Genomic DNA, 47,972 nt, shown 5'->3' on the forward strand with positions numbered 1-47,972 from the left:
GTGGCTTACGTGCGGTCGGTGGCGCGGAAGCGTTCTGCGTCCTGCGCTCAGTCTGGGAGACCAGCAAGCTCAAGGGGCAGAATCCCTTTGAGGTTCTGCGTCAGGCGCTGACAGCCTGAGTAGTTACAAAATGGTAACGAAAAGCGTGTTATTCTCCTCGGAAAAGGTTTCAGTTGTCGAAGCGGGTTCATTCAAACGTTTGTTGGGATGCTTTTCAATCTCGATGCAGGCGAGTCCGCCAGACTTACCTTTGCGGTGCGCCCGATACGCGAAATCTAAATCGAAAGCATTATTCGCCGATCTCCAACAACGGCAAATATCGTGTGGCGTGGCCAAGAGCGCCAAGGATTGCTCTCCTGTCCAGATTTTCTCATCCTCCTTACGCACAGCAGCCTGAAGCACAGCAGTAAAAATGGAGCTCCGCGCCGGTTTTGCCTTCCTTCTAGCGCTCTTCCTGTCGATGGCCTTGATTCCGCCGTTGGTGCGCATCGCTCGCCCGCTCGGGATGGTGGACGCCGGTGGCGGCCGGAAGGTGCATGAGGGGAGCGTCCCGCGGATTGGTGGCGTCGCCATCTTTGTCGGGTTCCTCGTGTCGGTGCTGTTCTGGGTTCCGATGGAGCAGGGCATCGAGGTCTTTCTCGCAGCCGTGGCGGTGCTGTTCGTCTTCGGTCTGCTGGACGATCGCTTCAATCTCGACTATCGGCTAAAGCTGTTGGGGCAGCTGCTGGCGGCGGGAATTGTGATATTCGGCGCCGACGTGCTGATCCAGCGCTTGGCGTTTTGGCCCGGCGGCCTCCTGCCGGAGTGGATCGCAATACCGCTGACGCTGCTGGTCCTCGCGGGTGTCACCAACGCGGTCAACCTCTCCGATGGCCTGGATGGGCTCGCTGGCGGTATCGGTCTGCTGGCGGTCTCCGGCCTGCTCGTGCTCGGCGTCGAGAGCGACGCCGGTGCATTGCTGATCGTTCTAGGCTCGCTGCTCGGCGCAATCCTCGGTTTTCTGCGCTTCAATACCTTCCCGGCGCAGCTCTTCATGGGCGACGCCGGGAGCCAGCTCCTCGGCTTCAGTATCGGCGTGCTGGCCGTGATCATCACCCAGCGGCCCAGCGCCGAGCTGAGTCCCGTGCTGCCCTTGCTGGTGCTTGGACTGCCGATTCTGGATATGCTCACGGTGATGATTGGCCGCATCGCTCGCGGCCGCTCGCCATTCAAGGCCGACCGCACCCATCTGCATCACCGCCTGCTCGCCGCGGGGATGTCGCAGTCAGAAGCCGTCAGCCTGATCTATGGGCTCCAGTTCCTGTTGATCCTGGTGGCCTATCTGCTGCGTCACGCCGCGGACGGCCTGATCTTCGTAACGGCGCTGAGTGTTGGTGGGCTGCTGTTGATCGGATTGCGGTCAGTCGAGCGGCACCGGGCCGAGCTGCGCAACCGGACACGACAGCAACAGCCGTTTACGCGGTTCGCTGGATGGCTACGCCGAAAAGGGCTGCTTCGGGTGTCCTTGACAGGGCTGAGTATTGGCCTGCCGCTGTTCCTGCTGTTTGGCACCCTGGCCGCACCAGCGGTCGGCCCTGATATCGGGGTGCTTGCCGCTGTGCTTGGCGGCACGCTGGCGTTCATCCTTCAGACCAAACGGGTGCCCTTCTTCGCCCTGGAGCGCTTGAGCAGCTATACGCTGGCCCTAGGCGTGGCCTACTTGCTCGCCGGCTCGCCACTCGAAACTGCCTGCCCCGCCTGCATAACGTTAATCTACGGGGCCCTAGCGGCCGCCGCAGCGGTTTGCGTATGGAGGTCGAGCGAAGGCTTTCACGTCAATAGCCTCGACCTGCTGATCCTGCTGGGGGCCTTGGTTGCCCCCACACTGCACGGGTTGGGACTGGCGGACCTCGGCGCGCTGGTGCTGCACGCCATCATCCTGTTTTACGGTATTGAAATACTGATGCACGTGGAGGGGCGTCGTTGGGACTGGCTGCGGATCGCGACCCTTATCGGACTCGCCGTGCTAGCCGTGCGGGGGCTTCTGTTAGTCTGAAGGGGTTAGTCTGAACGGGTTAGTCTGAGGGGGTCGAGTATCCGGCTGCTCCGAAGGTGCGGCTGGGTGTTGGCTTATTGATCCGCGAACGAATCATGAGCAGTGCAAGCGAGAACCGATGTCAGAGGATAAAGCGCCCCAAGGTGCCGAACAGCCCCGTCACGATGTCTTGGCCTCTGCCTTTCGCGGCTGGATGCCTCAAGAGCATCCAGCGTCGAAACGCCATGTGCTGGTATTTGGGCGCGGGAAGCTCGACGCTAGCGCAGCCGCCGCGTTGTGCGACAACGGTTGGGTGCTGCTCTGTGCTGAGACCCTTGAAGAGGCGACCGAGCTCTGTGACAAGTTCGATGTCCTCACCGGCCTCGCGCTCTGTCCGCACCCGCTCACCGATGAGGAGCTCTGCCGAATCAGCGGTGGGGTCAACCGCTTGCGCAGATTGCAGTGGTTGGCGTTGTTAACGCGGGAAGACCTGGCGCGCGCCGATGTCAGATGGTTGATCATCGGAGCCTTGCGGGACTATCAGCTCTACCCTGTCGATGTGACCCGCCTGACCATCGCCCTTGGACACGCCTGGGGAATCGCGGCGCTCGCTGAGGCTGAGCGTCGCGCCAATTGCCACGATCGCAACGGACGCTTTGGTCTGGTCGGCACGAGCCCGCCGATGATGCGGCTGTACGATCAGATCGAGCGCGTCGCCGAAGCCGACCTTCCGGTGCTCGTCACCGGAGAAACCGGAACCGGCAAAGAACTGGTGGTACGAGCCATCCATGCCCAGTCGCCCCGGGCCACCGAGCCCTTCGTGGCGCTGAACTGCGCAGCGATACCGGAATCGCTGATACAAGCGGAGCTGTTCGGCGTGACGAAGGGCGCCTTCACCGATGCCACCGTCGACAATGAAGGGATGATTCGGGCCGCCGACGGCGGCACCCTGCTGCTGGATGAGGTTGGGGAACTGCCGCTGCAATCGCAGGCGAGCCTGCTGCGCTTCCTCGAGGAGAGGACCGTCACGCCGGTAGGCGGTCGAAACAGTGTCTCGGTCGATATTACGATCATCGCGAGCACCAATCGGGACCTATCCGAAGAGGTCCAGCGGGGACGCTTTCGGCGCGATCTGCTCTATCGCCTCGATGTGCTGGCCGTCGAGACGCCGCCGCTCCGCGATCGGGTCGCCGATATTGAGGCCCTGGCCGAGCATTTCCTGTGCACCGCATTCCGCGACAATGTCATGCAGCGGCGGCCGCACGGCTTAACCGATGATGCCCTGGACTGGCTGAGGGTCCAAGCTTGGCCCGGCAACGTCCGCGAGCTTCGCAGCTGTATCATCCAGGCCGCGCTGAAGTGTCGCGGCCACCAGATTACCGCCAACGACCTGATTCGGCTGCGGCCCGCCCCAAGTGCGCCGAGCGAATCGCTCAGCGAACTCGTCCAGAGCACCGAGAAGGGAACCCTCGAGCGGCTCTTGGCCCAGAATGGAGGGAACGCCAGTCAGACTGCCCGGGACCTCCAGGTCTCCAGGACGACCCTCTACCGGCTGATGGCGAAACACGGCATTGCACGGTCCTGAGGGCCAACTGACCTGACGCGCGTTCTAATGGCGCCTTGGCTTCGATCTCGCTAAGAGGCCCTGGCAGACCAGCTTCCTTGCTAGCGCAAGCTGCTGGTTTCGATCGCAACTTAGGGCGCTCTGCTAGGGCCTGTTCGCCCGGCGAGCCTAATCCTGGAAAGGGCTCTGAAAATGCGCCGCGCGTGAGAGCGTCAGGGTGCGTTCTCCGCCAACGTCGCGCGCGCCTCATCGATACCCGGGAAGACGGTACCCGAGTCGATGGCCCGACGCAGGAGCGCTCGGCCCTCCTCGATCCGGCCCACCTTGAGATACGCCATCCCAAGGTGATGATGATGCTCCGCCGAGTCGAGCCCCAGCTCTGATGCCTGCTCCAGCAGCTCGAGACTGCGGCCATAGTTACCACTGCGGTACAGAACCCAGCCCGCCGTATCCAACAGCACCGGCTGCTCGGAGTCCTCGAACGCCTCGGTCAGCTCCCGTGCGTAGGCGAGGCGGCCTGGATCATCAGCCTGCCGATTGGCGATCAGCATCGCCAGGTTGTTCGCCGAGACCGTCGCCTTGGGCGCGCGCTCCAGCACCTCTTCGTAGGCGGCCATCGCGGCCTCGATATCGCCGGCCTCCTGCTGCACCAGCCCCAGCATTTGCACCAGCGCGAGGTTGCGGCCGGTCGCATCGACACCGATCTGCACCGTCTCGAGCGCAGCGTCGAACTCACCGGCACCCAACTGTAATCGTGCCAGCCGCTCATAGGCACGCGGTGACTGCGGCATGCGGCGCATGATCGTCGCGTACTGGTCGCGGGCGTCGTCGGGCCGGCCGTTGGCGAGATAGATGTCGCCAAGCAGGTTCATCGCAACCAGGTTGTCGGGATCATCGGCCAGAAGCTGCTCGACGCGCTGCTCGGCCCGCTCTGGCTGCTCCATTGCCAGATAACTGCGAGCGAGCGCGATCAGCGGCTCGGCGGCCGCCGGCTCCTTCTCGAGCGCGGTCTCGAACTGTGTAATCGCCGCGTCGTGGTCGTCTTGGCCCTGCAGCACGAGTCCCTTCAAGTAGTAGCCGAGGGGGTGCTCCGGGCGGGTGCTCAGCACCCGCTCAGCCGTCGTTGCCAGCGCCTCGGTGTCCTGCTGGCTGAGCTGCAGTCGAGCCAGGGCCGTCTGCACCTCGCCGCTGTCCGGTACGCGGGAGAGGAACCCCTCCAGCACCTGGGCAGCGCCGGCGGGGTCGCCGGTGCGCAACCGCAGCTCAGCCAGCTCGAGATGGGCCGGTGCCGCGGTCGGCGCCGCCTCGATCGCGACCTGGAGTGCGTCTTCAGCCAGTGCGATCTCGTCCCGTTGGGTATGGACCTGGGCCAACAGGCGCAATGCACGCACGGACTCCGGGTCATTCCGCAGCAGGGACCGCAGATCGGCGATCGCCTGCTCGGTCTCGCCGCGCTCCAGCTCCACGGCGGCGCGCACGAGCAATGCATCCGTGCTCGCGTTGTCTTCAGCCAATGCCTCCTCGGCCAGCGCCAGTGCCCGGTCCGCCTCACCCCGGCTCAGCGCGAGGGCGGCCAGCCTTCCGAGCGCGCGCGGTGCAGCCGGCCCGTCGGCATGGGTCTCGATGATGGTCTCATAGGTCTCCACCATCGCATCCACCTGGCCGGCCGCCCCGTAGCGTTCGGCCAGTGAAAACTTCAGCTCCGCATCGTCCGGCGCCTGATCGATCCATTGCTGGAGCTCGGAGAGAGCCGCCTCGCCTCCCTGCGTCTCGGCGACAAACTGCACCAGCATCAGCTTGCGCTCGCGATCATCGGGGGCGGCCGCAATCGCGGAGCGCAGGGTCGCCTCGGCCGCATCGAGCTGGCCCTGGGCGGCGAGGTAGCGCGCGAGGAGCAACTGCGGCGAAAAGGCGTCTGGCTGTTGGGCGGCGATCTGTTCCAGTGTCGCCACCACCGCTTCCGTTTCGCCGAGGGCCTCGTGTGCCCGGGCCAACGCCTCACGCAGGCCGATCCGCTCCGGATGCGCGGCAACGGCCCGTTCCAGCAATGCCTTGGCCTCCTCAGGGCGCGCCTGCTGCGTGCGGATGTCCGCCAGCAGTGCCAACGCCTCGGCGTGATCGGCGTCGATCGCGAGCGCTGCTTCGCAGTCTTCGGCGCCGCCTTCCAGGTCACCGTCGGTCGCCTTGACGGCGCCGCGCAGGACCAGCGCACCGGCGTTGCCGGGGTCAGCCGCAAGGACGGCCTCCGCCTCCGCCAATGCCTCGTCGCGCTTGCCACCCGCCAGCAGAAGGGTCCCGAGCTTGATCCGGGCCGGGTGGTTCTCGGGGTCGAGCTCGACCGCTCGCGAATAGGCTTGGAAGGCCGGGCGCCAATTCTTCTCCGCCTCTTCGATCTGCGCGAGCACAAACCACGCCTGCGGCTGCTGCGCGTCGATCTGCAGGACGTTCTTGATCTCGAGGCGCGCCTTGGTCAGCTCGCCCTCCTCGAACAGCTCGGTGCCCCGCTCAAGATAATTCTGCGCCCGGCCTTCCTTGCTACAGCCCGTTGACCCGAAGGCGAGAAGCAGAACAAGGCACACTATAACGACGTACTGCATGAGTTGGCTCGCGATGTGAGTGAAGATTAAGTGTTCCGACGCTGCAATCGAGGACGGCGATCCATTGACTGCCAGTAACAAGGGGCGCGCACTGACGTCGCGACGGCCTTAAGCCGAGGAGCTCTGATCAGGTGGCGCGTCAGAATCGCCTAAAGTTTCTCGCAGCACCGGTCGCGCGCGCAACAACCAATAGTGACGCGGCTAGAGAAAGGCCGCATTGGCTGGTTGAGCCCGTGCCGTTCCCGCGCGCCGCGGCCGCGTTGTCAGCCTGCTTTACACCTCGCTGGTTTGCTTGCTCAGGCTAGGCCCTTGAAACGCAAAGCAGCTTTCGGGTTCGATCATGTGACGCGCGTCACATTTTGGCTTCACCTGTACCACCCTTGTTACAGGTCTCAGTCGCTGCTCGAAGAACGCTTTCTCCACAAAGCTATGAAAAAAATGAAAAAAACAACTCTGGCATAAGATCTGCTTAGATGGCATTGAGCACGAAGGTGTCGCGGCTGCCGTCAACGGCGAGTCCCGTGAACAGCTTTGCGCCTGTTTCAAATTCTTAAACTGGAGTGTTATGCCATGTCCAAAATGAAGGTGCTAGCGGGGGCGGCTTTCGCGCTGTCCCTCGCGTTCGGTGTCGTTCACAATGCTACTGCGTCGACGATTGTTGGCCAGGATTTTGGTCCGCTAGGGGTAGGAGATTCAGAGATTTTCTACAACGTGCAGGCCACTCAGGCCAGGGCTTACAGTGACGCGTGGACTTTCACGGCCGCAGAAAATGCAATCGTGGATGTGGTCCTGGTTGACATCTCTGTTCTCGACGGGGCTGGGGGTGGCCTAGGTCTTCTTTCCGGGATTATCTCGGGCGGTACCGTCGACGGTACACTCTGGGAAGGGACCATAGGTTCGATCGGTTCTTCTATCACTACATTCGACCCGACGGTCCTGTTAGACGCCGGCACCGGCGCGGCTACTCCTTTTGAACTCCTCTCTGCTGTGGTCAATGCTGGCGAGGAGATTGGAATCGTGGTCTCAGGAGACGGCCCGGCGGGCTACGCAGGTATCGTGTCGCTGACTCAAGTGCCTATCCCCGCTGCCGTTTGGCTGTTCGGCTCCAGCCTCTTAGGTGTGGTGTGGGTTGGCCGTCGTCGGCGTTCGGCTCAAACCGCCTGATCTAAACAAAGAAGACTGTTCACGGGGTGCGGCCTGTCAAGGCCGCGCCCTTTTTTGTGTCAGCCTCCGCGGCACCGACATGGCCAGTTGGCTTCTCGATCACCATTTCGGGTGCTGCATCGCCGCAAGAATTGGTAGCGCTGGGCGTTCGGTTGCATGGCGGCGTTCGCCATTCGCATCGCGCGGATGGTTTGCGTGTCCGTTTCAGTCGGTCCGCCTGCTCAATCGAGTGCGAACTGCGGTATTCAAGCCAATGATCATGGCGCCGCGCTACCCCGCAGAATGAGATGCTCACGGCGTTCCACGGTGATGCATCGTCGCGTTTTTGTGCTATTCTTGGGTGACTTTTACCACAGACGCTAACGATGCCTAAGATTCCGTTCCACGCCAGCGGTGGGTTGGCCGTACGTTCCCCCTTTGCGCTGCTGATCGCTGTTCTTGGCCTCGCGGCCTGTTCGGCACCGACGATCTCGCCTGATGGGATATCCGCCAGCAGCCCTGGCAGCCAGACCGTGCCTCGGGAAGCGGTGGGCCCGCCATTGCGGGATGCAGGCTATGTGCTCGAGCCCGGGGACATCATTGGGATCAGCGTCTGGCGCGAGCCCGACCTCCAGGATACGGTTTTGGTCCGACCGGACGGCGGCATCTCGTTCCCATTGGCCGGGGAGATGGATGCGGAAGGCAAGACCATCGCCGAGGTCAGCCAGGATCTCACGCAGCGGCTCGAAGAGTTCATTCCCGATCCGGTCGTGACCGTCAGCCTTCAACAGATGGAAGGCAATCGGGTCTATGTCACCGGGCGCGTGAACCAGCCCGGCGCCTTCGTGCTCACACGGCCTGTCGATGTGATGCAAGCGCTCTCGATGGCAGGTGGCCTGTCGCCTTTTGCGGACAAGGATGCGATCAAGGTGCTGCGCAGGAGTGGCGGCCGCCAAATCGCAATCCCATTCAACTACAAGGCGGTGCAGAAGGGTGAGGGTCTGCGGCAAAACATCCTGTTGCAGGCAGGGGATACTCTGATCGTGCCATGAGCGCGCAGGACTCGCCGCCGCGACCGATCGCGCTCAGCTTGCGCTGCCGTTGCGCTGGCGTCGAGCCTCGCCCTTGGGTGATTGCATTCTCATCCTTGGCCGTGGCGGTGGCAGCATACGGGCAACAATGGGAATTCGAGCCGACTGCCAACCTTGGCCTGAGCTACGAAGACAACATCAGGCTCAATTCGGACCAGTCCGAGAGCGGTTTCGGAGCGACCATCAGGGCCGCGGCACGGGCTCGACGATCTGATGAGGTAAGCGAACTCGACTTGTCGGCAGCGCTCCGGCACGAGGAGTTCGCCGACCATAGCGATCTGAACAACACCGCTGCCATTGTCAATGCCGATTGGTCATACCAGAGGCCGCGCAGCGAGTTTCAGCTCGACCAAACGTTATCGACGCAGTCCACCTTGACCAGCGAAGCGACGACGACCGGCATCACGGATGTTAATCGGCAACAGTTTCGTCTCAGCATCCGACCCAGCTGGAGTTATCGTGTTGACGAGTACTCAAACCTCAGCCTCAGTGCCACATTCGAAGACGTCTCCTACGACGACGTTGAGGGCACGGGGCTAAGTAACTACCGTGCCGGCTCAGTCTCCCTGGCTGCGGGTCGGCGTCTAACAGAGCGTTTGGTTATCAGTCTGGCTTCGTTATATGGGCGGTTCGAGTCCCAGGATGAAGACAACAGCACAGACAACCTCGTCTTCCAGCTTGGGGCGGAATACGATCTGTCTGAAAGTCTAAGTATTTCCGCGCTGGCCGGCCTGCGCCAGACCGAGTCCGAGTTTGTCGATATCTTCGGACGTCGGATAACCGAGGAGAGCTCAGGGCCGGCCTACAGCCTGAGCGCACAGAAGCGGTTTGGCAGCGGCGCGGCCCTGCGCGCGCTCGCCTCGCGTGAGCTCAGGCCAAGCGGCGGCGCAGAGGTGCTGGACACGACCAGGCTTCGGTTGCGCTACAGCTATCCGGTCGACGAGCGCCTGAGGCTGATCCTGTCGTCCCAAGCCTTGCGTAATCGCCAGGTCGGCGAGCTCCAACGGCGAAGGGGGCGAGACTACGCCAACGCCAGAATGGGCTTTTCTTATCAACTTCGTCCCTCGTTGAGTGTTAACTTTGACTACCGCTATCGGTGGCAGCAGTATGAAGACGATGCCAGCAGTGTCGACGCTAACCGATTCAGTGTATCGTTGGCTTGGCGCGGCCGCTGAGATCCCCCGGAAATGATTCGCGTTTTCCTCCACTTCACACGTTCATTCTCGTGAACGCACCATCGCCTAGCATGGAAACTCGCATGGAAGAAGCGACCGACCTGCACACCTACCTCGAGATCCTTCGGCGTCGTAAGTGGCAGTTGATCTGGCCCATTTTAGTATTGGCGCCGCTTGCCGTCGTCTTGGCGATGGTGCTGCCCCCAGTGTATCGCTCCCAAGCGACGATCCTGATCGAGCAGCAAGAGATCCCGACGGAGCTGATTCAAACGACCGTCCCCGGCTTCGCAGACCAACGCATTCAGGTCATCGAACAGCGAGTGATGACACTGGAGAATTTGAGTGCGCTGATCGAACAGTACGACCTGTACCCCGAGATTCGCCGGAAGCAGACCATCAATGCTGCAGTCGAGGCCATGCGAGATGACGTCGGCTTGGAGATGATCAGCGCCGAGATTATCGACCCGCGTAGCGGGCGGCCTCAGCAGGCTACGATCGCTTTCGAGCTTTCGTTTGAGAGCCACTCCCCGTCCACAGCGCAGAAGGTGACCAACGAGCTCGTTTCGTTGTTCCTGGCTGAAAACCTTCGTCAGCGCGAGGAGTCGGTGAGGGAGGCGTCTCAGTTTCTGCGGGAAGAGGCTGAAAAGCTTGCGGTTCAAATACGTGGCCTCGAAGCTGCGCTTGCGAAGTTCAAGCAAGAGCACCGCAATAACCTGCCTGAGTTGTTCACGCTGAACCGTGAGCTCATGCAGCGTGCCGAAGAGCAGCTGCTCGCTAATGCGCGTGACATTCGGGCGTTGGAGGAGCAACGGCTCCTGCTTGAGACCCAACTGAACCAGCTGGAGCCGTCGGCGTTTGGGAACGGTAAACTGGATGCGCTAACCCCTGCAGCGCGGCTGAGCCAGCTCGAGGCCGAATATGCGGGCATTGCCGCGCGCTACAGCGCTAGCCATCCGGATCGGGTCAACATGGAGCGGGAGATCCGGGCGCTGCGCAAGGTTGTCGGGAGCAGTGATCTCAGTGCGCTATGGAACCGACGCAACCAGATCGCGCGCGAGCTGGAGATCGCGCGGGAGCGTTATGCCCCGGAACATCCTGACGTGCAGCGGCTTGAGCGTGATCTGGCGCAGGCCGACGAGCGCCTTGCGACGGCGCGCGCCGACGGGTCCGTTGAGTCTTCAATGCAGGGTGCAACTAACCCCGCATACGTCCAGCTGCAGACCCGGCTAGATGCGGTCAACCTCGAGATCGAGGGACTTCGCGAAAGCAATGAAGAGCTCCGAGCGCGTATCGAGACCTACGAGCAGCGTCTCCTTGACGCCCCGAACGTCGAGCGCGAATACCGTGACCTGACCCGCGGCTATGACAACGCAGTTGCCAAGTACCGCGAGATCAAGGACAAGCAGCTCGAGGCTGAGCTTGCGGAGGCACTCGAGACGGGCCGCAAGGCGGAGCGCTTCACCCTTATTGAGCCCCCCGGTCTCCCTGAGAAGCCGATCCAACCTCATCGTCTAGCGATCAGCTTACTGGGTCTGGTTCTTTCAGTTAGCGCCGGGGTAGGCAATGTGGCGCTCCGAGAATCGTTAGATAAGGGTATTTACGGTGCGCGGGCTGTGCAGATGCTCGCAGGTGCGTCGCCCATGGCAGTGATCCCGTACATCAGCGTTCCAGCAGAACGGCGGAAGCGAACCTGGCGGCGTTATCTGCTCATGCTCGCCGCGATGATTGGCCTCGCCCTCGTTGCTGTTGCTGTGCACTTATTCGTGATGCCATTGGATGTAATCTGGTTCACGCTGCTGAGCAAGTTCGAGAGCTAGATTCCTCCGAGTAATCTGCTGCAGTAAAGCTAAAAAGTCGTATGATCTTGGAAACCGAAGAATGGAGAGTTTGAACCCACCCCTGGAGCCACGAAATGCCGACACTGCCGCGTCCGATAGCGGTGCCACCCCAGTCCGCAGCCGCATCGCTCCAGTGTCTGCTGAACGGTTGCTGGAGAATAGGATCGTTGCGATGGCAGATCGTAATCCGGCTGCGATCGCCTACAAGGTGCTAAGGACCCATGTCCTGCAACAGATGCGCGCCAACAACTGGAAGACGCTCGGGGTGACCAGTCCAACTCTGGGTAATGGCAAGACTGTTACAACGATAAATCTCGCGATCAGCTTGGCCCGTGACCAAAAGCACACCGTCTTGGCGGTTGACCTGGACCTGCAGCGGCCATCGATGGCAGCTCGTTTATTCGATCAACCAGTGCCGGGGCTGAGCGACTACATTACCGAGGATCGCCCGATCGAAGAGCTGCTCGTCAAGCCTGACATCGAGCGTTTGGTCATCCTGCCCGGCAGCCACTCGTTCACGCACTCTTCCGAAATCTTGTGCTCGCCGAAGATGATCGAGCTCGTGAATGAGATCAAGGATCGCTATGCGGACCGACTGATCTTATTTGATTTGCCGCCGGTGCTCGGCGGAGATGATGTGATGGCATTTGCCCCTTACGTAGACGCACTCTTGCTCGTCATTGAAGAAGGCAAGACGACTAAAGACCAGCTAACCAGCGCTTACGAACTGCTTCATGATAGAGCCAAAGTTCTCGGAACTGTGCTCAACAAGGCGGATGAGGGGAGTACGCGAACAGGCTACTCAATTTCTTATTAGGCCATCGCAGTTCGGCCATTAACGATAATCTGTTCTATTTATTTCTGGCAATGTATATTCGTGGCCACGCATCGCGCCAGAATGGTTCATCCGACTATTTTTCAAGCAACTAAAGTGGCCGAGCTATCAAACCGCCTTCAACTTGGCCACAATTTCATGATCGGTAAACTTCTGCAGACGCTGACCAACCGTGGATCCCATACTGAGGTGAGGAATTGTCTTCGCACGGCGAAGAATTGGGGCGGCTTCGGGCGGCCGTCGATCTCGAGATCGAAAGAGCCAGCTCGCTCGGCTGGGTCGTCTTCTCAAGACTGTCGAGGGATTTGCGCGTAGTGGTCACCATCAGCGACGGACTCCCGCACAGTAGGACCGCGCCAGGCTTGCCGACCATTACCGCGCTAGCTAGCGACGTCGTGCGGGAATTCGGCCCGCGCGTCTGGAGCGGCAATGCCAAAGAGGGGAATGCGGTGATCATCGAGCGCTTGCAGGCCAGCACTCGTTCGGTAGCTTGAGTCGATGCTTGCGTTCGTACACATCGAAAAGTGCGCGGGAACGACACTAAAGTCGATCTTGCGTGCCAACTTCGGCTTCCGGTACGCCGAGGTGCGACCCTTGTCGCCGGCTTCGGAGCGAACCTTTCGACCGGCCGATCTCCGCTATTATCGCCGGTTGAACCCGCTATTGGGTTGCATTGTCGGCCACTCGGTCAAGCCGTGGGCGAATCTCGAGTCCGTGGTCCCGGACATCCGCTACATTACCCTGTTGCGCGAGCCGGTACAGCGATATCTGTCTTACTACCGCTACGGCGGTGGGAGGCATCGTAAGCCATGGCCGTTCAGCTTCGAGCAGTACCTGGAGATGGAGCCTTTCCGAAACTTCCAGGTACGCAAGCTGGCGGGTTGTGAGGACCTTGAGGCCGCGATTCGGATACTGGAAGAGCGTTTCCTGTTGGCGGGCGACATGGCCGAGTTCGACGAGTTCGTCTGCCTGCTCCAGGCAACCTACACGCCGAAGCGCTTGGACATCCGATACAAGCGGCTAAACGAGTCCCGCCGCCCGGCAGACGATCCGCTGTTGACAGCGCACCGCGACTCGATCGAGGCGGCGAACTCCCTTGATCTCGCCCTTTACAGACATCTGCATGAGGTCCTGCTTCCGCGAGCTCGAGCCGCGTACCCGGGGGACCTCGCCAGCGCGGTCGACGCGTTCCAGCGAGATGCCGCCCCCAGTCGACTTAAGCGCGCGTTTGGCGCCGCGGCCTGGCGGCTACAGCAACGCTTGCTGTTGGGACCGGTGACAGGCCGCGCGCGACGGCGCGCTGGGCTTCCTGCCGCGGGCCAGTACTGAGCTTGATCAATATGTGGAGGGCCGTTCCTGATCGGGCACCGCCGCGGATTCTGGCCGGATCCGGCCGTTCTGGAACCACCTGGATCCTGGACGCTCTCGCGGAAGCGAATGAGCTGCGCCCTGTGTTCGAGCCGCTGCATCCCTCAACTTCGGCAATCGGCCGAACCTGGGCCGGACGCTGGCTTGACGCGGACGACGAGGTGCCGGAATTGGCCGCCTGGCTGGAGCAGGTTTGCCACGGCGCGTTCCGACAGTGGTGGGCAGACTACCGAGTGCGCACGGACCGGTTGCGACCGTCGACCGCACTGCTCCGAGACCGAGTCGCTGCGATCGAGTTTGCCCGCCGCTGGCGCAAGCTCTGGCGCCAGCGACGCACCGGCCGTAAGCGACTGCGGCGGCCCGAGCGGCTGGTCAAACTGATCCGCGCCAACCTGATGCTGCCCTGGCTGGCTCGCGGGTTCGGCGCCCGCTGCGTGCTCTTGGTGCGGCACCCGGGGGCCGTGGTCGAGTCGCAGTTGCGCCTTGGCGGCGATGATTGGGCGCCGGTCGATCAGCTCGGACGCTACCTTGCTGATCCGGTACTCGGAGAGCGTCTGCCGCCGGCTTACCGCGCCGTGGCTTCGGAACTGGCCAACCAACCCGCCAGCGCGGCCGCGTTGAACTGGTGTATCGAGAACGAGCTGCGCGCGGCAGATTATGTGTCGGCGGGGGTTCCGTACGTGCACTACGAGCACCTGCAAGCCGGTGATGAGGGCGCCTGGAGTCTACTACTCGCGTCGCTGGGTCTCGACCAACGGCCCGTGATCGAGGATCTGAGGCGTCCTTCGCAGCAGGCCGCAGTGCGCTGGGATCCGGCCACGTCTGGCGACTGGTCGGCGCGCCTCGACAGCGCGACTGCGGCGAGGATCGACGAGGTGCTCCAGGCCGTTCACGCGCGTCTATACCGCATGCGCGATCCCGTCCCTTTGCTGGCCTTGGCGCGCTCCGGCCCGGGAACCGTCTAATGCTGGATTTATCGTTAAGCCATTACGTGCAACTGATTGCCGCATTAACGGGCGGCACGATAATTTTCGTGATCGGCTACGTCGTGCCACCCCAAAAGACGATCCCGGCGCTGCTGCTGCTAGCCCCGTTCCAGATCATCGCGACCCGTTACGGGAGCGCCAACATGGTACTGACCTACCTGCTCGCTGCCGCCTTGCTCATGCGGGGTCGGCTGTCAGCACCTCCATTGTTGTTGCCAATGTCACTCGTAGTGCTCGCCTGCATCGCCAGCGCATTGATGGCGCATCGTGCGACCTGGTCGGATCATCTTTACTACTTGATTTCGCTTGGCTCGGCATTCCTGATGCTGTGGCTCGGCTACCAGTGGGCGCGACTGGTTGAGTCCCTAAAAACTGTTGTTGCAGTGGTGATTGCGCTCGATGTGCTGGTCGTGATCTATTGTTTCGTGCAGTTGCTAGTTGGCTTCGACCGCATCGCCTTGTTCGGGGTCAACGAATTCGCATTGACCAGCAACTGGGAAGGCGGCCAGCGGCTGGCCGGCCCCTTCAACGCGGTCGGTATTACGGCTGAATTCTTGGTACTGGGGATTCTGTTCGTGACCTGGCAGATCTTTCACGTCGAGAAGGTATCCAGTCGGATTCTACTGGTCTGCCTAGTTGGTGCAAATCTTGCATTTTTGATCGCGACCGGCAATCGGGGAGGCTTCTTGACCCTGATCATCTCGTCGTTCTTGTTTGTCTACGTCTTTCGGCGTGAGATCGGGTTCAAGGGAATCGTTGCGATGGGAGTAGGCGGAACCCTCCTTTTCGCTGCGACTGCCACCGTTATAATAACCACGACGGATTTCAATCAGTTGTTCGTGCGCCTTTCGGAGACCGAAACGGAGGGTCTGGTGCCGGATACGCGTTCGGTAACCTGGCCGGCGGCGATCGAGGGGATTACGGAACGCCCGATTCTGGGACACGGTCCGCGTTTCCGATTACAGAACGAATTCGAGAGAGTGATTCCGGGCCGTACGATCCGTCCATATCCGCACAATTTATACCTGTTTGTGCTGTACACGCTTGGGATCGTAGGCTTTCTCGCTTGGGGGTCGTTTGTTGCGGCGGTAGGATTGCGGCTGGCGCCAGCGGCGTTGCAAGCACGCGGTGATCCCTATCTCAACAGCTTGGTGAAGCTGTTCGCTATCGCGTTCCTTGCCGTGCTGGTTGATCAGATCAAGGTGGAGTTCCTGCGTTTCAACCTGACCGATTACTGGCACATCTTGTTTGCATTAGCGGGGATTGCGGTGGCTGCCGCCGAGCGTGCACGATCGGCTGTTCCGGCATACCGCTTTTCCTCGGCGAGTCTGTCGCCACGACGGCCTGCATCACCGACGAGCGGCCGGAAAGATGATCTTCATGGCGGCGCGAGCTCCATGGCATGACAGCGTGATGATGATTTGCCTGCAACGGCTGTGCGATAGCGTCGTGCCAGGACGTTTCTCCTGTCGACGAACCGTCCCGACACCAGCTCGAGTGTGACCCCTAGTGTCTTCACCAAAACGTGGCTTTTTCGCCCGCAACGCTAACGCAATCCGAAGCATGCGTACGCTGACCCTGGGTCAGGCCGCGGCTGTGGCGATCACCTTGGCCGGGACGCCGATCATCGCTCGAATTTACGACCCGTCCGAGTTTGGCATTGCGGCTTTCTTCGTTACCGTGGTTACCTTTTCGATGCCGTTTGCGACATTGACCTTCGATAACGGGATCATGATTTCGAAGGAGGATCGTGCTGCGGTCGGTGTCTTCCGCCTCGGCCTGCTCAGCGTAGTGGGCACCGCGCTTTTTCTGCTACTGGTTCTGTTGGTATTGGTTTTCGGCGGCTGGTTACCCCCGATTCTCTTGGCGCTCGGCGGCTGGCTGTACCTGTTGCCAGTGGCGCTCGTGGTTGCAGGGTTTAGCCGGATGCTCGAGTCCTGGAGTTTCCGCAAGCGGCGGCATGGTGGCATTGCGGTTGCGTCCGTCTGTGCCGCGGCTGGTACGACTGGTGGGAGGGTTGGCTATGGCCTGGTATTCGGACCCACGTTGGCTGGTCTGGTGTCCGGGTACCTCTTTGGAGCGTTCGCTCGCATGCTATTTCTGTTTAATACCGGCCGCAGTGGATTGCGGCAGGCGCTAGCGCTGCCCGACCAGGCGCCGATACGGGTGTCGCTGGCAAATCATCGAGACTTTGCGCTGTTGGGCACTCCGACCGCTGTGCTGGCGAGCTTGGCCCGCAACCTGCCCGTCTTCATGCTGGGTTTGCTGTACGCACCGGAGATTGTGGGCCTATTCGCGATCTCCCGCGCCTTGATTCAACGACCGACTGAGGCATTGTTGACGAACATACGGCGGCTCAGCATCTTGCGGATTGGCAATCTCGTGAACAGCGGGGAGTCGCCGCTCCGCTCGTTCCAACGGACGATCACTTTCCTGTTCGCTATTGGCGTGGTGCCCGCGGCTGTGACCTTCCTCTACGGCGGTGAGCTCGTCGCTTGGCTACTGGGTGACAAATGGGTCGAGGCCGGTCCCTACGTGGAGCTATTGGTGCCGATGATCTTCCTAAGCCTGGTTTCGGCGCCTTCGGTTGCAGTTTACATCGCCTGTCGTCAACAGCGCATCCAGTTGCAGAACCAGATTGCGGGTACGATCGCGCGGATCATTGCTTTTCTCGGCATCTGGGCGGCGGGGCTGGAAGCGTACTGGGCAGTCGTGGGCTATGTGAGCGTCGGCGTGGTAATGTCCCTGATCGCTACCTATCGGGCCGCGAAGGTACTCCGCGATCCGGAGCTTGGCACCCGCTTGGCGGCCGTCCAGGCGGGGGTGCGGGTAATAGGCAGTGAGGCGTCTGAATGAAATGGGAATGAGGGTAGGATTGAAACAGAAGGGACTTAAACGAGGCGAGCGCGATGGATCTGCGTGAGACGCAACTGAGCACCGCAGTGGTAATCTGCACGCTGAATCGCCCGGACGATATCCAGCGTACCGTGCAGTCTCTGTGCCGGCAGACGGTAACCCCGAATCAACTGGTCGTGGTGGATGCGGGTGAGCTGGGAGACGTGGTGAACGCGCTGGCGGCAAGCGCGGCGTCTGCCGGCATAGCTTTCGATTACTTCAACGCCAGTCCAAGTACGACGCGGCAGCGTAACCTGGGCGCCGAGCGCGTCCGTTCGGATATCGTCTTCTTCATGGACGACGATATCGATCTGGACCCAGCCTATATCGAGATCATTCGCGGCGTGTACGAAGAAGATACTTCCGGCCGTATCGCTGGGGCCGCAGGTGTCGATCGCTCAGTTCCCGCCGTAACCAAATCGCTGCAGCTATACCGAAAGCTTTTCATGCTCCGAGAGGAGCGTGCTGATGGCGTTCCGCGTCTCAAGCGCTCGAATTTCCCGATCCTAGTCCCGCATCCATCGCGTCGGGTGCTCTGTGAGGTGCTCCCGAGCACGGCCGTGAGCTACAGGACGGTGGTTTTCAATCAACATCGATTCGACGACGAGCTTGATGGTTACGTGATGGCAGAAGACATCGATCTCTCCTACCGCGTCTCAAGGGAATTCGAGCTGTGCGTCACGCCTGAGGCCCATTTCAACCATCACCGCTCGAAGGTCTCGCGGGCCTCAGTCCGCGAGCGTGAAATGCGTCGCGTCTATTTTACCCAGTACTTTTTTAAAAAGAATCAAGGCAGTTCCTTGTTGAGCTTCGTCGCGCGGTGTTGGGCGTTAGTTGGTCTCGGAACGCTCTATGCTAAACGCTCGGCCACCCTCCGGAACGCTGACTTGATCGCAGGCTTTCTCGACGGCGTCATGCTGTGTCGGCAGCGCCAGCTTCTCGGGCCTGGTGCTTTGCGCCGGGCGGCCGATGGCTACTATTCGCTGCAGCGCGGGAAGGTGAACTGAGATGCGACGGATCGGCATATTGACCTTCGTCTGGGGTTACAACCCAGGGACGCTGCTGCAGGCGGACGCGGTGCGAATCCTCTTTCAACGGCGATTCCCGGACGCCCAGGTCTCCATAATCAACTACCAACCGGGAGCGAGGCGGCGCAAGCCGTCCCTAAACGTGTTCGGGATGCGAAATGCCCGGCGAACATGGCAGGTGTTTCGCCAGACACGAGCGTTTGACCAATTCCGGCGCGGTCGACTTGGCCTGGTCAGCACGCCGGTTCGTACGCATGAGTATCGGGCCGCGCTCGCCTCTGTCATCGCGGAGGATTTTGACGCCATAGTCGTAGGCAGTGACCAGGTCTGGGAGATCACGCCGGACGATCGCAAGGTTCCGGTGCCATTCCCGAATGTGTTCTGGCTCGGGCCTGAGGTCCCTGCGCGCAAGTACGCTTGCGCCGCATCGGCTGGTGCAACCGATACGACCCTACTGCCTGACCCAACTCGCGAGCAGGTAAGGACTCTGGCGGCGAACTTCGATCTGGTCGGCGTACGAGACGAAATCACCGAATCGATGATGCGCGACTTTGCGGTTGTGGAGGCGGAGCGTATCGTGCGCATGCCGGACCCAACCTTCGGTGTCGATTTTCCGGAGACCAGCATTGCCGCTCGATTGAGGACACGCGGTCTGGATCTCGAGCGACCCATCGTTGGCGTAGGGCTAGCCGATCGACTCGGGATTCGCCGCATCGTCGTTGAAGAGTTGCTGTCTCGTGACTACCAGATCCTAAGTATCGGGCAGGCCCCCATGCGCGAGCGTGAGGTCGTTGACAGCCCCGCGATCTCACCCTATGAGTGGGCGGATGTATTTCGGTTCCTGACGCTAACGATTACGGACCGGTTCCATGCGTCGGTATTTTCGCTCAAACACGCTGTTCCATTCATCGGGATCGACCTCAGCCCGCACAGGATGACTAGTGGTGGGGCGTCGAAAATTGAGACGTTGGTCAAAGAAATCGGCATCCCAGCAGGACTCCGATTCGCCGGCGACGAGGTTGCCGCCGACCCGACAAGACTGACCAAAGCCATCGACTCATTGCTGAGTGACTATGATCGCAAGCAGGTAGTGGAGTGCCAAGCTCCGCTGCGTAACCGCATCGAAACATACCTCGATCGCGTTGCGCAGATAGAAGTGGGCGACAGTCGGACGGCGGCCTAACCTGTTGCGGTTCCCAACCGATCGCGGCAATTCACTATGAAACTCCTGATTATTGGCATCGACGGTGGTGACCAACGGGTCTTCGATGCTTACTCCATGCCATATTATGAGCAGTTGCGGAAGCGCATGAGCGCGCGCACGGTCACCGAGGATCTGCACAGCCGCGGTTGGGCCGAGATTGTTTCCGGCCGCCCGGGCATGGAAACTGGGGCGCTATACATGGCCCCCAAGCTCGACGGGAGCCTCGGCTTCAGCGATTCTTTTCAGATCGCAAGTATGCTGGAGCTTCCTTACGTCACGCCGATCTGGAACCTGGCTTCACGTCGCGGTGCGACGGTCGGCGTGATGAACCTGCCATCCGCATCCAAGGCGATTCCGGTCAACGGCTTCTTCGTTGGCAGTGGCGGCGGTGGTTTGCACAAGGTGGACGGTGTCCCTAAGAGGTTGGTCTATCCCGACGATCTGCTCGGCGAACTTGAGCAGGGCGGTTACATCGTGGATATCCGTTTCAAGTCCTCTGGCATCCGGGATTTAGAGGCGTTGTTCGATCGGCTCGGGCGCATGGAAGCCGAACGGGTCGCGGCGTTTGTTCGGTGCTGCCAGGCGCGATCGACCGATTTCGGGTTCGTCATTGACCGAGCGACCACCGTGGTGCAGTACCTACTGCGCAAGGTTATCGAGGACCGCATGGCCGGGGATGCTGGCAATCAGACCGAGCTAGAAGCGCTGGCGTCACAACTGCTCGAACGCTTCTATCAGCAGGTCGACGAAAACCTGATGCGGCTCGTCGAGGAATTGCAGCCTAATCACCTAGTGCTGACGGCGGACCATGGCTGCGTTCCATATCGATATAAGGGTAACGTCAACGATCTGCTGGCAGCTAATGGGTGGCAGGCTGTTGCTGGAAAAGCCGGCTCGACCCTGGCGCGATTGAGGCGCAGTGTGCGCCGGATGCTGCCGCGTTCTGCGACGCAGGCGCTAAAGGGCAGTCTGCCGGCCGCGGTCAAGGGTGCGCACGAGGCGTTCGATCGTAGCGGAACCAAGGCCTTTGGCCATTATCATATTCCAGGCGTCTTCATCAACGATAAGCGCCGTTTCGGCGGACCAGTGGCTGATGGCGCTGAGACCGTTGGTCTGGTTGAAAAGATCTGTGCGGCGATCAACGCAGATTCAGAGGCACAGCGCTTCGGGTTATCCGCTCGCCCATACCGATCTGAATATCCGCATGTGCGATTTGCAGACAAGCTGCCGGACGTCTGGATAGACAAGCCGGATGAACTCTTGTTCGATCACAAGACTTCCGGGCTGGTCGTTTCCAATCCGAACTACAGCCCGATGCGCGACCTCGATTCCGTGAATGAGGATATGTACACCGGACAGAAGGGCCGGCATCCAATTTTACTCGTCGATCACGAGCTGGAGGGGTTGTCTCGACCCGAGGACCCGCCGGACCTGCGACAGATTCACTCGCTCGTCGGGCGCGTGTTCGACTGATATCGCACACGATGGGTTTATTCGGCTTATAAGGTTTCGAGCCCCAAATCATCGTCACTGAGTTCTACGGTCATCGTGGGTTTATTCGGCTTATAAGGTTTCGAGCCCGCTGTGAGCGAGGCTTGGTGGCGGCGAACTAACTGCACCAGCGCCCGCGTGCGTAAAGGCTGGTGCTGGTAGCCGCGACCGGGGCAGGCAAACCTCTTCGACCAGCGCCAGCGCTCAAGGCCCGGCTCGCACTGCTGCCCGCTTCCTTAGGTGGAGAGACACTGCCTGAGACTCAACCCTTTCTGAAACTCGATCGGGTTCCGTGCGATGCCCCTCCTTTGCAACCGGTTCCGGTAGCAGGAATGGTGGACCCTTCGCGCTTAACCGGCTGACCCTTGTGTATAATCTGGTCATCCCAAATTCTGCTTTGCAGCGCCACTAGCCGGACTTCGCATATGCATCGTGCTGCCGGCCGGAGTCGACGATCCTACTCAGCAGCCATACCGAAGGAATCCAGGGGGAGACTTAGAAGGAGCCTCGGCCCCACTTGCCTCCCTTCAACAAGCTCTGCGATACTCACGCTCCAGGAGCGCTAAGCGGGTGGACATAGTCGCGCCAAATTCCAGAGAGTTGAGCGTTAGCGGCCACGTACATAGCACTCGTCAAACCAATTAATTCCTTTGTAGATTTATAACAGGAAAGGGAGATGCGCTTGAAAAGGCACCTGGTGACCACTGGAAACGCCGCTCCGCGAACGAGCTGGAAGGCCCGAGGCCGACGCTTCGCTAACCGCCGGTGCCTGGCAACCATGACGTTCGGGAGTCGGCTAGATGCACGCGGACGAATGTCGCGTGCCACATCGGCTGGCATTGTCGCGGTGTTGATCATCGGGGCTGTAGCATTTTCCGACGCACTCGCAATCAACTTTGAGGTCGTCACGGACGGGTCTAACATCGACTACTTCGGAGAAAGCAAAGGCGCGGCCTGGGGGGATTTCAACCAGGACGGATGGCCCGATATCTGGGTCACCAACCGCTACAGTCCGTTTGCGCTCTACGTCAATAACGGCGATGGTAGCTTCGTCGATTCTTCTTCGGTCATCGATACACCGGGCCAGGGAGCCTATGGAGCGGCCTGGGGTGATTTCGACAATGACGGCGACGCCGACATCCTGAACATGGGACCGGGGGGATGCGGAGGAATCTGCGGTTCGGTTACGTCCAATAAATTTCTGGTCAATGAGCGAGGCTTTCTAGTTGATCAAACGCTGACCTTCAACCTAACCTATCCCGAGCACCGCGGCAGGATGTCGCTTTGGTTCGACTGGAACAACGACGGCCGGTTGGATGTGTTGTTTGCGGGTGTGGCTCGTCCTGACGGCCTGGGGCCGTCTGCAATATTTACGCAAACAGATTACCAGTTTGTCGATGATACCTGGATGACCGGCCTATCGTCTGGGTCCAGCTTGCAAGGTCAATTGGCGCGCCTAACGCCTGGGGGGCGCCCCTTTGTCTTCCTGCTCGGGCCGCGTTGGGTGTCCTCCCCACGGGCGGTCTATGACTATACCTCGCTTCCCTTCGTAGACAGCAGAGAGAGCCTAGGTATTGGGAGCTGGTCAGACGTAACCGACGCCGTTATCGCCGACCTGAACGGCGATCTCAAGTCTGACATGTTTCTGACGCGGTGGGAGTATTCTACTGCGGCTACTAAAACCGGCCCCGCGCAGGTTGACGCCTGGCTTCGCGTCAATTCGGATCAGAAGGGGTTCCGGTTCAAGGCCCCGGGTCAAGTACAGTTCACTATTGTAGAGGCGGGACTCGTGCTTGGCGAAGTCTACATCGGCGCCGCTGCTGCGATTCAGGTGGACAGTTTTACCTTTACGCTGTCAAGCAATGATCCGGACACGCATGGGATCTATCCGCACTCCCCAGGGAGGGATACAGGCATCTACATCGGCTATGATCCGGCGACGCAGGTCTGGGAAGTGCAACACAGTGACTCAGAGCCAGCGGGCCGTTTCGTCCGCGTGCGCGCTGACATGGACATCTCAGAGTTCCGCACGGTCGGCTTCGAGAGTTCCGATGGCGCGCTGACAGATCGTTTGCTCCTGCAGACTGACGAAGGTTTTACGGAGGCTACGACAGACGCCGGCCTGGACTGGCCGACGTCCTGCAACTCGGTGATCGCCGCCGACTTCGACAACGACATGGACCTCGACCTGTACCTTGTCTGTCTCAGTCCACTCGAAAATCGACCCAATATTCTGTATGAAAACCTCGGCGACGGGACCTTTGTTGAAGTCCCGGGCGCCGGCGGTGCGGCTGGGAGCTCGGTCGGACGAGGAGACGGTGCAGCGGCCGCCGACTACGACCGCGACGGATTCATTGACCTGTTCGTCACCAATGGATGGCACGGGCCGGCACCGTATAACGAAGGGCCCCATCAGCTTTTCCGTAACCTAGGTAATGCCAATCACTGGCTGGAGATCGATCTCGAGGGCACGCGCTCGAATCGTGATGGCATTGGCGCCCAAGTCCTGGCGACCGCTGGCGGCGTCACGCAGGTGCGCGATCAGAACGCAGGGATCCATCAGTTCAATCAAGACCATCAACGCCTGCATTTCGGTCTCGGCCCCAACGTCCGTGTCGACGAGTTGGTCATTCATTGGCCGAGCGGTATCGAGCAACGGCTCGCTGAGATTCCCGCCGACCAGATCATTCGCATCGCCGAGCCCGGCCCGCCCTTCGCTCCCGGAGCGCCCGTTTACGTTCCGGGGCAGGATGCGGGCGTCTACCTCTGGAAGGAGACCTTCGATGGCCCCTATCACTTGCGGGTCTCTGCTGACTGGGACTCTGACTCCCCCTATGCGCTGGTTGAGACGACACTCCTGGCGGAACGGCCGGTCGACGCCGTCCTACCGGTGGCACTGGAAGCGAATGACGTCCTCACTCACCGACAGAATAGGCTCTCCCTGACCAGCTGGGTCGGGCCCTCGGACGACGGCGTGAATTTCGCAGTGCCTGGGGGTACAGACGCACTCATTTCGGTGCAACAAGACGGGGTATCAAACCCGCGGCAGCTTCATGTAGGGCCCTCAGGAGAGCCGATTCCGGCGGCAGGGTTCGTGCTGAATGCCGACGATCTTCCGGCCATGCCCAACTTCAAACCGGGCCAGGATCTCGGGCTATTCATCGGGGAGGAAGCCGGAGCGCAGGTGGTGACGGCTCGATGGAGCGGCGATGACATGAGACATCGCTCGGCATTCTCCCTCCTATCATCGGAGCCCCTGCTCGCCGTGAACCCCGTAAGGTTGGAATCCGATGATGTCGTCACGACCGGACCCTATCATGCCCAGGTTCGCGGTTCCCTCGTTAACTGGCAGGATGGCGTCGACGTCGAGATCGTTCTGGGTTCCATACTGGGGATTGCTTACGAGCAGGACGGTCTGATGCAACCTCATCTAGTTAATCCTGCAACACGGGATCTTGGTATGCCGAATGCCTACCGTCTGCCGCGGGCAGAACCTTACGGCAAACCGGTATACGATCCTGGTACTGAAGCGGGCTTGTTCCTGTGGAAGGATAAGGCGACCGGTACCTGGCATTTGCGTGGTGCGGCGGGCGGTGGGTATAGCCGTTACGCAGGCGAGCTTGTGTCAGACCAACCCTTTACAACGGTCTCCGCTGTTGGGCTCGAGGCAAATGATGTCCTGGACACCACGGAGCCGGCTCGGATCGCATTTGATTTGCAAATGTGGCAGCAATGGCAAGATGGGATCGATTTCCAATTCCCGCCGGAGGCGAACGTCTCCTTTACTCTGCAGCCGCATGCGGACGACAGTCCTGCCGATGCGCTTCAGATCGGCGCTGAACGCTGGCCCGTCGAGCAGGTACCGCTCGATATCAGTGGGTGGTAATGTTTCAAGGCCCCGGCAAAGTCGGGGCCTTGATAAAGGTTAAAGGTGGGGCCTCGAGTATGTGATCTGTGCAGGCGCAATCCTGCCGATCGGGACGCTCTAGCTGCGCGCGCTTGAGAGCCTACGAGTCCCGGAAACGCGTGGCCAGCCATCCGCTACCTTCGCGGCCGACAGGGCGGAGGGCAGCAGGTGCCCTGCCACCAAGAGCAAGGCAAGATGCGTGGGTTGCGCGTTGACCAGTCACTAGCGCGATCACTCGCCGCTGGCGCGGCGAAGCTCAAATAGGTGGATTTGCACTGCGCCGTTCTCGGCCTTGAGTGTCCAGTCCACGCCGCTCGGGTCCAGAGCTGCTACTGGCTGAACCAGCTCGGACCAGCCTTCGTCCGTGGAGTCGAGGTGCATCAGGATCGGTGTTGACGGGCCGGTGACCCGGAGCAGGAGTCCCAGCTCTGAGGACGCCGTATCATCCCTCGCGTCTGCTGCGTCGCTCTCCGTTGCCAGGCTCAGCCCGGCGGGCGGCTTAATCGGCAGCGTTGATACTGCTGCCGGATCCGCAGGTTTGGCGACGACCCGAATCTCCACACCGGTGGCCTCGGGCAAGCTCGCCAGTAAGGTCGGATTGATGTGCAGCCGAATCTCGTCGCCGGCTTGGATGACGCGGGACCACACCCCGTATCGCGCGTCCTCGTCTTCTCCGAGGTTCGCGCTCGTAGGGAGCCAATCGGTGTATCCAGGCGCTTGCCCCGCGTTTTCCGCCTGGATCAAGAACTCGTAGTCGCCACGCAGATACTCTCCGTCGCGGAATGCAATCCAACCGCCTGGCGCCAGGTCCGGCCGACCCAGGGTGCCGGCGTATCGGCTCGTGAATGCGCGGGTTTTTGCGAATGCTTCAGCAGGTTCCTCTGCCCGCAGGTCGGGGGCGTACTCGGCTACGATCGAGGCTCCGAGCTGGAGGTCGCCAAGGTGTCGCCAGTAATGCCACTGCTCAGCCGACATCGGCGGGACATTATAGCGTTGCTTATGGTTAACTGCGGCGCTCCACGGCTCCGCATAGCATGGGCGGTTGCCTGCGGCGCAGAACCTTCGAAAGAACTCGTATTGCTCTTCTTGGCCAAGCGTGAACGGTTCTGGCTCGCTCGAAGTGTGAAAGACACCAATACGGTTGTCTCCTTGCAGCATGTTGGCGTAATCATCGCTTGCGTCTTGACGCGCGCGCATATAGACGGTAGTTATTGGTTTGTCGCTCCCGCGGTAGCCGAATGCGTCCAGGTAGAACCCTTCCACAGCTCTGCGATAGGCGTCGACAGTCCCGAAGGTCCAGTCGGTGCCTGGTTCGACGCCAGCCGGTAAGTTCCACTGATCGGCGCTTCTGACCTTAGTAGGCACGAGCCAATGTTCAGTGCCGATGGCATTGTAGTTCATGCGAATGCCCGCAACCGATTTCCGCAGGTCACTCCGTAAGACGAACTGTGCAAGCGCCTCAACCATCCCCTGCATGGCGGAAAGATAAGCTGGGTGCCAATACATTGGCATTCCGGCTGGGTTATCGGTCTTACCGGCTATCGTTGCAAGCGCCCGATCAGCAAGCTGTGCGGGGGTCAGCCTCGGCACCGAGTCAACGAGCCAGTTAGGGTGTCTTCTTGCATTCACCTGGATCGTCGCCGTTAAGCCAGCAGCCGAGATCCGCCCAAGTTGGCGTTCGACAGGTTCCCAATCGAACTCGCCAGGCGCGTCAGGCTCGATGTCGCGCCACTGGACCATGACTTGCCCACCCGAGACGTGAGGCAGGGTGAGGTCTGAGGTAACGTGGCCAGGCCAGATCGCAAATACACCGGATGGTTGCGACTGGGCGCTGATTGGGGCCACAACGATGCACGCTGTAAGCAGCCATCTCAGGAGACGCATGTGGCGGAAGCGGGTACGGATCAATGATTCAGCCATGGCGGGAGCTTCAGGGAGGGAAAGCGGGTACTGAGCAGATGTCGCAGCTCAGCATTTGGGGTGTCGTAAACGGCAGTGAGGCGTTCGATTAGTTCAGGCGCAATCGATGAGCCCGCGCCCGCAGTGAACGAGGTGCGTTGCTCGTTTAGTCTTTCGTAGAGAGAGCGCAGCGTGCGCTTTAGAGCTGGGCGCTCAACCAGCCAAGGTTCAAACCGTTGATTGAATCGATGCGCCAGCTTCTGCAGGCGCCGGAAGCGATGCTCGCGCGTTCTGTTCTCGACTGTGAACGTATAGTTGGTGTAGAAGCCAGGGTCAACTTCGAGCCAAGTTGCTAGCCGCACACAGAGGTGGCGGGAGTCGTCGCGCAGTTCGTCGAACGAACAGATAAAAATCGCCTCTGGCGGAAACCTTATTAGGTATTCCGAAATTTTCGGTGCGTAGTAGCCGCGCTGAAACTGCAGCCAGGCGTTTCGCGCAACACCCGGTTCCTTCGGCTCCGTGCCGCTGGCAGCGGCCTCGACCAGTTCCACGTAGCGCGGGATTGGCAGCTTAGCTACATCGTCCTTGTATAGGTTTTGACGGTTGGTGCGCCAATAGGAGAGCAGCCGACTGGCCGGTTCGCGCAGCATCAGGATGAGCTTCGGGCGACCAAGACATCGTAGCAAGCGGTCCGCCACCGGACCACCGCCCATCAGGTAGCTAGGGCTCGCCTCAAGAAACGTTGTGGTCGCGGCGGTCGGGGCGCGGAACACCTGCCGGTATTGCGCCAGTAGCTCGTCCCCCTTGGCAGTCGGTTCGGCCAGAAAGAAGTCCGTCTCCTTGACGCGCGACGGGCATACGCTTGGATGGTCGGCAAGGTAGCGGAACAGAGAGGTCGTCCCGCACTTGTTCGCGCCGGCGATAATCGCGAACCCCAGGTCGTTGGATGGATCGGGGTGAGCGCCCTCGCGGAGGATGGTTGGATCTATCGCCATATCGGTCTTTCACACCTTACGGACTGCGTTCCACTCGTGCGATCCATGCCTTTTCCTAATAACCCCATTGTTTTAGCGGCTGCCGGGGCCAAGCAAGCCTGTGGTCGTCTAGACGCGACTGTTGAGCTAGCGGTCGAAGAGGCATAGCGCAAGAACGCTCGGGGCCACAGCTTGGCCGCGCGTCAAGCGTGGATAGAAAAGGGCATTCAGTCGAGTAAGGACACTGGGCACATGAAGTAACCCGGCTGCATAACAAGTAAAGACTAAGGGAGTATAGAGGCCAGAGTCAATTTACCGATGTGAAGTGGGCCCCAGAAACAGCACGGGCCGTCAACCTCGAGCGGCGGGAGGAAGTTGGCCCTGTTACGCCCTGGGTGCTGTGCCGTACGCAGCGCTCGTGGGTCTATCCTTCTAGGGCTTGTAACAAAGCGAAAAGCCGGCGTTGCAGTATCACCGCGATGGTGACAATGTCAGACACTTTGCTCGCGTGGATGCCTTCTGTGGTAAACTAAGCACCGCGCGTTATTCTCTGAGTGCTAAATCCGGCAAGAAGTGTTTCCGGCATGAAGATCTGCTTCGTCGGCCTCGACAACTACCCGGTTTTGGCTCGGGCCAGGGCCGCAGGCTACATCGGGGGCGAGTCGGTGCAGCAGACGCTGCTTGCCCGCGGCTTCGCGGAGCTTGGCTGGGATGTCGCGACCGTGGTCAAGGACCACGGCCAGCCGGACGGCGAGGTCATCGATGGTATCCGCGTGTTGACTGCGTTCCGGCCGGGCGGCGGCGTTCCCGGGTTGCGCTTCGTGCACCCACGCATGACCGGCATCCTTGGTGCCTTGCGACGCGCCGATGCGGATGTCTACTACCAGTCCTGCGCCGGCGTCGCGACTGGTTATACGGCGTGGCACGCGCAGCGCACGGGCGGGCGATTTGTGTTCCGGGTGGCCCACGATACCGATTGCCGGCCGGGCGAGGAGCTGATCCCGTATGCCCGAGATCGCGCCATCTATCGTTGGGGCCTACGTCGGGCAAACTTGATCTCAGCCCAGAGCGAGCGCCAGGTCGCCGACCTTCAGGTCCACTACGGACTCGAGAGCATGATCTTCCCGATGTTGGTGCAGCTTCCGGAGCCTGCCGAGCTCGAGCAGCCGCGGGACATCGACGTCCTCTGGGTCAACAACCTACGCGACTTCAAACGACCGGAGCGGATGCTAGAGCTGGCTCGGCGAGTGCCATCTGTGAACTTCACGATGATCGGCGGTCCCTGTGCGGACCATGAAGCCCTCTTTGAGCGGGTGCGGGCTGGCGCGGAATCCCTACCGAACCTCGATTTTCTTGGTTTCGTACCCTACCACGAGGTCAACCCCTACTACGCCCGAGCGAAGCTCTTTGTGAATACGTCAGACTCCGAGGGATTCCCGAACTCGTTCCTGCAGGCCTGGGTGCGCGAGACTCCCGTCATCTCATTCTTCGACCCCGACGGCCTGATCGCCCAGGCTGGGCTCGGTGCCGTCCCGGCCAATCTCGACGAGATGATCGCCTGCGTGGCCGACCTCCTTGGCGACACGGGCCGGCTCGCGTCGCTGGGTGCGGCCGCGCGTCGCTACGCGCTCGGTACGCATGCACCGACCGCGGTAGCCGCGGCCCACGCTCATGCCTTCGAGGCCCTTCGTGGTGATGTTTGATGCCGCGCAACAGGAGGTCGTCGGGGGCCATGCGGACGACGGGCGCATCGCTGTCCTGCTGATCGTGCCATCGCTGCGCCGGGCCGGCGCCGAGACCCAGGTTGTTGACCTCGTTAACGCGCTGGACCCGGACCGCTTCGCGATCCACCTGTGTGCGTTCGAGGCCGATATCGCACTGCTCGAACGAGTCGCCGCTGACCGGGTGACGTTCCACCACCCTCGTCGACGCTCTAAGTATGACCTCGGGTACGTGCGCGCGATCGGCCGCATCATCGATGCCCACGCGATCGAGGTTGTCCATTGTACGCTGCAGTTCTCGCTGCTCGTTGGCTGGCTGGCGCGGGGTTACGCTCGCCGGCGTCCTAGTCTGGTGGCGGCCCTACACACGACCCTGAATCGTGGACGCAAGGAGGAGCTGCAGGACCGCCTGCTCTACCGCTGGCTGCTCCGGGCGGCTGCGCGGGTGATCTTCGTCTCTTCGATCCAGTCCGAATACTGGTGCCGCCGCTACCCATTCCTCGAGGACCGATCGACTATTGTCTACAATGGCATCGACCTCGCGGCCAAACCGGTCGATGCAGCTGGCACGCTTGGCGCCTCGTTCCGGGCCGCCGCGGGAATTCCGGACGATGCCTTCGTCATTGCCTGCATCGCTGGTTTCCGGCCGGAAAAGGGCCACCGTTTTCTGATCCAGGCATTGGCCGGGCTGCCGGAGGACTGCTACCTTCTGCTGGCCGGAGACGGCGAGACCCGGTCATTAATTGAGGGCGCGGTGTCGCGAGCGGGTCTGGGCGACCGGGTCCATTTCCTAGGCATCGTTGCTGACGTCTGGCCGGTGCTCGCCGCGGCGGATGTCTCGGTATTGGCGTCGACCGCGGTTGAGACCTTCTCCATAGCAATGCTGGAGTCGATGGCCGCGGGGCTGCCGATGGTGGCATCCCGAATCGGCGGTATGGAGGAGGCCGTCACCGACGGCGAGACCGGTTTGCTGCTGCCGCCGGGTAACACCGCTGCGCTACGCGACGCGTTGGTACTTCTCCACGGGGATCGGCACCTGGCACGGCGCATGGGCCAGGCCGGGCGCGCACGCGTGGAACGCGACTTCACGGTGGAGCGGATGGCTCACACGACCGCGGCCGTGCTCGTCGAGGCGCGGGAGCAGGTCGCATGAGCGACTGCCTTGCACGGCCGATCTTCGTCATTGGCATGCCTCGCAGCGGCACGACGCTGGTCTTTGAACGGCTCGCGGGGATCCCGGGGTTGGGTTGGCTGTCGAACTACTCGGAGATGGCGCCGGGGCAGCCTTGGCTGAACATTCTGCGCCCCTTGCTCGGTAGTCGCCTGCTGCGGTTAGAGGGGCGCAAACGGCAGTATGGCCGAACACTCCCTGGCAACCGCTATCTGCCCCAGCCGGTGGAGGCGTACGCATTTTGGGACCGCTGGGCACACCCAGACTTTTCGACCGACTTCCTCGTTGGGCAGAGCGCCGACAGGGCCCGACGTGAGGCAACGCGCGACGCTGTCCGACGCACGTTGCGCTGGCAGCGGCGCGAGCGGCTGATCACCAAGATCACGGGGCCTGGTCGAATTGCGTTCCTAACGAGCATCTTCCCGGATGCCCGCTTCGTCCACGTGATTCGGGACGGGCGCCCGGTCGTCGACTCGCTGCTGCGGGTTGGATTCTGGGTGGCGAAGGGGGGTCTCGAGCGCCCATTTTGGCGCGGTGGCTTAGACCCAGCGGTGCTTGATGACTGGCGCCTCCATGGGTCGCGTCCGGCGGAACTGGCGGCCCTGCAATGGCTGCACGTGATCCGGGGTACCCGTGCCGAGGCAGGGGCGTTGCCGGCTGAGCAGTACGTCGAGTTGCGCTACGAGGACTTCATCGACGATCAGGCCGGCCAGCTCAACCGTCTGGCTGGGCTGCTCGACCTCCCTGGCGCCGGTCTTGTTGATGAGCGTTCCCGGGCCCGTGAGGACGCCCGCGCCCGGATGAACGAGAAGTACCGAGATCACCTTGATCCCGAAACGATCCAGCGGATCACTCGTATCATGGGCCCTCTATTGAGCGAGCTTCACTATGTCTGACAGACGGAGTGACGCATCGCCCGGCACCCGCCCCTCGGCACGCGTCGCGATTCTGTATCCCGCTGACCCGGCCGGTGTGATACCAGGCGGGATCGATACGTTCATCCGTGGTATTTTGCGCTGGACCCCGGCTGATATCCGGGTCGATCTGGTCGGCGTCTCGACTGACCCGGTCGCCCGGCCGCCCGGCCGCTGGACAGCCGTCAGCTGCGGCCGTAGCAGTTATCGCTTCTATCCGGTCGCGATGCTACCCGACCCGAGTCGTCGCGGGCGCGTTCCGCTGTCGGTGCGATTCATGCTCGGGCTGTTACGCTATCGGCCCCGGCTCGAGGTCGACATCCTTGAATTTCACCGGCTTGAACCACTCCTGCTGTACCTGCGTGATGGCCGGCCCAAGACTGCGGTAGTCCACCAGAACATGCAGATCTTGCGTGACAAAGACGCCGACATCCGCTGGAAGCACCTGCCGGCCCTGTATTTCGCGCTCCAGGATCTCATGGTACCGCGGCTCTCAAACCTATTCACGGTGCGTGAGGATGCCGCGGCTTGGTATCGCGAGCGCTATCCCGCGCACGCCGATAAGGTCCATTTCATGCCGACTTGGGTCGACCCTGAAGTGTTCTGGGAGCCAAACGAAGCGACCCGCGCCCAACGCGCCGCGGGTCTGCGCCGGATATTCGGCTTTCCAGAGGCCGCCCGGGTGCTGATCTCGGTGGGACGACTCGACACTCAGAAAGATCCGTTGCTCCTGCTTCGCGCCTTCGCGGCGTTGACTGCCGACGATCCGACCCTCTGTCTCGTCTACGTCGGCGACGGCGTGCTGCGCCCAGCGCTCAAGACGGCGATCGCTGAAACCGGGCTGGGCGACAGGGTGGTCCTGGCCGGACTGCGGCCTCAGTTGGAGATTGCGTCACTGCTGCAGGGTGCTGACCTGTTCACCTTATCCTCAGCCTATGAAGGCATGCCGATGTGCGTGCTGGAGGCGCTCGGCAGCGGGCTGCCGGTTGCCGCGACCGCGGTCGGCGAGGTTCCACGCGTAGTCCAGCCCGGGATCAACGGTGCCTTGGCCGCCGAGCGCACGCCCGAGGCACTGGCTACAGCGATCCGGGCGGTACTCCGAGATACCTCGGCACTGCGTGGCGCCCCGTGCACCGCGGTTGCGGCGCAGTTCTCGCCGGCTGAAATGCTGAAGCCGGCGTTTGCGAACTGGCGGCGGCTCGCGGCATGAGCGCCCGTCCAACACCGGCAGGGGTGGATATGCCCAGCTCCGGGACGATTCCGGAACGCTTCGACGTGCACGGCTGCCGGATCACGCGGACCACATTGGACCGCGCGGTATCGGCCGCGATCGCCCGGCGCGAGAGCGAAACGGGGGGGTACGCCTGCTTCGTCAACGTCCATGTTGCCGTGACCGCCCAAGGCAACGAGTCACTGCGCGCAGCGATCAACGAGTCCTGGTGCAGCTTTCCAGACGGTAAGCCGATCTACTGGGCCGGACGGGTTCAGAAGGGCGGGCCGCTCGGCAAAGTCTCGGGCCCCGATTTCCTGCCAGCCCTGCTGGCCGCACGAGCCGAACGCCCCCTGCGGCACTACTTCTACGGCTCCACCGAGTCCGTGCTGGAAGGTCTGCGCTCGCGTATTGGGCGCGACTTCCCGGAGGCCGTGGTTGTCGGGATGGAGTCGCCGCCGTTCCGCCCGTTGAGCGCGGTCGAGGTGGCCGAGACCCAGGCCAGGATCCGGGAGAGCGGCGCTGATTTCGTCTGGGTCGGTCTTGGCGCCCCGAAACAGGAACTTTGGATGGAAGCAAACTGGCAGGCTCTCGCGCCGGCTCTGCTGTTCGGGGTCGGCGCGGCATTCGATTTCCATGCCGGAGTTGTACAGCGAGCGCCGGCCTGGATGTGCAATAGTGGACTCGAATGGCTGCATCGCCTGGCCACTGAACCCCGCCGGCTGTGGTGGCGCTATCTCACTACCAACTCGCGGTTCCTGTGGCTGACTCTGCGCGGCGCTGTCGGCCGTGGATTGCGCCCGGAGGACTGAATGGGGCTCCCACGCGACCGTACCTTGCTTGCCTTCGTTCACATCGAGAAGGCTGCCGGCACAACGCTGATCCATGTACTGAGGCACAACTTCTTTCTACGCTACCTCGATGTGCGCCCGTATTCGCCTTCGCCTGAGCGAATCTTTAGAGCATCGGACCTGGCTTTGGCGCTGCGCATCAACCCGGGACTGGCCTGCATCGGGGGGCACTCCGTGCGGCCGTATTCGGACTTGGCCGAGGTGGTGCGCTCGGTGCGCTACGTAACCGTGCTGCGTGATCCGGTGCGCCGCTATGTCTCAATGTACCAATACTGGACTGAGATGCTCGGGAAGCAGATGACGTTTGAAGAATTTCTAAGCGACCCCGAGACCCATGACTTTCAGACCCGCAAGATTGTTGGTCGCGCGGACGCTGCCGCGGCCGAACAGCTGCTCGCAGAGGAGTTTTTCCTCGTCGGCGTCGTCGAACGGTTGGACGAGTTCCTGATCCAACTCGGCGCCCGACTCGCACCGCGCCCTTTCGACGCCCGCTACCGGCTGCTGAACACCGCGCGGGAGCGCAAGGAACCGCGAAGTGAGGACTATGCCGAGACGCGGCGAGAAGCGATCGCCTCCGTCAATGCCCACGATCAGCGGCTCTATGCATTCGTGAACAACCATATTCTGCCGGCGCAGCGCGCGGGCTATGGGGGGACACTAGATCAAGACGTTGCTGCGTTCCAGCGGCACAACCGTGAGCACAGCGTGCCGATGACCCGGCGCTACGCCGACTACATGGCGCGCAAGCTGTACTTTGAGCCCGTCACTGGCCTGGTTCGGCGCTACAATGGCATGGAATGGTACGGATCGTATTGATTGATAGCGAGTTCAACCAATTATACGGCCGTCCGCCTTAGAGTCGGGGCTGAGTCTGCTCAACCCGGGGCGCACGCCCGAGATCACGCCGGTCAACACGGCCGCGTGAAACCACGGTACAGGCGACAGGCACCTTGACATTGACCGCTCCGGAGATGCCGGAACTCTATAAGAGCTCGCTGAGGTAGTATTTCGTGGCTTGTACATGAAGGGGCGTTGTAAACTGTTTATACAGCACGAAACATATTACCTCGGAAAGGTGCGAGGTCTTAAAGATACAGACCTCGGAAGAACTTTTGCGTTGACTCCATCATTAACGAGCTACTGGCGAGCTATTCAAGTGGTCTCTCAGGAGTGCTTTACACATGAATATGGCTGCAGGAAACCCAACCGCGGAACCGAAAGAAGCCTTTCCATATAAACCGCCAACCGAGGACATCAAGAGGACCTATTGCCACCTATTCGAGCTCGATGGCCCGATCCCGGACCGCCTTCCAAGACTTTTCTTCGACAAGCTGGTCGCTGGTGCACTGCTCCTGTTGGCTGCCCCGATTCTAATTCTACTCAAGCTCGGCTATCTGATCGAAGGCTGGATCCTCCCGGAGAACAAAGGGCCGCTTTTCTTCTATTACAACGCGGTCAGTGCGGGTCGGGTCTTTCGCAAGTACAAGATTCGAATCATCAAAGTCAAGTATATTGATCCCGAAGGTGCTAAGCGGGGCGATTGGCTAGCCTATTCGGCAGAGTGGACTCCTGAAAGCCGAACTGTTTTAGGTCGGTTCGTCAAGAGTTTCTACCTCGATGAGATTCCGCAATTTTACAGTGTCCTACGTGGCGACATGAGCATCGTCGGTCCGCGCCCACTGTCGGTACTGCATTATGAACGAGACCTGGAGCAAGGGAATGTTGCTCGTTCATTGGTCAAGGGTGGATTGTTGGGTTTAGGGCACATCCACAAAGGCACTTCGGAGATGGGAAACCCAGTTTATGAGTACGAATATATCGATCAGTATCTGAAGCGGTCGCCAATGGGGCTATTATGGCTCGATCTAACCATTATCGGGCGAGGCATCAAGGTGATGGTCCAAGGCAAGGGGCTCTAATGGGCTGTGGCTGATTTCATTTCAACGGGCACTATCTTCATTGAGATAAGGGCCGCTGAATATTACACTTAGGCACTTAACGTGGAGCCTCATCTGTGTCGAAAAAAGCCCTGATCACCGGCATCACCGGCCAAGACGGCAGCTACCTTGCCGAATTCCTGTTGGAGAAAGGCTACGAGGTCCACGGCATCAAGCGGCGTGCCTCGCTGTTCAACACCCAGCGCGTGGATCATCTCTACGAAGACCCGCACACCCCGGAGCAGCAATTTATCTTGCACTACGGCGACCTCGCCGACAGCTCTAACCTCACGCGTATCCTCGCCGAGGTCGAGCCCGACGAGGTCTACAATCTCGCCGCCCAATCCCATGTCGCCGTTAGCTTCGAGGCCCCCGAATACACCGCCGATGTCGACGCCCTCGGCACCCTGCGCCTGCTCGAGGCCATCCGCTTCCTTGGGCTCACCGACAAGACCCGCTTCTACCAGGCCTCCACCTCCGAGCTGTTCGGAAAGGTCCAAGAGACCCCCCAGCGCGAGACCACCCCCTTCTACCCGCGCAGCCCCTATGCGGTGGCCAAGCTCTACGCCTACTGGATCACCGTCAACTACCGCGAAGCCTATGGCCTGTATGCCTGCAACGGCATCCTCTTCAACCACGAGAGCCCGCGCCGCGGCGAGACCTTCGTGACCCGCAAGATTACCCGCGCCCTGGCCAACATCGCCCAAGGTCTCGAGCATTGCCTCTACCTCGGCAACATGGACGCCCTGCGCGACTGGGGCCACGCGAAGGACTACGTGCGCATGCAATGGCTGATGCTCCAACAAGAGCAGCCCGAAGACTTCGTCATCGCCACCGGCGCGCAATACTCGGTGCGCCAATTCGTCCAATTGAGCGCCGCCGAGCTCGGGATCAGCCTCGAGTTCCACGGTGAGGGCGTCGCTGAGCAGGCTACCGTCACCGCGGTCGCCGACCCCGAGGTCGCCCCCGCCGTCAACGTTGGTGACGTCATCGTCTGCGTCGACCCGCGCTACTTCCGCCCGGCCGAGGTCGAGACCCTGCTCGGCGACCCGAGCCACGCGCGCGAGCGCCTCGGCTGGGTGCCCGAGATCAGCATCCAGCAGATGGTAGCCGAGATGGTCGCCGAAGACCTGCAGAGCGCCCGACGCTATGCGCTACTCAAGGCCCATGGGCATGCTATTCCGATCGCGCGCGAGGATGGGCGATGAACGCCGAAACCCTTTACGAGAAAGACCTCCATGCCTGGGCAAGACAAACAGCCGACCTGCTTAGAGCAGGGCGCTTCCAGGAGATTGACGTCGCTCACCTGATCGAGGAACTCGAGGCCATGGCGCGGCGCGATCGTCAAGAGCTGGTGAGTCGACTCAAGATCCTGTTGGCGCACCTGCTCAAGTGGGCCTATCAACCTGCTCACCGCAGTAGTTCCTGGCGTGGTTCCATCCTTGAGCAGCGGTTGCGGATACGTGATCTGCTCGACGATTGCCCGAGCCTCGTGCCGTTCCTACCTCAAGCGGTCGATCGGGCCTATCCGGATGGCGTCGTGCTTGCCGCCAAAGAGACTGGCCTGCCACGGACGAAGTTTCCTAATCGTTTGCCCTATAGGCTTGAAGCACTGCTTGACGATGACTGGTTTCCGGACGCGATCGAATCGCCCTGACCGTCGATGCAGCTCGACAGGAAACACGCAAACATGCCCTCGACCCACGACAAGCCCACCCTGTTCCTCGCCGGCCAACGCGGCATGGTCGGCAGCGCTATCGTCCGCCTGCTCCAAGCCAAGGGTCCAGATCAAGCCCCAAAGCAAGCTCAGCCCGAGCTGCTCACCGCCAGCCGCAGTGAGCTCGATCTGCTCAACCAGCAAGCGGTCAACGCCTTCTTCCAGCAGCACAAGATCGACCAGGTCATCATTGCCGCCGCCAAGGTCGGCGGCATCCAGGCCAACAACAGCCTGCCGGCCGAGTTCATCTATCAAAACCTGATGATCGAGGCCAACCTGATCCATGCGGCACACCAGGCGGACATCCAACAGCTGCTGTTCCTCGGCTCCTCCTGCATCTATCCGCGCGAGGCCCCGCAGCCGATGACAGAGGAGGCCCTGCTCACCGGTCCGCTCGAGCCCACCAACGAGCCTTATGCCATTGCCAAGATCGCTGGTATCAAGCTCTGCGAGAGCTATAACCGCCAGTACGGCCGCGACTACCGCAGCGTGATGCCGACCAATCTCTATGGACCCGGCGATAACTTCCACCCCGAGCACAGCCACGTGATTCCGGCGTTGCTTAGGCGCTTCCATGAAGCCGCCCGAGCCAAGACCCCCGAGGTCACCATCTGGGGCACCGGCACCCCCAAGCGCGAATTCCTCCATGTCGACGACATGGCCGCCGCCTGCCTGCATGTGCTCAATCTGGATACCGAGACCTACCAGGCCCAGACCCAGCCGATGTGCTCCCACATCAACGTCGGCACCGGCACCGATGTGACCATCCGCGAGCTGGCCGAGACCGTCGCCCGGGTCACCGGCTATCAGGGCGAGCTGCGCTTCGACTCGACGAAGCCCGACGGCGCCCCGCGCAAACTACTGGATGTGGCCAAGCTGAAGGCGCTGGGATGGCAGCCGCGCTACGACCTCGAGGACGGGCTGCGGCAGACCTATGGCTGGTTTCTTGATAACCTCGACAGCTTTCGGGCCTGAGCCTGAAGGACCGGCGCTACACGGAGTAGAAGCGGAACTCGAATACCACCACCAGAGGTGATATGCGCAGGCTTTACGCGGCTGTGAGTGGTTGGTTGGAAGCGATGCAGATCAGTATGGAAATGCGTTTTGGGCGTTTGAACGGAAAGAGCAAGTAATCATGACAGAGAGCGGGATAACCTGGGCCTTTCGGCCATGGCACTATGTGCTTCTGGCGATTTCGGCATTGATGCTTGCATTGGTGTATTGGGATGGACTCGTTGACATGTCAGCCAAGTGGGGCAAGGAGGAGTACAGTCACGCCTTCATGCTGCCTTTTGTTGCGGTCTTTTTCGCTTGGCAGCGCCTGACTGATCTGCGGCAGCGGTCGTCGGCAAATAGCTGGCTTGGTGTCTGGATGATGGCGCTCGGCGCGTTCATGTATATTGCCGGTGAGCTCGGGTCGCTCTACACGGTGATTCAATATGGTTTTTTGGTCGCGCTGGGCGGGCTCTTGGTATCGTTGGTTGGGTTGCGCACCTTTGCTGTGCTGCTGCCAGCCTACGCGCTGCTTTTCTTTATCGTGCCATTGCCGAATTTTCTCTACCATCAGCTTTCGCAGCAATTGCAGCTGATCTCATCGGAACTGGGCGTTGAGGTGATCCGGCTCTTTGGTATCCCTGTTTTTCTGGAAGGCAATGTAATCGATCTTGGAGCGTATCAGCTCCAGGTCGTCGAGGCATGTAATGGCCTGAGATATCTTTTTCCGTTGATGGCCTTGGGCTTTATTGCGGCCGTGATCTTTCGTGGTGCGCTCTGGAAGAAGATATTGATATTCGTCTCAACGGTGCCAATCACGGTGTTGATGAATAGCTTTCGCATCGGTGTCATCGGCGTGATGGTGCAATGGGGCGGGACTGGAATGGCGGAGGGATTCTTGCATGACTTCGAGGGCTGGGTGATTTTCATGGCCTGCGCCGCAATCCTCGTAGGAGAGATGGCGCTGCTCGCCCGGATCGGCAATCCGCAGGGCTCTTTGCTCAGCGCGTTCGCGATCGAGGGGCCGCCACCGCTGCCGAAAGAGAATGTTGTCCGCTACCGGGCGATACCGCGATCGTTCTGGATTGCGTTCGCGGTGCTTACTGCCGCTCTTGCGGTCTCGCAGCTGTTGCCGAACAGAGAGGAACAGACTTTAGAGCGACGCGACTTTCTCTTTTTCCCGCGTACGCTTGGTGGTTGGTCTGGGCAAGTCGAAAAAATGAAGAGCGCAACCAAAGAAGCGCTGGCTTTGGATGATTATATACTGGCGACTTACGACAACGGACTTGGCGATGAGGTTAATCTCTACATTGCCTATTATGCCTCACAGCGCAAGGGTGCATCAGTCCATTCACCGAAGACTTGTCTTCCCGGTGGCGGTTGGCGGATGAAGGAGCGGTCTCGATACGCGATCGATGTTGCAGGAAGGGAAGAGCCGTTATGGGTGAACCGAGTGCTCATCCAGATGGGCGAGGATCGGCGTCTGGTCTACTATTGGTTCCAGCAACGCGGGCGGTTGATTACAAACGAGTACATGCTGAAATGGCTCCTGTTCTGGGATGCTTTGGTGAAGAACCGTACCGATGGAGCATTGGTGCGGGTGACCACGGGCGTGCCGGTAGGCGAGGACCCTGCGTCTTACGATGTGTTGCTGTCGCAGTTCGTTGGCTCGATTTGGCCGACGCTTCCCGATTATATCCCAGAGTGAGTGAGTCGATTGAGTCGCAGCTCGGATTGCGAGACGGAGTCTTGATCGGCCATCGAAGTGAGCCCTATATCAAAAAGGCGGCGAGGGGGTTCGACGCCACCTCGCGCGCGAAGTACTGACTTGATGTCCTTGATCATTGCCTGGCTCAGTACCTGGCTTGGCGGTCACCAATGAAATACTAAGAGCCGTAAAAGCAGAGACTTGCCTTGCCGCTCTTGGTCCAGCCGCTTCAGCTGGACCAAGGTGTCATCAAGCGGACTTGAGCGTCCGTGATAGAAAGGTCTCACTCACCAATTGCGAGGTAGCCAACGACCTCTGATGCATGCCAGGTTTCTTCGTCTTTCGACTGCTCCTCTTGCACCCACACTTGCACCGAATTCACATCTTTGTTTCTCCAACGTATGTTTGCGGTATTCCACCCATCGGTGGTTTGCATCTCCGCTAGAAGGGTCGGTGGTGCTGTGAATGTCTCTGCGGTTGCTGCGCACTGATCTGAGAACCAGAATTCTGTTGGGGTATGGGTTATGTTGTCCGATGTCTTGCGGGCTACGATCTGAAGCCCGTTCAGTTCGCCACAGAAGCCTTCCAAGGCAACATAGGCGACCATTTCGCTCCCATGGTCCATCTCATTGTTTTCCTCGCTTTGCAGCATTAACCTGAAGCTAGTTGGGTCGATGTTCCGAACTCGGGTGGTGACGGCGCTAGCATCGTTATAGGTGGCAACGGTGCTCAGGACGATCGGGGTTGTAGAAAAGGGCGCCAAGAAGCTTCCGGTTTGCGAGGTGTTACCGCTGCCTACGGGAATCTCATCGGCCTCTAGCCAAGCGCCGTTAGGCAACTGATGGCTGCCGCGCTCGACGACGAGGTAACCGACGTTTTCGGTGGCGTGCCAGCCGTCGAGGTAATTCCATTCTTGTAGGCGGATGGAGAAACCGGTCTGGTCGACGCCGTCGATCCGAACCGTGACCGGTTGGACACCGTTGTAGCTCACCGAGGTGGCGACGACAACGGGGTCGGTAAACGCCTGCTCAAACTGCACGCGCTTCCAGTCGTGGTTTACAGCGACCTCGCCAGCCTCCAACGGGAAGTCGGTCTGAGAGACCAGGGAGTCATCATTTGTGTCTGAGTCGCCACCATCGCTTGAGCTGTCGTTCCCACCTGTAGTGGAGTCCGAGGTCGAGTCGGTGATGGTAATCAGTCCTGACTTGGTCTGGGTGCTTGTGCCGCCTGGGCCGGTAACGGTGAGGCTGACGCTGTAGGTGCCAGCGCTCTCAAAGCGATGCACTGCGGTGCCGGCAGTGCTTGTGTTGCCGTCGCCGAAGTCCCACTGATAACTCTGAATCTCGCCGTCTGAGCTGTCATCGAAGGTGACGGTCAACGGTGCCACACCGCTGGTCGTGCTGACGGTGAAGTCGGCGACCGGTGCGGCGTGGTCGACGGTCGTTGAGAGCTCTTCGGAGAAGTCACTGCAGGTCGTGCCGGTCTCGTCGCAGGCCTTGGCCGCGAAGTAGTAGGTCTCGCCAACAGTGAGCTGCTCGACCGTTGCGCTGGTGGCGGTTGTCTGTTGGCTCGACTGATACTGGCCGGACTGGGTGCCCCAGTGGACCTCGTAGAAGGCGACCCGGGGGTCGTTAACCGGGTCCCACTCGAGGGCGACGGTATTCGCTGAGGCCTCGACGCCGAGGGCGAGGGTGGTGAGGCCGAGCGCCGTGCAGATAAAAGGGGTTGAACGATGGAGTGACTGGCTTGAGAGAAGGGCGGACCGACGAGCATATCGCGTAGACATTTCAGTACCTCGCTAGTTGGTCCCGAAGAACCCGCACCCAGCGAGGTGCTGCAGCCTTCGGCAGCCCTGCTGCCGTATTCCGGTGTGAATCGGAACTTAGGCCAGAGGCTTTGCGGCCCGCCCTTTCGAGACGGTGTGCCTTTGTCGTTTTGCAGGTGGAAGACTAGCGGTTTGGGCGGATGCCTGTTGTGATGCGGTTCAGAAAACTGTCCGCTAGGCTGATCGTAGAGAGGTGACCGAGCCCGTCATGGAGCCGAAAGACCTGACGAAAAACCAAGGATTCAAGGGGTTTACGAACACGGACTGTCCGTTTCTCCCTTGTCATCCTGGGGTCAAGCGAGAATTCAACTGCCTTTTCTGTTATTGTCCGCTTATCGCGTACGAGTGCCCCGGGCCCTATGAGGTCTTCACTGATGCCAACGGCGTCACACGGAAGGACTGCTCGGCCTGTACGCTTCCCCATGACGGCTATCAGGCGTCGTGGGCCTTCATCCAAAAGTGGCTGGCGAAGCCGGTCGTCTGGGACGGCCATCCGCAGCAGGAACGCTACCTGCGCAAGGCTCGCCGAACGCCAGAGCAGTCATCGGGGTCGACCGAGGCTGAGAGCTGACGCGGTGCGGCTCCGGCGGCGCCGGTCTCGATCGCAACCCATGTCGACGTGATCGGGGCGTCGCCAAGACCGAACGGTCGCGCTGCGAGCGACCAACCCAAAAGCCGAACCGCCAGCGCTGCGCCGAATCCGATGATCGGGCCCGAGCGCTGAGCCCCACCGCGAACAAGCCGTCGAGTGCCGATGTCTGCCTGCCGGGGCCATGTGCCGGATTGCCCCGAGGCCGTGTTGTTGCGCCGGGCGTCAGCGAGCGAAGCCTGACGCCGCGGGCGCCGCCGCGCCGACGTGGAGATGGGGACCTGCCGCTGATGCGCGGCGGATCGCAGCCTGAGTGGGCCGGATGCGCGGCGCCTGGCTGCTGCCCCCGTCAAGTCGAAACCAGACGAAGACATAGAGTGTTATGAGTGAGCGAACCAACCTCCTGAAGCAACGCCTCGAGCAGACCATCCTGATCCTCGACGGTGCCATGGGCACCATGATCCAGCGCCGCAGCCTCGAGGAGTCCGACTACCGCGGCGAGCGCTTCAAGGATTGGCCCAGCGACCTCAAGGGCAACAACGATCTGCTGGTGCTGACCCGGCCCGATCTGATCGCCGACATCCACGGCGAGTACCTGGCCGCCGGCGCCGACATCATCGAGGCCAACACCTTCAACGCGACCCGCATCGCGATGGCCGACTACGGGATGGAGGAACTCTCCTACGAGATCAACGTCGAGGCCGCGCGCCTGGCCCGTAAGATGGCCGATGGTTACTCGACCCCCGAGAAGCCGCGCTTCGTCGCCGGGATTCTCGGCCCGACCAACCGCACCGCGTCGATCTCGCCCGATGTCAACGACCCGGGCTTCCGCAACATCGATTTCGATACCCTGGTTGCGGCCTATGCCGAGTCGACCCGCGGGCTGATCGAGGGCGGCGCCGATATCCTGCTGGTCGAGACCGTGTTCGATACCCTCAACGCCAAGGCGGCGCTGTTCGCGGTCTGGAAGGTGTTCGACGAGGACGGCATCGAGCTGCCGATCATGATCTCGGGCACCATCACCGACCAGTCCGGCCGCACCCTGACCGGCCAGACCACCGAGGCCTTCTACAACTCGCTGCGCCATGCCCAGCCGCTGAGCATCGGCCTGAACTGCGCGCTCGGCCCGAAGGAGCTGCGGCCCTATGTCGAGGAGCTGTCGCGCATCGCCGAGTGCCAGGTGTCGGCGCATCCGAACGCCGGGCTGCCGAACGAGCTTGGCGGCTATGATCTCGGGCCGGAGGAGATGGCCGAGCATGTCGCCGAGTGGGCCGCGAGCGGCTTCCTGAACATCGTCGGCGGCTGCTGCGGCACTGGCCCCGAGCACATCGAGGCGATCGCCAAGGCGGTCGCCGGGATGACGCCGCGCGCGCAGCAGACGCTGGAGCCGGCGTGCCGGCTGTCCGGCCTCGAGCCGATGAACATCAGCCCTAAGCTCGGCTTCGTCAATGTCGGCGAGCGCACCAACGTGACCGGCTCGGCGCGCTTCAAGCGCCTGATCAAGGAGGACGATTACGACACCGCGCTGAGCGTGGCCTTGGATCAGGTCGAGGGCGGTGCCCAGGTCATCGACGTCAACATGGACGAGGGCCTGCTCGAGTCGGCCGAGGCGATGCACCGGTTCCTGAACCTGACCGCGGCCGAGCCCGATATCGCGCGGGTGCCGGTGATGATCGACTCCTCGAAGTGGGAGGTGATCGAGACCGGCCTCAAGTGCGTGCAGGGCAAGGCGATCGTCAACTCGATCTCGCTCAAGGAAGGCGAGGAGAAGTTCATCGAGCAGGCGCGGCTGTGCCGGCGCTATGGCGCGGCGGTGATCGTGATGGCCTTCGACGAGGTCGGTCAGGCCGACACCCAGGCGCGCAAGGTCGAGATCTGCACCCGCGCCTACAAGATCCTGACCGAGCAGCTCGGCTACCCGGCCGAGGACATCATCTTCGACCCGAACATCTTCGCGGTCGCGACCGGCATCGAGGAGCACAACAACTACGCGGTCGACTTCATCGAGGCGACCCGCGAGATCAAGCAGACGCTGCCGCATGCCAAGGTCTCGGGCGGCGTCTCCAACGTCTCGTTCTCGTTCCGCGGCAACAACCCGGTGCGCGAGGCGATCCATGCGGTGTTCCTGTACCACGCCATCAAGGCCGGGATGGACATGGGCATCGTCAACGCCGGCCAGCTGGCGATCTACGACGACCTGCCCGAAGAGCTGCGCGAGGCGGTCGAGGATGTGATCCTCAACCGCCGCGACGACTCGACCGAGCGCCTGCTCGATCTGGCGCCGAAGTACAAGGGCGACGGCTCCAGCGCCGAGAAGGCCGAGGACCTGGAATGGCGCAGCTGGGACGTCAACAAGCGGCTCGAGCACTCGCTGGTCAAGGGCATCACCGACTACATCGAGGATGACGTCGAAGAGGCCTATCAGGCCGCCGAGAAGCCGCTGCACGTGATCGAAGGCCCGCTGATGGACGGCATGAACGTCGTCGGCGACCTGTTCGGCGAGGGCAAGATGTTCCTGCCGCAGGTGGTCAAGTCGGCGCGCGTGATGAAGAAGGCGGTGGCCTACCTGTTCCCGTACCTGGAGGCCGAGAAGGAGGCCGCCGGCACCCAGGATCAGAGCAACGGCCGGTTCCTGATCGCCACCGTCAAGGGTGACGTCCACGACATCGGCAAGAACATCGTCGGCGTGGTGCTGCAGTGCAACAGCTACGATGTGATCGACCTCGGCGTCATGGTGCCGACCGAGACCATCCTGCAGCGGGCCAAGGAGGAGAAGGCCGATATCATCGGCCTGTCCGGGCTGATCACCCCCTCGCTCGACGAGATGGTCCATGTCGCCAAGGAGATGAAGCGCCAGGGCATGACCCAGCCGCTGCTGATCGGCGGCGCGACCACCTCGAAGGTGCACACCGCGGTGAAGATCGCGCCGCAGCGTGAGGAGCCGGTGATCTACGTGCCCGATGCGTCGCGCGCGGTTGGTGTGGTCTCGAACCTGCTCAGCCAGACCCTGCGCGATGACTACGTCAACGGCATCGTCGAGGAGTACGCCGAGGTGCGCGCCAAGCGCGAGGCCAAGGGCCAGGCGAGCAAGCTGATGGGCGTGGCCGAGGCGCGCGCGAACCGCACTGAGATCGATTGGGCCGGCTATGAGCCGCCGAAGCCGGCGATCCTGGCCGGCGATGGCGGGGCTGGTGAGTCCATCGCCGACGCGCTCGCGGCGGCGTTGCCAGGTCTCGCGGCCAAGGACATCAGGCTCGAGCGCGAGGGTGAGGCGGTGATCCTGACCGTCGACAACTATCCGCTCGACGATCTGGTGAATTACATCGACTGGACGCCGTTCTTCAAGGCCTGGGAGCTGGCCGGCAAGTATCCGGCGATCCTCGACGACGAGATCGTCGGCAAGGAGGCGCGGCAGCTGTTCGATGATGCGGTGCCGTTCCTGGAGCGGATGGTCAAGGAGCGCTGGCTGACCGCGCGCTGCGTCTGCGGCTTCTTCCCGGCCAACCGGGTCGGTGACGATGACATCGCGCTCTATTCGGACGAGGCGCGCAGTGAGGTCAGTGCGACGCTGCACATGATCCGCCAGCAGATGCAGCGCAGCGGCCAGAACAAGGGCAAGGCCGGCGCCCAGCAGCCGAACCTGAGCCTGGCCGACTATGTCGCGCCGGCCGATTCGCACAAGCGCGACTACGTCGGCGCCTTCGCGGTGACCACCGGCGTTGGCATCGACGAGCACATCGAGCGCTTCGAGGCCGACCACGACGACTACAGCTCGATCATGCTCAAGGCGCTGGCCGACCGTCTGGCCGAGGCCTTCGCCGAGCGGCTGCATCAGCTGGTGCGCACCGCGCTCTGGGGCTATGCAGCGGACGAGCAGCTCGACAACGATGCGCTGATCGCCGAGAAGTACCAGGGCATCCGCCCGGCGCCCGGCTATCCGGCCTGTCCGGACCACACCGAGAAGGGTACCCTGTGGGAGCTGTTGAAGCCGGACGAGCGCATCGGCCTGACGATCACCGAGAGCTATGCGATGCTGCCGACCGCGGCGGTCTCGGGCTGGTACTTCGCGCACCCGCAATCGCGTTACTTCGGCACTGGCAAGATCATGAAGGATCAGGTCGAGGACTATGCCAAGCGCAAGGGTCAGACCCTGGAGCAGGCCGAGCGCTGGCTGTCGCCGGTGCTGGGGTATGATCCGGAGTAAGGAACCGGAGTAGGAGCGGGTCCGATCAGCGTCGCATAAGGTAACCGACCATGACCGACAACATTGAGCATCTGATCTTGGAACAGTTTCGTGCTCTACGAAATCAGATCGGAAGTCTTCAAACGGAGATGCGCGATGAGTTTTCGGAGGTCAAGCATCGGCTGAACCGGCTCGAGACCTCGGTTGCTGGCGTGCGACGCGATGCAGCTGGACAGGCGGAAGACGTCGCGCTTCAGCAGGCGACGATCGATCGGCTCGTTGAGCGGATTCAGCGTATTGAGCAGCGTCTGGAGCTACGCGAGGGTTAGAAGGGCAGGCAGGATGGCGGGAGGCGCGCTGCGGCCATGAGCCAACAGCGGATCAAGGCGAGCGAGCTGCGTGACGATCTGTTACCCAAGCTCAGGGCGGTTGAGGCTGCGGTCGAGAGGACCTTGGCGGATCGCTTGCGGCTTTGCGCCGATGAGGAGGATCGGAAGCGCTTTCAGGGTCTGAAGAGCGAGTTCGAGCTCGAGATCATGATGATTCGGATGAACCTTCGTCACCTGCTCAGACGCGAGGCCTTGGTGCTTGAGCGCGTCTTTCAGGGGGACGACGCGGCGGGCGATAAGGTGCTGGTGCTCGATGAGCAGGAGGCGAGCGCGATCAAGCGAGCGCAGCTCCTGTTCCAGCGTTCCCAGGCGCTGCTCGGTTGAGCCTAGTGCATCGCGTCAGAAATGCCGAGACCCTTTTCCTGCCATCTGGCTTTCAGCGCTGTAGGAGCCCGCTTGCGGGCGACCATGTCTCTCAGCGCTGTAGGGACCCGTTTGCGGGCGAACAGGCCGCGCTCACGGCGGTGAAGATCGCCCGCAAGCGGGCTCCCACCGCACGATCATTGGCGGCAGCGACCATCGGTCTCGGGATTTCCGCTGTCTTGCACTAGGCGCTGATCGGCTTGCAGGCAGCAATTCCCGCCGCAAAAATATCTGCTTTAGAAACAATAAGTTGGCTTTGAGCCGAAAAAAATCTTTCGTAAACTTTTGAAGCCGAATCAGTATACTGCCACGACCTTCTCAAGCTGCGAGGCAGGTATTGATGAGTGGTCCGTTCTCACGCCAGCACCTCAGCGTCGCGGGACTGCTGCGCG

General features: G+C 61.3%; 36 protein-coding genes and 1 riboswitch. Of the genes, 31 read left to right on the forward strand and 5 right to left on the reverse strand.

The features are described from left to right. Nucleotides 1–123: 123 nt before the first annotated feature. Entirely contained in the window at nt 124–489 is a 366-nt protein-coding gene (locus tag CKO40_RS17860; RefSeq protein WP_200347808.1) for a hypothetical protein, read from the reverse strand. Between CKO40_RS17860 and CKO40_RS17865 the strand changes: the two genes are divergently transcribed. Both CKO40_RS17865 and CKO40_RS17870 read left to right on the forward strand, forming a co-directional pair. Then, on the forward strand, nt 461–2,035 hold the full coding sequence (locus tag CKO40_RS17865) for an MraY family glycosyltransferase (protein WP_200347809.1): 1,575 nt from the start codon (nt 461–463) through the stop codon (nt 2,033–2,035). The genes CKO40_RS17860 and CKO40_RS17865 overlap by 29 nt on opposite strands. 118 nt (nt 2,036–2,153) lie before the next feature. Then, a complete protein-coding gene (locus tag CKO40_RS17870; protein ID WP_200347810.1) occupies nt 2,154–3,599 on the forward strand; it encodes a sigma-54 dependent transcriptional regulator in 1,446 nt (481 codons plus the stop codon). Between the two features lie 191 nt (nt 3,600–3,790). On the opposite strand, the gene CKO40_RS17875 is transcribed toward CKO40_RS17870, so the two are convergent. Beyond that, entirely contained in the window at nt 3,791–6,175 is a 2,385-nt protein-coding gene (locus tag CKO40_RS17875) for a tetratricopeptide repeat protein (protein ID WP_200347811.1), read from the reverse strand. 570 nt (nt 6,176–6,745) lie between these two features. Here CKO40_RS17875 and CKO40_RS17880 point away from each other — a divergent pair. From CKO40_RS17880 to CKO40_RS17945, 14 genes are all read left to right on the forward strand, one after another. Beyond that, nucleotides 6,746–7,339 (forward strand): hypothetical protein, encoded by a 594-nt coding sequence (locus CKO40_RS17880; protein ID WP_200347812.1) that lies wholly within the window; start codon nt 6,746–6,748, stop codon nt 7,337–7,339. Nucleotides 7,340–7,704: 365 nt separating this feature from the next. Next, nucleotides 7,705–8,370 carry a polysaccharide biosynthesis/export family protein gene (locus CKO40_RS17885; protein WP_200347813.1) on the forward strand — a complete coding sequence of 222 codons (666 nt, stop codon included), beginning with the start codon at nt 7,705–7,707 and terminating at the stop codon, nt 8,368–8,370. After that, nucleotides 8,367–9,584, forward strand: a complete 1,218-nt coding sequence (locus CKO40_RS17890) for an outer membrane beta-barrel protein (RefSeq protein ID WP_200347814.1) — start codon at nt 8,367–8,369, stop codon at nt 9,582–9,584. The genes CKO40_RS17885 and CKO40_RS17890 overlap by 4 nt, the downstream gene beginning before the upstream one ends. A gap of 83 nt (nt 9,585–9,667) precedes the next feature. Further along, nucleotides 9,668–11,401 (forward strand): GumC family protein, encoded by a 1,734-nt coding sequence (locus CKO40_RS17895; RefSeq protein WP_200347815.1) that lies wholly within the window; start codon nt 9,668–9,670, stop codon nt 11,399–11,401. A gap of 61 nt (nt 11,402–11,462) precedes the next feature. After that, nucleotides 11,463–12,239 (forward strand): CpsD/CapB family tyrosine-protein kinase, encoded by a 777-nt coding sequence (locus tag CKO40_RS17900; RefSeq protein ID WP_200347816.1) that lies wholly within the window; start codon nt 11,463–11,465, stop codon nt 12,237–12,239. A gap of 215 nt (nt 12,240–12,454) precedes the next feature. Further along, nucleotides 12,455–12,751, forward strand: coding sequence for a hypothetical protein (locus CKO40_RS17905; protein WP_200347817.1), 297 nt, complete (start codon nt 12,455–12,457; stop codon nt 12,749–12,751). A 4-nt stretch (nt 12,752–12,755) separates the two neighbouring features. After that, on the forward strand, nt 12,756–13,586 hold the full coding sequence (locus tag CKO40_RS17910; RefSeq protein ID WP_200347818.1) for a sulfotransferase family 2 domain-containing protein: 831 nt from the start codon (nt 12,756–12,758) through the stop codon (nt 13,584–13,586). 122 nt (nt 13,587–13,708) lie between these two features. Then, a complete protein-coding gene (locus CKO40_RS17915; RefSeq protein WP_200347819.1) occupies nt 13,709–14,590 on the forward strand; it encodes a hypothetical protein in 882 nt (293 codons plus the stop codon). Further along, nucleotides 14,590–16,017 carry an O-antigen ligase family protein gene (locus CKO40_RS17920; protein WP_200347820.1) on the forward strand — a complete coding sequence of 476 codons (1,428 nt, stop codon included), beginning with the start codon at nt 14,590–14,592 and terminating at the stop codon, nt 16,015–16,017. Before CKO40_RS17915 ends, CKO40_RS17920 begins: the two co-directional genes overlap by 1 nt. Before the next feature lie 157 nt (nt 16,018–16,174). Then, a complete protein-coding gene (locus CKO40_RS17925) occupies nt 16,175–17,467 on the forward strand; it encodes a lipopolysaccharide biosynthesis protein (protein WP_200347821.1) in 1,293 nt (430 codons plus the stop codon). A gap of 53 nt (nt 17,468–17,520) precedes the next feature. After that, nucleotides 17,521–18,513: a glycosyltransferase family 2 protein gene (locus CKO40_RS17930; protein WP_200347822.1), complete on the forward strand. Its 993-nt coding sequence runs from the start codon at nt 17,521–17,523 to the stop codon at nt 18,511–18,513. Between the two features lies 1 nt (nt 18,514). Continuing rightward, on the forward strand, nt 18,515–19,717 hold the full coding sequence (locus CKO40_RS17935) for a polysaccharide pyruvyl transferase family protein (protein WP_200347823.1): 1,203 nt from the start codon (nt 18,515–18,517) through the stop codon (nt 19,715–19,717). A 36-nt stretch (nt 19,718–19,753) separates the two neighbouring features. After that, nucleotides 19,754–21,211, forward strand: a complete 1,458-nt coding sequence (locus CKO40_RS17940) for an alkaline phosphatase family protein (RefSeq protein ID WP_200347824.1) — start codon at nt 19,754–19,756, stop codon at nt 21,209–21,211. 832 nt (nt 21,212–22,043) lie between these two features. Further along, nucleotides 22,044–25,115, forward strand: coding sequence for a CRTAC1 family protein (locus CKO40_RS17945; protein ID WP_200347825.1), 3,072 nt, complete (start codon nt 22,044–22,046; stop codon nt 25,113–25,115). 252 nt (nt 25,116–25,367) lie between these two features. Here the strand turns inward: CKO40_RS17945 and CKO40_RS17950 are convergent, their stop codons facing one another. Continuing rightward, a complete protein-coding gene (locus CKO40_RS17950) occupies nt 25,368–26,876 on the reverse strand; it encodes a beta-galactosidase (protein ID WP_200347826.1) in 1,509 nt (502 codons plus the stop codon). 164 nt (nt 26,877–27,040) lie between these two features. Next, nucleotides 27,041–28,030, reverse strand: coding sequence for a sulfotransferase domain-containing protein (locus CKO40_RS17955; RefSeq protein WP_200347827.1), 990 nt, complete (start codon nt 28,028–28,030; stop codon nt 27,041–27,043). A 563-nt stretch (nt 28,031–28,593) separates the two neighbouring features. Here CKO40_RS17955 and CKO40_RS17960 point away from each other — a divergent pair. The 11 genes from CKO40_RS17960 to xrtD all read left to right on the forward strand — a co-directional run bounded on the left by CKO40_RS17960 (nt 28,594) and on the right by xrtD (nt 40,231). Further along, nucleotides 28,594–29,712, forward strand: a complete 1,119-nt coding sequence (locus CKO40_RS17960) for a glycosyltransferase family 4 protein (RefSeq protein ID WP_200347828.1) — start codon at nt 28,594–28,596, stop codon at nt 29,710–29,712. After that, the gene (locus tag CKO40_RS17965) at nt 29,705–30,883 is read left to right on the forward strand and encodes a glycosyltransferase family 4 protein (protein WP_207173717.1); all 1,179 of its coding nucleotides are present in this window, start codon (nt 29,705–29,707) and stop codon (nt 30,881–30,883) included. The genes CKO40_RS17960 and CKO40_RS17965 overlap by 8 nt, the downstream gene beginning before the upstream one ends. Further along, complete coding sequence (locus CKO40_RS17970) at nt 30,880–31,797, forward strand: sulfotransferase family protein (protein WP_200347830.1); 918 nt, start codon at nt 30,880–30,882, stop codon at nt 31,795–31,797. The genes CKO40_RS17965 and CKO40_RS17970 overlap by 4 nt, the downstream gene beginning before the upstream one ends. Further along, nucleotides 31,790–33,025: a glycosyltransferase family 4 protein gene (locus tag CKO40_RS17975; protein ID WP_200347831.1), complete on the forward strand. Its 1,236-nt coding sequence runs from the start codon at nt 31,790–31,792 to the stop codon at nt 33,023–33,025. The genes CKO40_RS17970 and CKO40_RS17975 overlap by 8 nt, the downstream gene beginning before the upstream one ends. Then, nucleotides 33,022–33,837, forward strand: a complete 816-nt coding sequence (locus tag CKO40_RS17980; protein WP_200347832.1) for a WecB/TagA/CpsF family glycosyltransferase — start codon at nt 33,022–33,024, stop codon at nt 33,835–33,837. The genes CKO40_RS17975 and CKO40_RS17980 overlap by 4 nt, the downstream gene beginning before the upstream one ends. Then, complete coding sequence (locus CKO40_RS17985) at nt 33,838–34,692, forward strand: sulfotransferase family 2 domain-containing protein (RefSeq protein ID WP_200347833.1); 855 nt, start codon at nt 33,838–33,840, stop codon at nt 34,690–34,692. Nucleotides 34,693–35,057: 365 nt separating this feature from the next. Further along, complete coding sequence (locus CKO40_RS17990) at nt 35,058–35,795, forward strand: sugar transferase (protein WP_200347834.1); 738 nt, start codon at nt 35,058–35,060, stop codon at nt 35,793–35,795. A 95-nt stretch (nt 35,796–35,890) separates the two neighbouring features. After that, nucleotides 35,891–37,021 carry a GDP-mannose 4,6-dehydratase gene (gene gmd, locus CKO40_RS17995; protein WP_200347835.1) on the forward strand — a complete coding sequence of 377 codons (1,131 nt, stop codon included), beginning with the start codon at nt 35,891–35,893 and terminating at the stop codon, nt 37,019–37,021. Continuing rightward, nucleotides 37,018–37,470, forward strand: a complete 453-nt coding sequence (locus tag CKO40_RS18000; RefSeq protein ID WP_200347836.1) for a DUF29 domain-containing protein — start codon at nt 37,018–37,020, stop codon at nt 37,468–37,470. The genes gmd and CKO40_RS18000 overlap by 4 nt, the downstream gene beginning before the upstream one ends. Before the next feature lie 33 nt (nt 37,471–37,503). Further along, nucleotides 37,504–38,505 (forward strand): GDP-L-fucose synthase, encoded by a 1,002-nt coding sequence (fcl, locus tag CKO40_RS18005; protein WP_200347837.1) that lies wholly within the window; start codon nt 37,504–37,506, stop codon nt 38,503–38,505. Nucleotides 38,506–38,665: 160 nt separating this feature from the next. Further along, on the forward strand, nt 38,666–40,231 hold the full coding sequence (gene xrtD / locus CKO40_RS18010; protein ID WP_200347838.1) for a VPLPA-CTERM-specific exosortase XrtD: 1,566 nt from the start codon (nt 38,666–38,668) through the stop codon (nt 40,229–40,231). Nucleotides 40,232–40,514: 283 nt separating this feature from the next. On the opposite strand, the gene CKO40_RS18015 is transcribed toward xrtD, so the two are convergent. Next, nucleotides 40,515–42,017 (reverse strand): PKD domain-containing protein, encoded by a 1,503-nt coding sequence (locus tag CKO40_RS18015; RefSeq protein ID WP_200347839.1) that lies wholly within the window; start codon nt 42,015–42,017, stop codon nt 40,515–40,517. Between the two features lie 56 nt (nt 42,018–42,073). Further along, nucleotides 42,074–42,167: riboswitch (cyclic di-GMP riboswitch) on the reverse strand. Nucleotides 42,168–42,249: 82 nt separating this feature from the next. Between CKO40_RS18015 and CKO40_RS18020 the strand changes: the two genes are divergently transcribed. From CKO40_RS18020 to CKO40_RS18035, 4 genes are all read left to right on the forward strand, one after another. Next, a complete protein-coding gene (locus CKO40_RS18020; protein ID WP_338074214.1) occupies nt 42,250–42,627 on the forward strand; it encodes a cysteine-rich small domain-containing protein in 378 nt (125 codons plus the stop codon). A 400-nt stretch (nt 42,628–43,027) separates the two neighbouring features. Further along, complete coding sequence (metH, locus tag CKO40_RS18025; RefSeq protein ID WP_200347840.1) at nt 43,028–46,849, forward strand: methionine synthase; 3,822 nt, start codon at nt 43,028–43,030, stop codon at nt 46,847–46,849. Between the two features lie 50 nt (nt 46,850–46,899). Beyond that, nucleotides 46,900–47,157 carry a hypothetical protein gene (locus CKO40_RS18030; RefSeq protein ID WP_200347841.1) on the forward strand — a complete coding sequence of 86 codons (258 nt, stop codon included), beginning with the start codon at nt 46,900–46,902 and terminating at the stop codon, nt 47,155–47,157. 36 nt (nt 47,158–47,193) lie between these two features. Continuing rightward, on the forward strand, nt 47,194–47,541 hold the full coding sequence (locus CKO40_RS18035) for a hypothetical protein (protein WP_200347842.1): 348 nt from the start codon (nt 47,194–47,196) through the stop codon (nt 47,539–47,541). Nucleotides 47,542–47,972 lie beyond the last annotated feature (431 nt).

This window comes from Halochromatium glycolicum (assembly GCF_016584085.1).
GTDB lineage: Bacteria > Pseudomonadota > Gammaproteobacteria > Chromatiales > Chromatiaceae > Lamprobacter > Lamprobacter glycolicus.

What these genes read in the sequence shown, in the direction of transcription:
- CKO40_RS17865 (WP_200347809.1), top strand. Translation starts at nt 461, where the DNA reads ATGGCCTTGATTCCGCCGTTGGTGCGCATCGCTCGCCCGCTCGGGATG.
- CKO40_RS17860 (WP_200347808.1), bottom strand. Translation starts at nt 489, where the DNA reads ATGCGCACCAACGGCGGAATCAAGGCCATCGACAGGAAGAGCGCTAGA.
- CKO40_RS17870 (WP_200347810.1), top strand. Translation starts at nt 2,154, where the DNA reads ATGTCAGAGGATAAAGCGCCCCAAGGTGCCGAACAGCCCCGTCACGAT.
- CKO40_RS17875 (WP_200347811.1), bottom strand. Translation starts at nt 6,175, where the DNA reads ATGCAGTACGTCGTTATAGTGTGCCTTGTTCTGCTTCTCGCCTTCGGG.
- CKO40_RS17880 (WP_200347812.1), top strand. Translation starts at nt 6,746, where the DNA reads ATGTCCAAAATGAAGGTGCTAGCGGGGGCGGCTTTCGCGCTGTCCCTC.
- CKO40_RS17885 (WP_200347813.1), top strand. Translation starts at nt 7,705, where the DNA reads ATGCCTAAGATTCCGTTCCACGCCAGCGGTGGGTTGGCCGTACGTTCC.
- CKO40_RS17890 (WP_200347814.1), top strand. Translation starts at nt 8,367, where the DNA reads ATGAGCGCGCAGGACTCGCCGCCGCGACCGATCGCGCTCAGCTTGCGC.
- CKO40_RS17895 (WP_200347815.1), top strand. Translation starts at nt 9,668, where the DNA reads ATGGAAGAAGCGACCGACCTGCACACCTACCTCGAGATCCTTCGGCGT.
- CKO40_RS17900 (WP_200347816.1), top strand. Translation starts at nt 11,463, where the DNA reads ATGGAGAGTTTGAACCCACCCCTGGAGCCACGAAATGCCGACACTGCC.
- CKO40_RS17910 (WP_200347818.1), top strand. Translation starts at nt 12,756, where the DNA reads ATGCTTGCGTTCGTACACATCGAAAAGTGCGCGGGAACGACACTAAAG.
- CKO40_RS17920 (WP_200347820.1), top strand. Translation starts at nt 14,590, where the DNA reads ATGCTGGATTTATCGTTAAGCCATTACGTGCAACTGATTGCCGCATTA.
- CKO40_RS17925 (WP_200347821.1), top strand. Translation starts at nt 16,175, where the DNA reads ATGCGTACGCTGACCCTGGGTCAGGCCGCGGCTGTGGCGATCACCTTG.
- CKO40_RS17930 (WP_200347822.1), top strand. Translation starts at nt 17,521, where the DNA reads ATGGATCTGCGTGAGACGCAACTGAGCACCGCAGTGGTAATCTGCACG.
- CKO40_RS17935 (WP_200347823.1), top strand. Translation starts at nt 18,515, where the DNA reads ATGCGACGGATCGGCATATTGACCTTCGTCTGGGGTTACAACCCAGGG.
- CKO40_RS17940 (WP_200347824.1), top strand. Translation starts at nt 19,754, where the DNA reads ATGAAACTCCTGATTATTGGCATCGACGGTGGTGACCAACGGGTCTTC.
- CKO40_RS17945 (WP_200347825.1), top strand. Translation starts at nt 22,044, where the DNA reads ATGTCGCGTGCCACATCGGCTGGCATTGTCGCGGTGTTGATCATCGGG.
- CKO40_RS17950 (WP_200347826.1), bottom strand. Translation starts at nt 26,876, where the DNA reads ATGGTCCAGTGGCGCGACATCGAGCCTGACGCGCCTGGCGAGTTCGAT.
- CKO40_RS17955 (WP_200347827.1), bottom strand. Translation starts at nt 28,030, where the DNA reads ATGGCGATAGATCCAACCATCCTCCGCGAGGGCGCTCACCCCGATCCA.
- CKO40_RS17960 (WP_200347828.1), top strand. Translation starts at nt 28,594, where the DNA reads ATGAAGATCTGCTTCGTCGGCCTCGACAACTACCCGGTTTTGGCTCGG.
- CKO40_RS17965 (WP_207173717.1), top strand. Translation starts at nt 29,705, where the DNA reads ATGTTTGATGCCGCGCAACAGGAGGTCGTCGGGGGCCATGCGGACGAC.
- CKO40_RS17970 (WP_200347830.1), top strand. Translation starts at nt 30,880, where the DNA reads ATGAGCGACTGCCTTGCACGGCCGATCTTCGTCATTGGCATGCCTCGC.
- CKO40_RS17975 (WP_200347831.1), top strand. Translation starts at nt 31,790, where the DNA reads ATGTCTGACAGACGGAGTGACGCATCGCCCGGCACCCGCCCCTCGGCA.
- CKO40_RS17980 (WP_200347832.1), top strand. Translation starts at nt 33,022, where the DNA reads ATGAGCGCCCGTCCAACACCGGCAGGGGTGGATATGCCCAGCTCCGGG.
- CKO40_RS17985 (WP_200347833.1), top strand. Translation starts at nt 33,838, where the DNA reads ATGGGGCTCCCACGCGACCGTACCTTGCTTGCCTTCGTTCACATCGAG.
- CKO40_RS17990 (WP_200347834.1), top strand. Translation starts at nt 35,058, where the DNA reads ATGAATATGGCTGCAGGAAACCCAACCGCGGAACCGAAAGAAGCCTTT.
- CKO40_RS18000 (WP_200347836.1), top strand. Translation starts at nt 37,018, where the DNA reads ATGAACGCCGAAACCCTTTACGAGAAAGACCTCCATGCCTGGGCAAGA.
- fcl (WP_200347837.1), top strand. Translation starts at nt 37,504, where the DNA reads ATGCCCTCGACCCACGACAAGCCCACCCTGTTCCTCGCCGGCCAACGC.
- xrtD (WP_200347838.1), top strand. Translation starts at nt 38,666, where the DNA reads ATGACAGAGAGCGGGATAACCTGGGCCTTTCGGCCATGGCACTATGTG.
- CKO40_RS18015 (WP_200347839.1), bottom strand. Translation starts at nt 42,017, where the DNA reads ATGTCTACGCGATATGCTCGTCGGTCCGCCCTTCTCTCAAGCCAGTCA.
- metH (WP_200347840.1), top strand. Translation starts at nt 43,028, where the DNA reads ATGAGTGAGCGAACCAACCTCCTGAAGCAACGCCTCGAGCAGACCATC.
- CKO40_RS18030 (WP_200347841.1), top strand. Translation starts at nt 46,900, where the DNA reads ATGACCGACAACATTGAGCATCTGATCTTGGAACAGTTTCGTGCTCTA.
- CKO40_RS18035 (WP_200347842.1), top strand. Translation starts at nt 47,194, where the DNA reads ATGAGCCAACAGCGGATCAAGGCGAGCGAGCTGCGTGACGATCTGTTA.